Consider the following 57,671-nt stretch of genomic DNA (forward strand, 5'->3'; position numbering starts at 1 on the left):
CACGATCCCGCCGAGATCGCCGCCTGGGGCGCGAAGGGCATCATCCTCTCGGGTGGGCCGGAGTCCACTGTCGAAGCGGGCTCACCGCGCGCGCCGCAGGAAGTGTTCGATGCTGGCGTGCCAATCCTCGGCATCTGCTACGGCATGCAGACCATGGCCGTGCAGTTGGGCGGCCGAGTGGAGTCGGGGCATGAGCGCGAGTTCGGCTATGCCGAGGTCGAAGTCAGCGCGCCCTGCGGCCTGCTGGATGGCCTGAAGGACCACGCCGGCTCGCCGCCGCGGCTTGACGTGTGGATGAGCCACGGCGACCGCGTGACCGCGGTGCCGCCGGACTTCCACATCACCGCGCGCACCGAGAGCGTTGCCATCGTCGCCATGGCCGACGAGCAGCGCCGGTGGTATGGCGTGCAGTTCCACCCGGAGGTGACCCACACCAAGTCCGGCACCGACATGCTGCGGCGCTTTGTCGTCGACCTCTGCGGCTGCGCAACCCTGTGGACCGCCGCCAACATCATCGAGGACCAGATCGAGCGCGTGCGCGCCCAGGTGGGCGAGGGCGATGTTCTGCTGGGCCTGTCGGGCGGCGTCGATTCCAGCGTGGTCGCGGCCCTGCTGCACCGCGCTCTGGGCGAGCGCTTGACCTGCGTGTTCGTCGACACCGGCCTGCTGCGTTGGCAGGAAGGCGATCAGGTCATGCAGATGTTCGCCGCCAACGCCGAGGCTGGCGGCATGGGCGTCAAGGTGATCCGCGTCAATGCGGCCGAGCGCTACTACGCCGCACTGTCGGGCGTCGAAGACCCCGAAGCCAAGCGCAAGATCATTGGTCGGCTGTTCGTCGAAATCTTCGACGAAGAGGCCGCCAAGCTCAGCAATATCCAGTGGCTGGCGCAGGGCACGATCTACCCCGACGTGATCGAATCGGCCGGCAGCAAGACCGGCAAGGCCCACGTCATCAAGAGCCACCATAACGTCGGTGGCCTTCCCGATCACATGAAGCTCGGCCTGGTCGAGCCGCTGCGCGAGCTGTTCAAGGACGAAGTGCGTCGCCTCGGCGTGGCACTCGGCCTGCCGCGCCACATGGTCTACCGCCATCCCTTCCCGGGCCCGGGCCTGGGCGTGCGCATCCTCGGCGAGGTCAAGCCCGAATACGCCGAGCTGCTGGCCAAGGCCGACCACATCTTCATCGAAGAGCTGCGCCGCGCCGACCTTTACGACCGCGTCAGCCAGGCCTTTGCCGTGTTCCTGCCGGTGAAGTCGGTCGGCGTGGTCGGCGACGCCCGCGCCTACGAATGGGTGATCGCGCTGCGCGCGGTCGAAACCATCGACTTCATGACCGCGCACTGGGCGCACCTGCCCTACGACTTCCTCGACCGCGTCGCGCGGCGCATCGTTAACGAGCTGCGCGGCGTGAGCCGCGTGGTCTACGACATCAGCGGCAAGCCGCCGGCGACGATTGAGTGGGAGTGAGTTCAGAAAGAGTGGATGCCCGCATGAGGCAACTGAAACTCTTTGCGCACCCTGGCCAAGTTCCTTGGTCTAGCCCCTCTCGCATCCTCGCGTCGTGTCTTGATGGGCATACTCAATTCGTGGCGCGTTTAGTCTGCCCGAACTCCCGTTCGACAAGGATCTGAAATGTCTTTCCTGATTAGCGCCGAACCTCAGTCTTCGCTCGCAGGATCTGAGACGCAACGACCCGAGGCTGAGCTACCAACCCACGTGGAGCACGGCCATGGCGATGAACATGATCCAGTTTCAGTCGGGGCTGTCGCTGCCTGAGTTCCTGGACCTCTACGGCACGGAGGCGAAGTGTCGACGGGCACTGTACCGCTGGCGTTGGCCCGCGGGATTTCGTTGCCCTGCCTGCGGAGGTCGCCACCGTTCGAGCTTTCGTCGCGGCGGCCAGAACCTTTACCAGTGCCGCGCCTGCCAGCACCAGGCCACGCTGATCAGCGGCACCCTGCTGGCCTCCACCAAGTTGCCCTTGACCACCTGGCTGCTGGCGATCTACCTGCTCACCTCCACCAAGACCAACCTCGCAGCGCTGGAGCTCAAGCGTCATCTCGGCGTGTGCTACCGCACGGCCTGGCGCTTGAAGCACAAGATCATGCAGGCCATGGCCGAGCAGGAAAAATCGAGGCAGCTCAGTGGATTCGTGCAGATCGATGACGCTTACCTCGGCGGTGAGCGCAACGGCGGCAAGCCGGGACGAGGCTCCGAGAACAAGCAGCAGTTCTTGATCGCGGTGAGCACCGATGCAGCCCTTCAACACCCGACCTTCGCTGTCATCGAACCCGTGCCGGCCTTCGACAATGCCTCGCTGGCCGACTGGGTGCAGCGGCGCTTGGCGCCCGAGGCGGAGGCGTTTACCGATGGGCTGGGGTGCTTCCGGCGCATCGAGGTTGCGGGCCACGCGCACACCGTGCTGCAGACCGGCGGCGGCCGCGCGGCCACCGAAGTCGATGGCGCCCGCTGGGTCAACGTGCTGCTCTCGAACCTCAAGCGGGCGCTCGAGGGCGTCTATCACGCCATCCGTCAGTCGAAGTACGCTGGCCGCTACCTGGCCGAGGCCGCGTACCGCTTCAACCGCCGCTTCAAGCTGCGCAGGATGGCGGGCCAGCTCGGGGCCGACTTGATGAGCTGCAAGCCTTGTCCAGAGCGGCTTCTGCGTGCGGCGAGCAATTTCGCTCACTGAGGTTCGGCGCTAATCAGGTGGAGCCATCCGAAGTCGCCAAGCGGGCGGAAGTGGCTTTCGTTGGAACCGTGCTCAAGGTGGAAAGCGATCCTTACCGGCCAATGGACCTGTGTTGGGATGCCTTGCATGGCGATGACTGTGGTGGCAGGCGAGTCACCTTCGAACTAGGCGAAGCGCTCAGGGGGAACTTGGAGACGCAGGTCGAAGTGGTTTCGGAAGATGCTTGCTACTGCCTGGGGAGCTACTGGGAGGTCGGCAGCGACTACTTGGTCATCGCCGCAGCCGATGAAGGCAACGCGAATAGACTCATCGCTGAGGATGTCTGTGCGGGCACGGGCAAGCTCTACGAGCGTTCGGGCTATCTCAGAGAGCTGCGGAAGTAACCTCTGCATCCACACGTGCCAGCTCAGCATACAAGTTGCGCCGGTGGGCGGATTCGAAGGCGAGGCAGCGCTGGAACTGGGGCGTGATCCTCGATCAACGGGATCGGCGCTTTCGAGACCGTCGCAAGATCTGCTCCCCTCCGGCGCGACATGCTGAGTCACGTTGCCGCGAATACGGTGCCGGCACCGTGCTATTCGCCGGATCACCTTGACGAAATGAAGTTCCGGGCGCTGATCATTGTCGGCTCCAAGCCGATTGCGAATCTGCTTGACGAAGGCTGGCGGGGGATAGGCAGCGTTTCAGCGCCTCTTGACCGCCGTCATGGGCTCGCGCTGCACCCAAGCGCTGACCTGATAAGTGTCGAACCTCAGTTGATGCTCGGAGCGCTTGGGCACCGAGAATCCTGCACCGCTTGGTCCTCATGACACCGAGCGGGCCGACGGACGCGCGTCCACTTCGAGCTTCGGAGTCCGACCGTGCGAATCTTGCTTGAAGGCTTGACGCTGCAGCGGCTTTCGGCATCCGGGGTGGCGTTAGGCACTGAGGTTCGACACTAATCAGGAGCGCTGAAGGCCTTCGGCCCTTGGGGTGGCTGACGCGTAGTGCTGTTGGTGGTCCTCCGCCATTGCTCTATGGAAGGTCTGAACAACTCCGTCCGGGAGTCGTTCAGACGTCGCGAGTCCGGCGCGGGTCCGGACTCGTTCGGCCGCTGCGCGGCGACGCCTTCGCTGCGCTCGGTCACCCCAGATCAAGCGCTGACGAGCTCGATCCTCGTGACCGCCATTCGTGGCGCGCCATAGGGAAGCTCCGGTGAATCAGAGCTTCCCTATGGCGCGCAGTTCGAAACGGGCACTGCCATTCGTGTCGGGCATCGCCCTCTGGCTGCCAGAGCCGGCAGCTGGGCCGTCCGCCCGGTGGTGGCCCTTGCGTTCGACCTGCTACCTCAGCAGGCCGCCTGCCAGCCTTCGATTGCTGGCGGGCAGTTGGCCTTGCGAGGTTGTCGAGGTCGTGAGCGTCGAAATGGGTGAGGCGCAGGCAGTGTCTTCAGCGATTCGGCTGATCAGGTCGGCGGGATGCCGTCGTTCTCGATCTGGGGATCCATGCTGCTGAACTGATTGCCTTGGGAGTCGCTGAACACGATTTCGAAGCGGAAGACCGACTGCCCGGCATCGGCGTTGACGTCGGTCAGGATCAGGGACTGCTGGTCGGCTGGGATGGCCCAGGTCAGCTGGTCAGCGGTATCAAAGGGATTGCGCTGAACGTTGATGCCAACGAAGCGAAAGCCACGGCTGATCATCGTGTAGGTAATGGTTTCAGTCTTGCCATGCTTGACTGGCAACGGCTCTGAACTGAATGCGATGCCATAGTCGGGAAACGCACCGTTGATCGACACGCTGATGGATTGGCTCATCGGAGTTCCTTTTGCTCGGGTGGAAGGGTTTCGGTGGGCTTCCGAAGGTCTGCGATCATTCGATCGAGCTCGGGCAGATCACGGATGGATGAGTTCGACCTCTGGATCAGCGAGCGCTTTGCGACGAGATATCTGAGAGACAGGCTCGATGAGTCCCGAAGGTTGGCAAGTACCCTTAGTGCTTCCGGCCAGGGACCGGCTTCACCGTCGGGGATGTGCGCGGCCAACTCTACATACAGCAGGTCAAGGTCTACGCTGGAGTTTCGCGCCTCGCGCAGAAGCTGGATCCTTTCCATCACCTCTGCGGCGCAGCCAGTGCCTGGCATGTCGAGATGGTGCAGCGCCAGACAACGAGCGCCGCTGACACGCACACGCTCGCCTTCTGGAAGCGGGCTGGTCGAAACGACCCGATGCGCTTGCTCTGCAGTCGCGAGGTGCTGGCGACTCGCCGCAGTGTTCCCCGAAGTCTTTATCGCGGCTCGGTAGCCGATCAATGCCAGCAGAACCTGGCGTCGTGGCTGTGTCGGATCGTTGGCTGCATCCTCCCGTGCCAGCGCGGCGGCGCGCAGCAGGCTGTCGATACTGGCGCCCTCTTGTCCGAGCAAATCGCTGTGGACATCAAGCATGTAGCGCAGATTGATCTCGAATCGTCTTGCTCGCGGGCTGGCGCCTGCCGCTCGTTCGTGGGCCAACAGCCTCTCCAGCGCCGTTTTTCTGCTCTCCAGCGCGGCGCGAGGCTGTCCCAAGCTTTCCTGGGCGTTGGCGACCCAAGAAAGCGAATCCACGAGGTCGAGGACGCGAGGATCCGAATCGGAATTCAACATCGCCTCGCGAACCTGCGCCGCTTGTTCAAAGTGCGCCAGCGCGTCGGATGGGCGCTCCTGGGCTAGCATCAGGGAACCAAGATTGTTCAGCGCATAGGCGATTTCGTGTTGCCCGGATTGATGGTCACCAGTGATCTCGTCGAATGCACGCGCTTCGGCTAGGTAGCGTGCCATGTGAGTTTCGGCCGCCGGGTAGTCGCGAACCCTGTAGGCGATATGACCGCGCCAGAACGCCACCTGGCCCGCCTCGAAATGAAGCTGTTCCTTCTGCCGTCCGGGCGAAGCAAGCGCCGCTTCCAACAGCCGTGCCGCCTGCTCAAGCACCGGCCCAGCCTGCTCAAACTGCTGGCGCGTCACCTGCACTTCCCCAAGCGTGCGTAGGGCCCTAGCGCGTGCCAACGCGCTCGCCGCATCACCGCGCATGTCCGCTTCACCGAGGTACTTGAGCGCTTCGGCGCCGATGCTGTCCAGCAGATCCAGACGTCCCAGCGGGCGCAGCTTGTCGGCGAGGTCGCCCAGCATGTACTGGATGAGCTGTTCGGCCTCGCCGCGACGCTGTTCCGCGAGGGCTTGTGCAGCTTCCGCCTGGGCTCGGCCGGCGCGCGCTTCGGTCAGGCCGTAGAGGGCCAGGCCAGTGCCGCCGATCAGTGCGATGCCAATGAGCGAGGCGGCGGCGGCGGCCAGCGCATTGCGTCGAAGGAAGCAGCGCAGCGCATATCCGCGCCCGCCCTGAACCGCCATCACGGGCTCGCGTTGCATCCAGCGCTGCAGGTCTTCGGCCATTGAGGCGGCCGAGGCGTAGCGCTGGTCGCGGTCTTCCGCCATGGCACGTAGCGCGATGGCGCGCAGTTCGAAGGGCACGCGCCGCAGCTGCTGGGCATCGCCCTCGCCCGGTACGCGTGTCTGCAGGCTGCGCGCGAACTCTTCGCGAAGCGCCGTGTTTTGGAGGGCGCAGCCGTCGAAGGGCAGGCCCACCTGCAGGCGCAGGCACTCGGCCAGCATCACGCCCAGGGCGTAGATGTCGCAGCGGGCATCGATGCCGGCGGGGGCGGGGTCGCGCTGCTCAGGGGCCATGTAGGCCGGCGTGCCCGCCACCTGATTGGCTTGCATCGGTGTCGGCCCATCGGCGCTGGCGCCCAGAGCGATGCCGAAGTCGATGATGCGCGGCAGCGGGCCGGCGTCGGCGTCCTGCACCAGCACGTTCTGTGGCTTCAGGTCCCGATGGATCAGGCCGCGCTGATGGGCATGCTGGATGCCGCCGCAGAGCTCGATGAACATCCGCACGAGCGACGGGGTCGGCTGCGGATACAGGCGCAGGAACTCGTCCAGCGGCCGGCCCGGCACGTACTCCATCGCGAAGTAGAGCGCCCCGTCGGGCAGGCGCCCCGCGTCGTAGATCTGGGCGATTGCGCGGTGCGAGAGCAGGGCGAGGGCCTGACGCTCCACCTCGAAGAAGGCTTCGGCCCGTGCGCTGCGCCGCTCCGGCAGCATCACCTTCAGCGCGACGTCTCGGATCAGCGGCTGCAGCTGGTGGGCCAGCCAGACCTGGCCCATGCCGCCCTTTCCCAGGCGGCGCTCCAGCTTGAAGGCCCCGATGCGTTGTCCCTCGTGCCACTCGCGGACCGGCCGCGAGGCCGCAGAGCACTTGGTGTCGAGGCCTTCAGTGCGAGGCAGGACCTGGGTCAGCTGCTCGGTGGCGGTCATCACTTCGCCGAACGAATGTTCTGATGGCCTTCACTATACGAGGCATGCAACTTGCCGCGCCAGTGGGGTGACACCGGTTTCGTGCGGGCGCGCCGCCGATCATCGCGCTGTGCGGTGAAGGGAGGGGGCCTCCCCGACACGCGCCAAGCTACTCCGGATCGTAATCCAGCACCGGCGCCAGCCAGCGTTCGGCCTCGTGCATCGGCAGGCCGCGGCGGTGGGCGTAGTCGGTGACCTGCTCCTTGCTGATGCGGCCGACCACGAAGTACTGGCTTTGCGGGTGGCTGAAGTACATGCCGCAGACGGACGCCGCTGGCGTCATCGCCAGGCCCTCGGTCAGCGCCATGCCGCAGCGCGCTTCGGCTTCGAGCAGGCGGAACAGGGTGCGCTTGGTGGTGTGGTCCGGGCAGGCGGGGTAGCCGGGTGCCGGGCGGATACCGCGGTACTGCTCGCGGACCAGTGCCTCGCAGTCCAGGTTCTCGTCTGCCGCATAGCCCCACAGCTCTTTGCGCACGCGCTCATGGGCGTATTCGGCAAGGGCTTCGGCGAAGCGGTCGGCCAGCGATTTCAGCAGGATGGCGCGGTAGTCGTCGTGTGCCGCTTCGAAGGCTCGGGCGCGGTCCTCGCAGCCGAGGCCAGCGGTGACGGCGAAGGCGCCGAACCAGTCCTCACGGCCCGCATCGTGCGGGGCGATGAAGTCCGAGAGGCAGAAGTCCGGGCGCTCGGCGGGCTTGTCGACCTGCTGGCGCAGGCCGTGGATCACCGCCAGCTCGCCGCCGTGCGCGTTGAACACCTCGATGTCGTCGCCGACGCTGTGCGCACGCCAGAGGCCCACCACCGCCTTGGCCTCCAGCCACTCGCCTTCGATGATCTCGCGCAGCATCTCCTGCGCATCGCGGAACAGCTCGCTGGCCTGCGTGCCGACGATTTCGTCGGTGAGGATGGCGGGATAGCGGCCGGCCAGCTCCCAGGCGTTGAAGAAGGGCGTCCAGTCGATGTAGTCCACCAGCGTGGCGAGATCGACCTTGAGCTCGGTGACGCCGGGCACGCGTGGGGTGGGCGGCACGTAGTTCGCCCAGTCGCCGCGAAAGCGCTGGCCGCGCGCGTGCTCCAGGCTGACCAGGCGTTTGCCGTTGCCCTTCTGCGCGTGACGGGCGCGGATATCGGCGAAGTCAGCTTCGTTGGCGGCCACAAAGTTCGCGCGCAGGTCGGCGCTGATGAGGCTCTGCGCCACGCCGACCGCACGCGAGGCGTCTTTCACCCACACCGTCGGCGACTTGTAGTGCGGTGCGATCTTGAGCGCGGTGTGTGCGCGTGAAGTGGTGGCACCGCCGATCATCAGCGGCACGTGGAAGCCCTGTCGCTGCATTTCCTTGGCGACGTGGCTCATCTCTTCCAAGGAAGGGGTGATCAGGCCGGACAGTCCGATGAGGTCGGCGTTGACCTCGCGGGCGCGGTCGAGAATCGTCTGCGCCGGCACCATCACGCCCAGGTCGACCACCTCGAAGTTGTTGCAGGCCAGCACCACGCCGACGATGTTCTTGCCGATGTCGTGCACGTCACCCTTGACCGTCGCCATCAGGATGCGGCCGTTGTTGCGGCCTACGTCGCCCGTGCGCAGTTTTTCCTCCTCGATGTAGGGCAGCAGGTAGGCCACGGCCTTCTTCATGACGCGGGCCGACTTCACCACCTGCGGCAGGAACATGCGGCCGGCGCCGAACAGATCGCCGACCACATTCATGCCGGCCATCAGCGGGCCTTCGATGACCTCCAGCGGCTTGGCGAAGCCCTGGCGGGCCTCTTCGGTGTCGGTCTCGACAAACTCGTCGATGCCGTGCACGAGGGCGTGCTTCAGGCGCTCGGCCACCGGGTTCGCGCGCCAGGCCAGCTTGGCGCTGGTGTCGGCTGTCTCGCCCTTGCCCTTCTTGTAGCGCGGGGCGATCTCCAGCAAGCGTTCGGTGGCGTCGTCTCTTCGGTTCAGCACCACGTCTTCGACGCGCTCGCGCAGTTCCGGGTCGAGGTCGTCATAGATCGGCAGCGCACCGGCGTTGACGATGCCCATGTCCATGCCGGCGCGGATCGCGTGGAACAGGAACACGGCATGGATCGCCTCGCGCACCACATTGTTGCCGCGGAAGGCGAAGCTGACGTTGGAGACGCCGCCGCTCACATGGCAGTGCGGCAGGGTCTGCTTGATGATGCGGGTGGCCTCGATGAAGTCCACCGCGTAGTTGTTGTGCTCGTCGATGCCGGTGGCCACGGCAAAGATGTTCGGGTCGAAGATGATGTCTTCAGGCGGGAAGTCGAGCTTGTCGCGCAGCAGATGGTAGGCGCGGGTACAGATTTCGACCTTGCGCGCGCAGGTGTCGGCCTGGCCCTGCTCGTCGAAGGCCATGATCACCGCGGCGGCGCCGTAGCGCTGCACCAGGCGCGCCTGCTCGAGGAAGGCCGCTTCGCCTTCCTTCATCGAAATCGAGTTGACCACGCCTTTGCCCTGCAGGCAGCGCAGGCCGGCTTCGATCACGCTCCATTTCGAGCTGTCGACCATCACCGGGATGCGCGCGATGTCGGGTTCGGCGGCGATCAGGTTGAGGTAGGTCACCATCGCCTTTTCGGCGTCGAGCATGCCCTCGTCCATGTTGACGTCGAGGATCTGCGCACCGCTTTCGACCTGCTGACGCGCGACTTCGACCGCCTCGTCGTAGCGCTGGTCGAGGATCAGCTTGCGGAACTGCGCCGAGCCGGTGACGTTGGTGCGCTCGCCGATGTTGACGAAGTTGGTGTCCGGCGTGATGACCAGCGGTTCCAGACCCGACAGCCGTGTGTAGCGGGGCGTGCTCATGCCGCGGCCTCCGTGGGAACCACGGGCAGCGCGCGCGGGGTGACGCCCTCGACCACCTTGGCGATGGCCGCGATGTGCTCGGGCGTGGTGCCGCAGCAGCCGCCCACGAGGTTGAGCAGGCCGGCCTCGGCGAATTCGCGCAGGGTGCCGGCCATGTCCTCGGGGGTTTCGTCGTAGCCGCCGAAGGCGTTCGGCAGGCCGGCGTTCGGATGACAGCTGACGTGTGTGCTTGCCACCTGGGCGAGGATGTCGACGTGCGCGCGCAGGTCCTTGGCGCCCAGGGCGCAGTTCAAGCCGATGGCGTGCGGCCGCGAATGCGCCAGCGAGTACCAGAAGGCCTCGGCGGTCTGGCCCGACAGCGTGCGCCCGCTGCGATCGGTGATCGTGCCGGAGATCATGAGCGGCAGGCGCGCGCCGCGCTGCTGGAAGACTTCCTCCACCGCGAACACGGCGGCCTTGGCGTTGAGCGTGTCGAATACGGTCTCGACCATGATGATGTCGGCGCCGCCATCGATGAGGCCTTCGGTCGCTTCCCGGTAGGCCGTCGCCAGCTCTTCGAAGCTGGTGGCGCGAAACCCGGGGTTGTTGACGTCCGGGCTGATGCTGGCCGTGCGGCTGGTGGGGCCGAGGATGCCGACGACGAAACGCGGCTTGTTGGGCGTCTTCGCTTCGATGGCGTCACAGCAGGCGCGGGCCAGCCTGGCGCCTTCCAGGTTCAACTCGCGGGCGAGATGCTCCAGCTTGTAGTCGGCCTGCGACAGCGTCGTGCTGTTGAAGGTATTGGTCTCGATGAGGTCGGCGCCGGCTTCGAGATAGGCCGTGTGGATGTCGCCGATGATCTGCGGCTGGGTCAGCGTGAGCAGGTCGTTGTTGCCCTTGAGATCGCAGCCGCAGCCTTCGCCGTGCGAGTGGCCTTCGTGTCCGCAGGGCGGCTGCGACTGCAGCGCATCCAGACCGTTGCGAAAGCGCTCACCGCGGTAGGCGGCCTCGTCGAGCGAATGACGCTGGATCATCGTGCCCATGGCGCCATCGATGATCAGGATGCGCTCGGCGAGTGCGGCTTCGAGCTTGGCGACGCGGTAGGGCTTGAGCCAGGGCAGGGCGGTGAAGCTGGGCATTGCGTGGTCTTCCTTGGCAGCGCCTGGGGTGGGCGGGCGTTCGGGGGTTCGGGGAGGCGACGATGCGATGCGGCGCACGCGACGTCTCGGATTCGGTGGTGGGCGGCTTGGGTCGCTACTGGAAAACGGGCGGTGCGGCGTTGTGCGCGCTCCATCGGGAGCGGGGCGGTACTGAGCTCACGGTGGGCCGGGGCCCAGCCTATGCGGCACGGATCGCGTGGTCCGGCAGGGCATCGCGCGCAGGCCCTCAGGCCTTGTGGGCGATCAGGGCGATGACCTCGAAGTGCGGAGGCCGGCGCTCTCGGGTCACCGTGCTCGCGGTCTGCACAGCGAGGCCCGCCTTCTCGGCAAAGCGCTTCAATTCCCTCTCGCTGAAGCCGAGATTGACGTGGCCATAGGGCGCCACCGCGGCCTGGTGTTCGTGCTTGGCCAGGCTGGTCAGCAGCAGCCGACCGCCCGGGCGCAGCACGCGACCGGCTTCCGCCACGGCCTTCGCCGGCTTGTCGGCGTAGGTGAGCGCGTGCATCAGCACCACCAGATCGAAGCTGGCTTCAGGGTAGGGCAGGGCGTGCATGTCGCCTTCAACGACTTCAACGTTCGCGTGGCGCGACAGGCGCTCGGTGGCGGCGCTCACGACCCGCGCGCTGGAGTCGATGCAGACATAGCGCTGGGCGTGCGGCGCCACCAGCTCGGCCAGCACACCATCGCCGGAGGCGATGTCGAGCACCTCGCCGGGGCGCATCAGCGGCAGCGCCGAGCGCGCCAGCGCTTCCCAGGTGCGGCCCGGCGAATAGTGGCGTTCCATGTCGCCGGCCACGGTGTCCGCCCAGTTCTCCTCGGCCGCGCGCAGGGCCAGAACTTCCGGCAGGCGTTCGGCGTCCTGTCGCAGCAGCGGATCGTCGGCGCCGCGGCACAGGGTGTCCCACAGCGCGCGCTCTGCCGGCGGCAGAGCCTCGTTGAAGCGGTAGTAGGCCGAGACGCCAGCGCGGCGATCCAGGACCAGCTCGGCCTCCTTCAGCTTGGCGAGGTGGGTAGAGACCCGCGGCTGCGCAAGCATCGTGATCGAGGCCAGCTCGGCCACGGTCAGCTCCTCGCGCTCCAGCAGCGCCAGCAGCCGCACGCGCGTGGCGTCCGCGAGCACGCGCAGGCAGGCCGACCAGGCATTCAGATCCATGTGTATCGCTTCATCGGGATTCAAAGATGAAGCAGGGTAGGCAGGGGCTTGGGGTGCGTCAAGCTTTCGCGGGCTCGGCGAATTCGAAGTTGCGGAGCGTGCGCTGCTGCACGGAGCGGGCGATCGCCGTGGCTGCAAGGCGCGGGGCGGCTTGGCTCCGCACGAGTCGCGCATCCCGGTTCTTGTAGGAGCGAGCTTGCTCGCGACCAGTGCCATGTGCGGGTCGAAGGCTGCGGTCGCCTGCGAGCAGGCTCCTGCACAGATCAGCAGCAGAAGCAGCCAGCGTGCGTATTCCGTCGACCGGCATGCCGTCGCACCACCCCTCATCCCCCAATCCCCCAATCCCCAATCCCGGCCTCCAACGCCCTCGTATCCACGAGGCCTTGATCCGGCCGCACCCTGAACCGGGTTAAACTCGCGCCGTTTTCAAGCGCCTGTTTGAATTTCCCGCCTACGCCAGGAGCCGCCATGGACTTCCACTTCACCGAAGAGCAACTGATGATCCGCGACGTCGCGCGTCGCATCGCCCAGGAGCGGATCGCCCCGACCGCTGCGGAGTTCGACGTCAGCGGCCAGTTCCCCTTGGACAACATCAAGGTGCTGGGCGAGAACGGCCTGATGGGCATCGAGGTGCCGGCCGAGTACGGCGGCGCCGGGCTGGATTCGATCGGCTACACCCTGGCCATGTTCGAGATCGCCTACGCCGACTGCGCCCACTCGACCATCGTGTCGGTCAACAACACCCTGTACTGCAACGGCCTGCTTAAGAACGGCAACGAAGAGCAGAAGCACAAGTACGTGACTCCGATCGCCACCGGCGAAGCCATTGGCGCCTATGCGCTGACCGAGCCGCAGTCAGGCTCGGACGCCTCCGCCATGCGCACCCGCGCCGTGCTGTCGGCCGACGGCTCGCACTACGTGGTCAACGGCAAGAAGAGCTGGATCACCTCCGGCCCGGTGGCGAAGTACATCATGCTGTTCGCCATGACCGCGCCGGAGAAAGGCGCCAAGGGCATCAGCGCCTTCATCATCGACACCGAGCGCGATGGCTTCTATCGCGGCAAGACCGAGCCCAAGCTCGGCATCCGCGCGTCGGCCACCTGCGAGATTGAACTCACCGACTACAAAATCCCGGTCGAGGATCGCATCGGCGCCGAGGGCGAGGGCTTCAAGATCGCCATGGGCGTGCTCGATGCCGGCCGCATCGGTATCGCTGCCCAAGCGGTGGGCTTGGCGCGCGCCGCGTACGACGCTGCGGTGGCCTATGTGAAGGAGCGCAAGAGCTTCGGCCAGCCGATCGGCAGCTTCCAGATGATCCAGGCCAAGATCGCCGACATGAAATGCCGACTGGACGCCGCCGAGCTGCTCACCCTGCGCGCGGCCTGGGCCAAGCAGGAATCGCTGAAGACCGGCGCGCGCTTCTCGACCGAGGCCTCGGTGGCCAAGCTCACGGCCTCTGAGGCGGCCATGTACATCACCCACCAGGCTCTGCAGATCCACGGTGGCATGGGCTACTCGAAGGAGATGCCGCTGGAGCGCTTCTTCCGCGACGCCAAGATCACCGAGATCTACGAGGGCACCAGCGAGATCCAGCGCCTGGTGATCGCTCGCAACGAGACCGGCCTGCGCTGAGTCCGCGACGTCCGCGTCAGCCGAGAACGCGCCGGAACGATCCGGCGCGTTTCCGTGTCAGCGTGGCGCACCCGCTGCGGGCCTTCCAAAGTCATTGCGGCCGCGTATCCTGCGGGCTCCGCATCGCTTGTCACAGCGCCTGGGCGCGTGCGTCGGGTGCGGCGTGATCCACCTGCTTGGGGCGGTGGGCTGGACCGGGGGCTTGCGTGGACCGCTTCTTCGACATCGCACTGTCGTTTCCAACGCTGATCCTGAGCCTGCTGCTGCTGGTTGCGGTGGGCTACTGGCTGCTGACCCTTCTTGGCCTGCTGGACCTTGAGGTGCTCGACCTGCCCGAGGTGGCCGACAGCGAGGGCTTGATGGGCGTTTTTTCGGGCCTGCTGCTCAAGTGCCGCCTGCAAGGGCTGCCCGTTGCCCTGATCTACTCCGCGGTCGTGCTGATCGCCTGGGTCTTTGTCTATCTGGCCAGCGCTCTGCTGTTCGGCCTCATCGACAGCGCAGCGCTCCGCCTCGCCGTCGGCGCTGTGGCCATTCCGTTCGCAGTGTTCTTGGCGCTGCCGTTCGCGGGGCTGGCCCTGCAGCCCTTGAAGGGGCTGTTTGCACGCGTCGAAGGTCGCAAGGCCGAATCGCTGCTGGGCGAGATCGTCCGCATCCGCTCGGCGGAAGCCACTGCGCACGCCGGCACCGCTGACTACGACGACGGCGCGGCCGGGCTGATTCTGCAGGTGCGCGCAGCCGGTACGATTCTGAAACGCGGTGAGCGGGCCTTGATCGTTGAATACTTGGAGGGCCAGAACGCCTATCGCGTCACGCCGCCCTGAGCCCTGCCACGCGCTCGCGGCCGCCCGCGCATCGCAGCGCCACTCTTGACCTTTCCCGCTGCCCGGAGCGCGTCGCCGGGACTGTTTTCTGGTCGCTTCACCTTTCGTACCGCTCGCCTCACCCAGGAGCCCCGCATGGACTTTGCAGCCCTTCCCTTCGCCGTTGTCGTCATCGGCGCCGTCATCCTTTTTCTGCTCGGCGTCATGGTTCTGTTCAAGGCCTTCTACATCAAGGTGCCGCAGGGCACCGCCTTGATCGTGAACGACCTCTCCTCGACGCCCAAGGTCCACTTCACCGGCGCCCTGGTGTACCCGGTGATCTACAAGAAGGAGTTCATGCGCATCTCGCTGATCACCCTCGAGGTGGACCGGCGCGGCAAGGACGGCCTGATCTGTCGCGACAATATGCGCGCCGACATAACCGTGGCCTTCTACCTGCGCGTCAACGAGACCCAGCAGGACGTACTCAAGGTGGCCAAGGCCATCGGCGTCGATCGGGCCTCCGACAAGGCGGCGGTCAACGAGCTGTTCAACGCCAAGTTCTCGGAAGCCTTGAAGACGGTCGGCAAGCAGATCGACTTCGTCAAGCTGTTCGAGAACCGTCAGGAGTTCCGCGACCGCATCGTCGAAGTCATCGGCAATGATCTGAACGGCTATGTGCTTGAGGACGTCGCCATCGACTATCTGGAGCAGACGCCGAAGGCCTCGCTCGACCCCAGCAATATTCTCGACGCCGAGGGCATCCGCAAGATCACCGAGCTCACTGCCGCGCAGAACGTCATCACCAACGAGCTGGAGCGCAACGAAGAGCTGGCGATCACCAAGAAGAACGTCGAGACCAAGGAGGCCCTGCTTGCGCTGGCGCGTCAGCAGGCCGATGCCGAGGCCCGTCAGGCGCGCGAGATCGCCACCATCAAGGCGCGCGAAGAAGCCGAGACGATGAAGGTGCAGGAAGAGGAGCGCCTGAAGGCCGAGCAGGCACGCCTGGCCGCGCAAGAGCAGATCGACATCCGTGACCAGAACCGGATGCGTGAGGTCGAGGTGGCCGAGCAGAACCGCCAGCGCGCAGTGATCATCGAGAAGGAAAAGGTCGAGCGCGCCCGCGCGCTGGAAGTGGTCTCGCGCGAGCGCGAGGTCGAGCTGCAGCGCATCGAGAAAGAAAAGGCCCTGGAAGAACAGCGCAAGCTGATCGCCAACGTGGTGCGCGAGCGCATCGCGGTCGACAAGACGGTGGCGCAGGAAGAAGAGCGCATCAAGGAAGTGCGCGAGATCTCCGAGGCCGAACGCGCCAAGCAGGTCGCGATTCTGGACGCCCAGGCCCGTGCCGAAGAAGAGCTGGTCAAGCAGGTCAAGCAGGCCGAAGCCGATGAGAGCAAGGCCAAGCACAAGGCCGTCGAGATCACCACGCTGGCGCAGGCGGAACTGGAAGCCGCTGGCAAGCAATCCGAGGCCAAGCGCAAGCTGGCCGAAGGCATCGAAGCCGAGCGCGCGGCGCCGGGTCTCGCCGATGCGCGCGTGCGCGAAGTGAATGCGGCGGCGCTGGAGAAGGAAGGCCTGGCGCAAGCCAAGGTCGTGGCCGAAAAGCTGATGGCGGAAGCGCGCGGCGAGCAGGAGAAGGGCTTCGCACACGCGCGGGTCGTCGAGGCGCACGCCGATGCCAAGCAGAAGGAAGGCCTGGCCGAGGCCAAGGTGCTGGAAGAAAAGCTCGGCGCACAGGCGCGCGGCGAGGAGCAGATCGGCGGAGCCAAGGCCGTCGCTACCCGCGAGATCGGTCTGTCGGAAGCCGAGGTGTTGAAGCGTCGCTACGAGTCGGAGGCCGAGGGTCTGGTCAAGAAGTTCGAGGCGCTGTCGGGCCTGTCCGACTCCGCGCGGGCGCACGAAGAGTTCCGCATGAAGCTGGAGAAGAACTTCGAGCAGGCCATGGCCGCGATCGAGGCCAACAAGGACATCGCTCGCGAGCAGGCCGACGTGCTGGCGGCAGCGCTGTCCAAGGCCAAGGTCGACATCGTCGGCGGCGGCGGCGAGTTCTTCGAGACCTTCGCCAAGGCGCTCAGCGTCGGCAAGGCGATCGAGGGCGCGGTCGGCAAAAGCCCGGTGGTTCAGGACGTGCTGTCGAAGTTTCTGGGCGGTGGGGTGACGGCGGGGAAGGTGGCGGCGTTGAAGGCGGCGGAGGCTTCGACTTCGCAAAGCGCTGATGCTTCCACTGCTGCCGACTCCCCGGAGCCGAGGGCCTAGCTTCCAGAGCCCCTCTCCCACCGGGAGAGGGGTTGGGGTGAGGGGCAGTGCATGGCGTTCTCTATCGGCGTTCGATGCAGCGCTCTGCAGCCGAAGCATGCTGTCTCGGCGTTGAGGCTGGTGCACGTCCAGCCCCTCACCCCAACCCCTCTCCCGTTGGGAGAGAGGCTTGAAGCGCGCTCCGGGCTTTGGCAAGGCGCGCGTCCCCCGCCTTACAGGTTGACCTCATGACCACACCCGAATCCCTCGTAGACCAGGCCGTCGCCGAAGGCGGCGCCTATGAAGTGCTGCGCGCGCGCTTGCTGGAGCAGGGCGGGCGTCTGCGTGGCCTCGCCGAAGGGCTGAATCGCCAGCGGCTGGACGAGTTCGGCAGCAGCGAGCTCAAGATCATCGGCCGCCTGCGCGTGCGCACCGAGCACAATGCGGTGGCGCGCGACCTCGTACGGGTCGGCGACTACCTGCTGTTCGGCTACAACGTGTTCCTGGGCCTGAAGCGCGAGACCCAGATCAGCGATGTGTTCGCGCTGTATCGCCTGGTGGAGGCGGAAGGTGGGTTCGACGTCGAGCCGGTCGAGCTTGCCAGCAGCTTCCTGGGCGGACAGAGCTTCGTGCAGGATTTCCGCGAGCTGTACGCCTACTACAAGAACACCCGCCTGCTGCAGCTGGTGACGCGCGATGGCCTGCTGCTGGCGGCGTTCCAGATCGGCGAGCGCCTGTCGGACGTGCGCGTGTTCCGCTTCAGCGTCTCGCCCGCCGGCGAGGTGCGTTATATCGACAACCGCGGCGAGCGCGACATCGCGCTGCCGCCGATCCATGACTTCGAGTGGACGCGCTGCGGCCGCGAGCACGTGGTCGAGGGCCGCTTTCCGCACATGAACGTGCTGGATCAGGTCTTTGTCGAGACCATCGGCGGCGACCTCACGATCAAGATCGAGAACAACACCGAGGACGGCCTCGGCATCTACCGCGAGGCGGTCGATGACGCGACGCAGAGTATCGACGATGCCCGCATCGACTACGCGCGCGTCGGCGACCTGATCCTGCTGCGCGTGCAGCCCTACCGTGAGGAAGTGGTTCGCCACTTCGTCTACAGCCTGGTGGCGCGCAAGGTCTACCGCATCGATTCGATCGGGCAGAGCTGCGTGCAGCTGCCTGAGGACCACGGCATCGTCTATCCCGGCGGCTACGTGCTGCAGAACGGCGAGCAGCGCAGCTTCGAGCGCAGCATGCAGGGCATGCGCTTCAAGCGCAGCCTGCGCTCGCCGAACGGCGAAGACGTGCTGTTCATCTTCTACGAGCCGGAGAGCGGGGCGAAGGCGCTGTTCACCTACAACCTCATCGAGCGGCGCTTGGCGACGCCGCTGTTCGGTCACGGCTATGCGCGGCTGGAGGACGGCCGCTTCGTGCTGTTCTCGGTGGACAGCCACGAGCCCACGCGCGTGCATCCGATGCAGGTCTGGCAGACGCCGTTCTGGAGCGAGGAGTTCGCCGCCGCCAAGCCGCCGGCAACGAGCTTCATGGGCCGCATCGGCAATGCCGAGCTGGTGCGCGGTATCTCGGATCTGCTCTCGCTGGTGCGCGAGATTTCCAGCGAGGAAGTCAGCGCCACCCGCTACAGCCTGCTGAGCCAGAACAGCCGGCGCCTGTTCGATCTGCACCACTGGCTCGACAGCGCCGAATGCGCGGGTGTGGCGCCGCTGGTGCGCGAGATTGCTGGCACCGCTGAGTCCGTGCTGGATGAGTTCGAGAAAGTCGAGAGCATCCGCGCGCAGAGCGAGCGCAGTCTGCGCGAGGCGCGCAGCGCGCAGGGCGAGCTGCTGGCGCGGGCCCGGCCCGAGCGCTGCGAGAGCGTCAACGACTACGTCGACGGACTGTCCGGCCTGCAGGCCCAGCGCGGCCGCCTGCTGGCGCTGCGCGAGGCGCGCTACATGGACGTGGCCGCGGTCGATGCGCTCGAAGCCGAAGTCGTCGAAGCGCAGGCGCGTTTGTCGTCCGCGACCGGCGAGTTCCTCGCGTCGGCCGCCGCGCTGAAGCCGCTCGATCAGCGCCTGCGCGCGCTCGATGGCGAGGCCGGCAAGGCCCAGGGTGTGGCCCAGCTGAAGGCGCCGCTGGAGGGCATGGCCCAGCTCTCGCTGGATCTGGACCTGCTTTCGAACCTGTTGGCCGGGCTGCCGATCGAGGACGCGCAGCAGCGCACCCAGGTGGTCGAGACGATCTCCGAGCTGTACGCGCGGCTGAACCAGGCCCGTGCCCGCGCTGAGCAGCAGCGCAAGGCGCTGGGCACTCGCGAGGCAGTGGCCCAGTTCGGCGCGCAGTTCGCGCTGTTTGGGCAGAGTCTTGCCTCGGCGCTGAGCCTGTCGACCGACCCCGAGCGCAGCGAGGAGCAGCTGGCGCGCGTGCTGCTGCAGCTCGAAGAACTCGAAAGCCGCTTCGGCGAGCATGAGCAGTTTCTGCAGGACATCCTGGCCAAGCGCGAGGAGGTGCTGGAGACCTTCGAGAGCCATCGCCAGGCGCTGCTGGACGAGCGTCAGCGTCGCGCGCAGGGGCTGCACGAAGCCGCGCTGCGCATCTTCGAAGGCCTTGCACGGCGCACCGAGCGGCTGCAAGCGGTCGAGGCCCTGCACGCCTTCTTCGCTGGCGATGCGCTGATTCTCAAGCTGCGGGAGTTGGCAGCGCGCCTGCGCGAGCTGCGCGACAGCGTCAAGGCCGACGACATCGAAGCCCGCATCAAGGCGGCGCGTGATGCCGCCCTGCGCGGCCAGCGCGATCGCAGCGAGCTGTTCGAGGACGGCGGCAACACCATCAAGCTGGGCCCGCGGCACCGCTTCAGCGTCAACACCCAGGCGCTGGATCTGACAATGCTGCCCAGAGGCGGCGAGCTCTGCCTGCATCTCACCGGCACCGAGTACTACGAGCCGCTTGGCGATGAACAGCTGACCCAACTGCGCGCGTTTGCCGAGCACACGCTGGAGTCGGAGTCTGCCCACGTCTGCCGCGCCGAGTACCTCGCCGCCAGCCTGTTCGAGGCCGCGCGCGCCGCCAGCGAAGCTCAGAGTCTCGCGACGCTGCAGGCTGAGCTCGGGAATCTCGATGCGCTGTCGAAGCGCCTGCGCGAGTTCACTGCTTCGCGCTACCGCGAGGGCTACGAGAAGGGCATCCACGATACGGATGCCGCGCGCATTCTCGCCGCCTGGCTGCCGTTGCGGCAGGCCGCCGGCCACTTGATCCATGCGCCGGCAGCACGCGCCCTGGCGGCACTCGCCTGGCAGGCACAGGCCAACAGCGACAGCGCCAGCCTCTGGCCGCTGCGCGCGCGGCAAGCGCGGCAGCTGATCGAGACTTTGGGCCACGCCGCCGCCGGCGAGCGCTTGATGGCCGAGATCGCGCGCGAGGTCGAGCGCTTTCGCGCGGCAGCGGCCATCGAACTCGATGCCACGCTGAGCAGCGACGCCGCGCGCTATCTGGTGGAGGTGCTGGGCGAGGAGCATCCGCAGTTCCTGTTCACTGCGGCCGCGCGACGCCTTGTGCAAGGCTTGAAGGAGCGATTGGCCACCGGCCATCGCTGGGAGGATCTGCAGGCCGCCGCGGAGGCGCTGGCGGCGCGACCGGGCGAGGCCCTGGGGCTGTGGCTGCAGTGGTTCGAAGCCCTGTGCGCCGAACCCGCCTTCGCCGAGCTGGCCCAGCATGCCATCGAGGCCGCCGCACTCATGCGCGTGGAGGCTCAGCTGCCCACGCGGATCAGCGAAGCCGATCTTGCTGTAGAGATCAGCGGCCTGCTGAGCAGCCATCCTCGTATCGAGCAGGGCAGGCTGCGCCTGCGCATCGACGACTTCGAGGCGCGCCTGCGCCGCCATCGCGAGCAGCATCTGCCCGGCTTGCGTGCCTTCCAGGCGCGTCGACACGCGCTGATCGAGGAAGGCCGCGCGCGCCTGCGATTGGCCGAGTTCAAGCCGCGGCCCCTGACCTCGTTCGTGCGCAACAAGCTGATCAGCGAGGTCTACCTGCCCATCATCGGTGACAACCTCGCCAAGCAGATGGGCACGGTGGGCGAGGGCAAGCGCTCGGACCTGATGGGCCTGCTGATGCTGATCAGCCCACCCGGCTACGGCAAAACCACGTTGATGGAGTACGTGGCGCACGCGCTGGGTCTGGTCTTCATGAAGATCAACGGGCCTTCGCTGGGCCACGAAGTGCGCTCGCTGGATCCGACCCAGGCGCCCGATGCAGGAGCGCGGCAAGAGCTGGAGAAGCTCAATCTCGCGCTGGAGATGGGCAGCAACGTGATGCTGTACGTCGACGACATCCAGCACACGCATCCGGAGTTCCTGCAGAAGTTCATCTCGCTCTGCGACGGCACCCGCCGCATCGAGGGTGTCTGGCAAGGCCGCAGCTGCACCTATGACATGCGCGGCAAGAAGTTTTGCGTGGTCATGGCGGGCAACCCGTACACGGAAAGCGGCGAGGTCTTCAAGATCCCGGACATGCTGGCCAACCGCGCCGACGTCTACAACCTGGGCGAGGTGCTGGGCGGCAAGGAGGACGCGTTCCTCTTGAGCTACGTCGAGAACTCCCTGACCGCGCAGCCGGTGCTCGCGCCGCTGGCGACCCGTGATCTCAACGACCTCTACAAACTGGTCGAACGCGCGCAGGGTCGCGAGTTCTCGGCGAACGCGCTCAGCCACAGCTATTCGACGGCTGAGCTCAACGAGCTCACGGCCGTGCTGAAGAACCTGCTGGCGGTGCGCGACATCGTCTACCGGGTCAACCAGGCCTACATCGCCAGCGCCGCCCAGGCCGAGGCCTACCGCACCGAGCCGCCCTTCAAGCTGCAGGGCAGCTACCGCAACATGAACAAGCTGGCCGAGAAGATCTCCTCGGTGATGAATGCAGTCGAGCTGCAGAAGCTCATCGACGACCACTACCTCGGCGAGTCGCAGCTGCTGACCGGCGGCGCCGAGGAGAACCTGCTCAAGCTGGCTGAGATCCGCGGCACCCTGGATTCCGCGCGTGCAGAACGCTGGCAGGCGATCAAGCAGGGCTTCCAGCGCAACAAGGCGCTGGGCGGCGCCGACAGCGACACCGGCACGCGGGTGATCGCGCAGCTGCATGATCTCGTTGCCAGCGTGCAGTCGCTCGGCGCGCAGGCCAGCGCAGTCAAGCCCGCGCAGAGCGCGCCCGAACTGATCCAGCTGCTGCAGCGCATCCTCGACGAGCAGGTGCTGAATCGCACCTTCTCGCGCGATACCGCTGCCGATGCCGCGATGTGGCTGGGTGGCCTGCGCAACGCGCTGGACGTGGGCTTCCGTCCTTTGGTGGAAGCGGTGCAGGCGCGCCAGCAGGGCAGCGAGGCCGAGCGTGAGCAGCTGGCCTCGCTTGTCCAGCAGGTGCAGGCGCTCAACAGAATTCTGGCGGCGCGGAAAAGCTGACGACGGTCCTCGCGGCCGCCCGCGGCGCGCGATCAGCGTGCGCTTGACGCGCACTTCCACGACGCCTAAGGTGCGCGCGTCGAGGTTCTATCGCTTCATGCAGATGAAGCGATTGGATTAATAGGGAAGCCGGTGAGGCATGCGCTCGGGTCTGCATTCATTGAGGCCCAGGCTCAGCACAGTCCGGCACTGCCCCGCAGCGGTAATTGGAAACGAACGCCGTCATCCGCACTGGTCTTCCAGACCGGGAAGCGACGGCCAGTAGGCCCGCGCATCTGCGCCCGTCCATAAGTCCGAAGACCTGCCTCGACCGGAGAGCGCTGCTCTCCGACCGACCCGCGGGCTGTGGGCGCCGCTTGCGCACGCAGTCCGGGTTCGCCCGAGGGGGCGAAGGTCGCACAGCTGCGTTTCGCGCAGGCCCGCAAGGGTCTGCGGTGCTGTCCGCGTGACTCGGGCAGTGCGTGCTCTCACCCTGGCCGCGGCTGGCCTTCGCTCCTCATTGCCCCGTCATTGAGGAGCCACACCATGATGCACATCACCAACCTGGGGTTTCCCCGCATCGGCCGTCGACGCGAGCTCAAGCAGGCCTTGGAGGCCTACTGGAGCGGCGCGTCGGACGCCGCCACCCTGCTCGAAAGCGCTCGCGAACTGCGCCTGCGTCACTGGCAACTGCAAGCGGAGGCCGGCGTGCGCAGTCTGCCGGTCGGCGACTTCTCGCTCTATGACCATGTCCTCGACGCGGCGCTGCTGTTCGATGCCGTGCCGGACAGCCATCGCGCCCTCTACGAAGCCGACCCGCTGCTCGGCTACTTCGCGCTCGCCCGGGGTCTGCAGCGTGACGGCTTCGATCTGCGTGCGCTGGAGATGACCAAGTGGTTCGATACCAACTACCACCACCTGGTGCCCGAGTTGGTCGCGGACCAAGTGTTTCGGCTGCGCCCCGAGCGCTTGCTCCAGCACTGCAGCGAAGCGCGCGTTCTTGGCCTCGAACTGCGTCCGCAGGTGCTGGGCCCGGTCAGCCTGCTGCGTCTATCCAAGACCCTGGACGGCAGCGATCCCCTGGCCCTGCTGCCGCGCCTGCTGCCGCTGTACGCCGAGCTGTTCGAGCGGCTCCGCCAGCAGGGTGTCGACTGGCTGCAGGTGGACGAGCCCTGTCTGGCGCTGGACCTCGACCCCGCGCTGCAGGCGGCCTACGCGCAGGCCTTCGATGCGCTGCGCGCCAGCCCTGGCCCGCGTCTGCTCCTGAACTGTGGGTTCGGCGATCCGCGGCCCGCGCTGCCCTGGATTCGACGCCTTGCGCCTGCCGCGCTGCATGCGGACCTGTCCGCAGGGCTTGCGCCGCTGCCGGAGCTCGTCGACGGCGTGGGCGAGGGCATCCTGGTTGCAGGGGTAGTGTCCGGGCGCAGCGTCTGGCGCAGTGATCTGGATGCGCTGTGTGCGGGCCTGGCCCCGACCTTGAAGGCACGCGGGCCAGAGCGGCTGTGGCTCGCGCCCTCGTGCTCGCTGCTGCACCTGCCCATCAGTCTGGACGACGAACGGCAGCTGCCCGGGGCGCTGCGCAGCTGGTTGTCCTTCGCGCAGGAGAAGCTCGGCGAGCTGAACCTTTTGGGCCAGGCCCTGAGCGCGCCGGAAGATGCGCATGCGCTGCTGGCGCCGCAGCGCGCAGCGCTGGCGGATCGTCGAGTTTCCAGCCTGGTACACAGGCGCGACGTGCAGCAACGCGTGCTGGCACTGGATGTCGAACAGGCGGTCGAGCGCGCGCCCTTGGCGGAGCGTCGGCGCCTGCAGCAGCAGCGGCTGGCGCTGCCCCTGCTGCCCACCACCACGATCGGTTCGTTTCCCCAGACCCGTGAGATTCGCCGGCTGCGAGTGGACCTGCGTGCCGGGCGAATCAGCCCAGGCGAGTACGCCGCGCAGCTCGCAGCCGCGACGGAGGCCTGCGTGCGTGAGCAGGAGTCGATCGGCCTCGATGTGCTGGTGCACGGTGAGTTCGAGCGCAACGACATGGTCGAGTATTTCGGGGAGCAGCTGGCGGGCTTCGCCTTCACCCGCCACGCTTGGGTGCAGAGTTACGGCTCGCGCTGCGTCAAGCCTCCCATCCTGTTCGGAGACGTCGAGCGCGCGTCGCCGATGACGGTCGATGCGGCAGTGGCCGCGCAGGCCTTGAGCACGAAGCCGCTGAAGGGCATGCTCACCGGGCCCGTGACCATGCTGCAGTGGTCCTTTGTTCGCGATGACCAGCCGCGCGAGCAGACCTGCCTGCAGCTGGCGCTGGCGCTGCGCGATGAGGTGGACGATCTGCAGAGCGCCGGCATCGGCATCATCCAGATCGATGAGCCTGCGCTTCGCGAGGGGCTGCCACTGCGTCGCGCGGAGCGCGCCGACTACCTGCGCTGGGCGGTGCAGTGCTTCCGCCTGAGCGCAGGCGTGGCCCGGCCCGAAACCCAGATCCACAGCCACATGTGCTACTCCGAGTTCAACGACATCATCGAGTCGGTCGCGGCGATGGACGCCGATGTGGTGTCGATCGAAGCCAGTCGTTCGCGGATGGAGCTTCTGGATGCGTTCGTGCAGTTCCGCTATCCGGCGGCGTTGGGTCCCGGCGTGTATGACATTCACTCGCCGCGCGTGCCGCACGCGGGGGAGATGCGCGAGCTGCTGCAGCGTGCGCTGCAGGTGGTGCCGGCACAGCAGCTGTGGGTCAATCCGGACTGCGGCCTGAAGACTCGCGACTGGCCCGAAACGCGCGCTGCACTGGCGGCCATGGTCGCTGTGGCGGCGGCCCTGCGCGTCGACCTCGAACGGTGCGAGACACCTGTGAGCTGATAGATGACCGAAACCTCCGGCGTGCCGCGCACCTTGGCGGGCGCGCGGCATGCCGGAGCCTGCGCCCCGAGCTCTCACGTCCCCGCACTCAGCGCAGCGAACCCGCAGTCACCCGGCGAGGACCTCGCGCCGCTGGCTCGCCGAGGACAAATTCAATCCGCGCGCGCTGATGCGCTCACCTCTGGCCGCGGACGACGTGCGCCGACGGCACGTGGTTTGCAAGCAGCGGCGGCCGAGCGTAGTGAGTGCGAACTCTTTCAGCATCGACGATATCGGCGGCGGGCGCCTGCGGGCGCGGTTTCGGCAGTGGAGCCCTTCTGGACGCGACGGCAGTGGCGACTTTCGTGAGCGGCATTCTGCGTCTTCAGCCGTTCGCGCGGATTCCTGTCGCGGCGCTTGCCGTCCTCCTCTGCGTCCTCTGTGCTGGTTTGACGCAGCGTGTCGCTGCTGCGAATCACGCGCCGCCGCGCGCCGCCCTCTCCGAGTACTACGCCGAACGCTGGGGTGGACGCGAGGGCCTGCCGCACAACCTGGTTTCGGGCATCGTCCAGGATCGCGCGGGCTTTCTCTGGATGTCGACGCTGGAGGGCGCGGTGCGCTACAGCGGACGCGAGTTCCGCGTGTTCGACGCGGGCAGCTTGCCTGGATTGCGCGGCAACGCCATCCGCGCGGTGGCTGTGGATGCTGAAGGTCGCATCCTGCTCGCCACGACCCGCGACGGTATCGCACGCGGCGATGCTCAGGGCTGGGAGTTTCTGCGTCCCAACGGTCAGACGATTGTCGACGCCATCATCAGCGTGGCGCCTGGCGCCGCAGGGCGGGTATGGGCCGGCGGCGAGAACTCCGGCGTGTTCCGCTTCGATGCTGACGGCACCCAACGTCAGTTCACCACGGAGCAGGGCCTGCCCAGCAGCTATGTGAACTCGCTGGTCGAAGACGCGCACGGCCGTCTGTGGGTGGGGACGACGCGTGGGCTTGCGTGGATCGACGGCGATCAGGTCATCCTGCCCGCGGCGGATTCGGGGCTGCATGCCGGCACGGTTCTGGCGGTGCTGCCGCTCGCCGGGGGCGGCGCGCTGATCGGCACCGATCGCGGGGTACTTCGGAGCGATGCGGGCGGGCGCTTCGCGCCATTGTCCGAACGCTTGCCGCTGGACCAGGTCACCCGGCTGCTGCTGGATGGGCGCGGCGATCTGTGGATCGGCACCACCAGTCACGGCCTCTTGCGCATGAGCGCGCCGCTGGGGCCCGACGCCAAGATCGAGCGGCTGGACACCGCGGATGGCCTGCCCAACAGCCGCGTCTCCGCGCTGCTTGAGGACCGTGAGGGCAGCCTCTGGGTCGGCACCAACGGCGGTCTGTTCCGGCTGCGCCTGCCGCCCGTGCGGGTGCTGTCGCGCCGACAGGGGCTGTCCACGCCCTATGTGCGCGCGGTGGCTGAATCCGCCGATGGCGCCCTATGGGCCGGCACCAGCTCCGGGCTGTTCCGGATCGGCAGCGAAGGCGTGCGGCGCTTCGGCCAGGCCGAGGGCCTTCCCATGGAGTCGGTGCTGAGCCTGCTGGCCGAAGCGGACGGGGGGCTCTGGATCGGCACCGCTGCAGGCGGCCTCGCGCGCTGGGACGGCGAGCGCATCCGCGTGGAGGCGAGCCGCGCCTCCGGGCTCGCCGGGGATCAGGTTCGGGCGATCCTGCGCGCCTCGGACGGCGCACTCTGGGTGGGCACCACGCTCGGGCTGTCTGAACTGCGCGATGGCGCGATCCGCAACTGGACCGTCGCCGAGGGCTTGCCGCGCGATTTCGTCATCGCTCTGCACGAGGACGCGCGCGGTCGCATCTTCATCGGCACGTCGAACGGCGCCGCCATGATCGAGTCCGGACGTCTGGTCCAACTGCAGCTCGGGCAGGAGCCCTACAAGGACATCTTCGACTTCCACGAAAGCGCCGACGGCTCGGTGTGGATGGCGACGGACCTCGGCCTTCTGCGCTGGCGCGAAGGGCCGAGCGGGCGGGTGGGGCGCTCGGCCGGAGTCCCGGTCGATGCGGTGTTCCAGATTGTTCCGGATGCGTTCGGCGGCTGGTGGCTGACCAGCAACCGCGGTCTGTATCGGATCGAGACCGCGGCGGCAGAGGCCGTCGCAGATGGCCAGCGCCAGACGCTGCCGGTGCGTCACTTCAACGAGAGCGACGGCATGGAAAGCGCCCAGTGCAATGGCGCCGCGGGCCCTGCCGCGCTCGCGCGCAGGGACGGCCGTCTGTGGTTCGGTACGGCCAGCGGGCTGGCGATCGTGGATCCGCCCAGCGTGCTGCTGGCGCTCGCGCCGCCGGTGCCGACCCGGATTAAAGCGCTGCGGGTCGACGAGCGCAGTCTGGCGCTGGGCGAGGTCGTACGGATACCGGCCGGCAGCCGACGCATCGAGATCGATCTGGTGGGCATGAGCCTGCAGATGCCCGAGCGCATCCAGTTCCGCTATCGCTTGCGCGGATTCGATCCTGCGTGGATCGAGGTCGGCAACCGCGACAGCGTGCAGTTCACGGCGCTAGCGCCGGGCCGCTACAGGTTCGAGGCGGCCGCAAGGAACCCCGGCGGCCGCTGGAGCGCGCCGGCCCCGCTGGTGCTTGAGATCGCCCCGCGCTGGTGGCAGCGCACGTGGGTGCGGGCGGTGCTCGCCCTGCTGACGCTGCTCGCTGTCGTCGCAGCGGTGCAGCTTCGCCTCGCACAGCTGCAGCGCGCGCAGATCCGGCTGCAGCGCCTGGTGGAAGAGAAGACGGCGGCCCTTGCCGCCAAAGCCCAGGCCCTGGCGCAGCTGGCGCAGGAGCGCGGGCAGCTGGCGGATCGCCTGCAGCTGCAGGCGCAGGCGTTCGAGCGCCAAGCGAGCGAGGACTACCTCACCGGCCTGTTCAACCGGCGCGCGTTCGATGCCCTGCTGGCAGACAGCTTCGCGGCCGCCCAGCGCAGCGGCGAGCCCCTATGCCTTGCCCTCATCGACATCGACTTCTTCAAGCGCATCAATGACCAGTGTTCGCACGCCGCTGGCGATGCAGCGCTGCGCGATGTCGCCCTGCTGATCCGCGAGCGGATGCGCGGCTGGGACATCGCCTCGCGCTGGGGTGGCGAGGAGTTCGCCGTGCTGCTGCCGAAGGCGGGGTTGGAGGAGGCGAGGCGCGTGTGCGAGCAGCTGCGGAGCGCGATCGAGTGCCACGACTTCGGCATGCTGCAGCCGGGGCTCCGTGTCACGGTGAGCATCGGGCTGGCTTCGTATGCCGGGCTGGATCACCACGAGCGTCTGATCCAGCGGGCGGATGAAGCGCTCTACCGGGCGAAGGCCTCAGGGCGCAACCGCATCGAGAGTTGAACCGCTCGATCTGCGAAACAGCGGGGCTCCCGCGTATCATTCGCCGCTTTCCGGCGCCCCCGCCTGGCCACCCCCCGAGTCCATGAGCACGCCCAGCCACAGCCCCATCCCCGCCCGCATGCGCGGCCTGAATCGCGCCGAGATCTGCGACCAGAACTTCATCGAATTTGTGCGCGACTGGCGCGGCGGCGTGCAGCCTGCATCCGGCGGCGAGCCGGTGATGCCGGGCAGCGCGCTCAGCGCGGCGGCCTTCGATGAGCTGCTGAAGTCGCAGCTGATCAGCCGGCATCTGGACCTGATGGCGCGGGTGCTGCGGGTGCAGAACAAGGTGTTCTACACCATCGGCAGCAGCGGCCACGAAGGCAATGCGATGGTGGCCCGCGCCGCGCGCCACACCGATCCGGCCTTCCTGCACTACCGCAGCGGCGGCTTCATGGCCGAGCGCTTCCGCAAGCTGCCCGGCACTGATGGGAAACCACGCGATCCGATCATGGATTCGGCGCTGAGTTTTGCCGCCAGCAAGGACGACCCGGCCTCGGGCGGCCGCCACAAGGTCTGGGGCTCGAAGCCGCTGTGGGTGCTGCCGCAGACCTCGACCATCGCCAGTCACCTGCCCAAGGCCCTGGGCACAGCGATCGCGATTGAACAGGCCAAGCGCATCGGCCACGCCCTGCCGATCCCGGACGACAGCATCGCGATCTGTTCCTTTGGCGATGCGTCCAGCAACCATGCCACCGCGCAGACGGCCTTCAACGCGGCCGCCTGGACGGCGTATCAGGGCCTGCCAGCGCCGGTGCTGTTCGTCTGCGAGGACAACGGCATCGGCATCTCGGTGAAAACGCCGCGCGACTGGGTGCGCGCGAACTTTGAAGGCCGCCGCGATCTCGACTATTTCTACGCCGACGGCCTCGACCTGGCCCACGGCTGGGCCGACGTGCAGCGCGCCGTCGAGCACTGCCGGCGCACGCGCCGCCCGACCTTCCTGCACCTGCGCACCACCCGCATCATGGGCCACGCCGGCACCGACTTCGAGATCGAGTGGCGCTCGATCGAAGAGCTGGTGCAGGTCGAAGCCACCGACCCGCTGCTGAAGTCGGCCGACATCGCGCTGCGCTCGGGCCTGTACACCGCCGACAGCCTGCTGGCGCTGTACGAGGACACGCGCAAGCGCTGCTTCGCTGCCGCCGAAGACGCCGACCGGCGCCCGCGCCTGTCGACGCTCGAGGACGTCATGGCGCCGCTGGCGCCCTACACGCCGGACAAGGTGCTGGCCGAAGCTGCGCGTGCCGACTACACCGACGCGCGTCTCAAGGTGTTCGGCGGCGAAGACAAGCTGCCCGAGAAGCAGGCGCCCAAGCATCTGGCCATCCAGATCAACCAGGCCCTGCACGACCTGCTGGCCAAGTACCCGGAGAGCCTGCTGTTCGGCGAAGACGTCGCGCTGAAGGGCGGCGTCTACACGGTGACCAAGGGCTTGTTCAAGACCTTCTCGGGCAAGCGCGTGTTCAACACCCTGCTCGACGAGACCATGATCCTTGGCCTCGCCCAGGGCTACGCCAACATGGGCATGCTGCCGATCCCGGAGATCCAGTACCTGGCCTACTTCCACAACGCCTGCGACCAGATCCGCGGCGAGGCGGCCAGCCTGCAGTTCTTCTCGAACGGCCAGTATCGCAACCCGATGGTGATGCGCATCGCCTCGCTCGGCTATCAGCGCGGCTTCGGCGGCCACTTCCACAACGACAACTCGATCACCGCCCTGCGCGACATCCCGGGCCTCGTGGTGGCCTGCCCCTCGCGCGGCGACGATGCGGCGATGATGCTGCGCACCCTGATGGCGCTGGCCAAGGTCGACGGCCGGGTCTGCGCCTTCCTGGAGCCGATCGCGCTGTACATGGCCAAGGACCTGCACGCCCCCGGCGACGGCGGCTGGCTCACCCAGTACCCCGCGCCCGATCAGGCGATCCCGCTGGGCGAGGGCAGGGTGTATGCGCCCGAGGACGGCAGCACCGGCGATGACCTCGTCGTGTTCACCTTCGGCAACGCCGTGCCCATGTGCCTGCGCGCCCAGCGCGCGTGGGAGGAGCAGCTCGGCTGGAGCACCCGAGTCGTCGACCTGCGCTGGCTGCAGCCGCTCAACGAAGGTTTCATCGCCGAACAGGCGAAGTCGGCCAAGCGCATCCTCGTGGTGGATGAAGGCCGACGCTCGGCTGGCGTGGGCGAGGGCATCATCACCGCCATCGTCGAAGCCGGCTTCGGCGCCACGCCGCTGAAGCGCGTGGTCGGCGCCGACACCTTCACCCCGCTCGCCGGCGCGGCCTTCCTCGTGCTGCCCGGCGATGAGGAAATCATCGCAGCCGGTGGCGCGCTCGGCTGAGGCCGAGAAAGGAGCCCATAGGGTGGGTCTTGACCCACCGAAGCTCCACGCTCGTCTCGGTCCACGCCTGCATTCCGCCAATCGGCGGCCAAGCGAAGCCACCCCCAAGCGGAGGCGAACACGCGTCGCGCTCGCAGGATCGCTCAGCGACGCGCCGGCACGCGGAACCTTAGCGGGGATCCACAGCGTCCTGCAGCCAGGCCCGTGCGCGTACCCAATCGCGCTGCACGGTGCGCACGTCCACGCCGAGCTGGGCGGCGACGCCGGCACTGTCCAGCCCGGCGAACACCCGCAGCTCGATGACCTGGGCCAGCCGCGGATCGTGGGCGTCGAGCGCGCGCAAGGCTTGCTCCAGCGCGAGCAGGGCATCGGGATCGGCGCGTTCTGCGCAGTCAAGCTCGTCGATGTCGAGCTTGTGGCCGCTGCGCTTGGCGGTGGCGCGGGCGCGGCAGTAGTCGATCAGCACGTGGCGCATCGTTCGCGTCCACAGCGACAGCAGGTGCGAATCATCGCGAACGTCCAGACGGCCCGCGACAGCGAAACGCAGATAGGCTTCGTGCACCAGCACCGTGGCCGACAGGGTGGCAGGCGAGGGCGTCTGACCGAGCTGGCGACCGGCGATCCGCTTCAGGCGACTGTAGAGATCGGACAGCGGCTCAGCAAAAGCTGCGGCGGGGGTGATGGACATGGCGAACTCCAGGACTGAAAGGCAGAGGCAACAGCCGGCCTCCGACTTGTAAGTCGTCATCGCGAGCCGATGCCCGCCACCGCCGAAGCTCACAAGCCACTGCGCGTCCATAGAGCCGATCTGGTTCGGTTGAAGCCTTGGGGCGGGCGAGACCTGAAGAGCAGCGAAGCAAGCTCCGCTGTACAGGAAGCGAAGCCTCGGCAGAAAACTTCGCGCCTGCTTGCCCGAAAGCTTGCCGAATCGACACCCAGCCATTGCAGGTCTCGCTCACCCCGGAACGCAGGGCAGATGGAAATGTGCGGATGCATGGCGGGTTTCGCCGCGGGGCGGCGACTCTATGCATCAGGGCGCCCGGACAGACTCGGGCACCCCATCGATTGGCGCAAGCCTGCGGGGTTCGCCCCTTCCCATGTAGACGGAGACACTCATGACTGCAATCGCCCAACCCCGCCGCGCCCTTGCGCTCGCCCTGGTCACCGCGCTTGGCGCCTCTGCCCCGGCCGACCCGGCAGCTGCCCAAGCCGCGGTGACGAGCTTTCAGGTGATAAGGCTGAACTACGCGCCCGCCCAGCCCACCCCCGGCCTGGACTTGCGCCCGGGAAGCTATTTGCTGCAGCTGCAGGGCTCGTCGACAGGAGGCTACGAGGGCCAGCTGCGAGGGCCCCGCAACGAGATCATCGCGGAGCGCATTGTTCTTCGCGCCAGCAGTGGCTGCCCTGCAGGGGCGCCAAGCAGTGCTGTGCTCCGAACCCGCAGCCTGCCCGGTCAGCCCGACTTGAACGTACTCGGAATCGAGATTGGCAATACAGCGGGTGGCTGCCCGCTGCGTGGGACCTTACCCACTATGGGCTTGACGAAGGCCGAGAAGCCGGACGTGGCGACCTCGGATGAGTGCGACGAGCCGGTGGTTGGCGGAGTGTCGAGCACTACAGCCCCAGAACGTGATGACTCAACCCAGTCCTGCAATATCGAGGACTGGGATCCGCCGATCGCAGTTCCGCGACCTGATTTGAAGCCCGGGCATCGAGTCAGCCTTGCGGGGCGTGATTTCCTTTGGGTTGAGCGCGCCCGGCTGCAGGCCAGTGAGGCAATCGGGTTCCGCGATGGCCGCTGCCTATTCAACTACGCCTATACGGTCGAGAACGTGGGACCCGCTCGCTCCGGCGAAACCGAGGGCAGCATGCTGTTGCAGCAGCGCTATGGTCTGCAGCTTGATGCGAGCGTCGTGGCAAGCCTTCCCCCCGGTGGAACTCAACGGATCCAGGGCCAATTGGCTCTGCCGCCAGGCATCTGGCAAATCTTCGCCCACGTGGACAGCAGCGCTCAGGTTGTCGAGTGGAACGGACGGAACAATGCTCGATCACTGATCGTCGAGATAGCGGGGACGTGCGCAAGCTCGACTCAGTGAGCGGACGAACCTGGCCGCAACCTCCTCGGGTTCGATGGAGGGCGAGGGCGCGTCAATCCGTGCGAGGTCCGCGAAGGCGCAGGATCTCGGTGCGCGTGGGCTCCAACCAGTGAGGTGGCGCCCTGCAAAGCTTCTCGCACATCGCGACGGCAGTCTCCAGCTCGATGAGTGCTTCGTTCGTACGCCCAGTCGAGGCCAACGCGCTTCCCCGCACTCGATGAGCGTTGGCAAGCTCTGCGCTTTCGGGCAGTTCTCGGGCAAACAGCGCTATGGACTCGGACGCAGCGGCTTCTGCGAGGTCTGAGCGTCCTGCCTGATGGAGTGCTTCGGCGCGCCAATACTTGAGCACCGCACGCTGAATTGTGTCGGTCCTTCCAACGGTGGCCAGGGCTTGGTCGAACTCGGCCAGGGCTTCCGCTGGACGGCCAAGCCTGAGCAGGGTCCTTCCAAGATTCTGGCGGAGCGCGTCTACCCATGACGCATGTGTTTCTGGAAGTGCAACCAAAGCCTCCCGATAGGCGTCTTCCGCTTCCTCGATACGCTGCTGGTGCTCCAGGCTGAACCCCAAAGCGTTCAGGGCGAGTGCGACTCTTGCGTGCTTGTTCCCAAAGCTTCGCCTGTGTATCTCCAGGGCTTTTCTGTGCGCGAGCTCGGCCTCCGGGTGTCTCCCCAGTTCCGCAAGAATTCCGCCGTAGTTTCCAACCACGACGCCAACGGTGGGATGGAATGGTCCGCGGCTCTCCTGCAGTGCGGCTATGGCCTCCAGATAAAGCGGGATTGCCTGCGCAGGCTTTCCCTCGTCGCGCAAGACCATCGCCAGATAGGCCTTGGTATCGGCAAGTCGCGGGTGGGCTGCCGGAAGCCGTGGCGTCATCAGCGCTATCGACTCGCGCAGCATGGCCTCAATGCCTTCGGAGTTGCCCAACCGACGCTCGATCATGGTCGCTTGGCTCAGGCTGCGGGCAACGTCCAGTTCGCCGCCAGGGCCCGCGCTGCGACGCAAGGACAAGGCTTCATGGCTGACCGCAAGGGCGTCTCTCATTCGCCCGCTGCGTCGCAACACGTTGGCCAAATGAAACAGAGTCTCCGCCACCTGCAGTGGTTCGTCCGGCCGCGCTGCCCTGAACAACCCCAGGGCCCGCTGCAGCAGAGCCTCCGGCTCTTCAAGTTCATTGCCCTGGCCAAGCAAACGCCCTCGGCTGCGATACACCTGCGCTGCCAGCAGGGGCTGCTCGGCCTCCAAAGCCTCAGCCAGTGTCTGCGCCTGCCCCAGCAGTTCGTCCGCACGCGGGTAGTTGCCCAGCGCCTGATAGACATCCCCCACGGTCAGCAGCAGTTCGGTCTCCACCTCTGGGTATGCGTCCAACTCGCTTTCGATCTGACTGAAGCTGCGGTCGAGCAAGGCTTCTACGCTCAGGGGTTCGCCGCCGCTGACATCGGGGTCGATGCCTTCGAACAGGCGCTGCATCAGGCTCTGCACTTGGCGAGCCTTGGCAGCCTCGGCCTGCGCGCGGTCGCGCTCACGCTCCAGCGCCTGCGCCTGCAGGTTCAGGGTCACCAGATAGACGCTGAGCAAGGCCAAGGTCAGCGTAGCGAAAGCGAGACCCACCGGATGCCGGCGCACGAAGCGCCCCATCCGGTAGCGCCAGGTGTCCGGGCGCGCGTGCAGGGTTCGGCCCTGGCGCGAGCGGATCAGGTCGTCGATCAGTTCGTCGACGGTGCCGTAGCGGCGATCGGGCAGTTTCTGCAGTGCTTTGCCGACGATGGTGTCGAGATCGCCCCGCAGTCGGCGGCGCAGCTGATGCGGCTGCAGATGACGACGCAGGGCGAGCTCGGTGTCGCCGCTGCCGATGCGCTGGCTGGGGCGGGTCGGGTCCTGCTCGCAGACGACACGTTCGATCGAGGCGGGCCCGGTGTGGCCGACACGCTGGGCGCGGTGGCCGCAGAGCAGTTCGTACAGCAGCAGACCGAGCTGATAGACGTCGCTCGCGGTGGTGACGGGCTGTCCGCGCACCTGCTCCGGTGAGGCGTAGTCCGGGGTGAACATGCGCTGCTCGATGCGCGTGGCGAGTGGGTCTTCGCCTGCGCCCTCGCCCAGCACCTTGGCGATGCCAAAATCGAGCAGCTTCACCCGGCCATCGGCTCGCACGAGGATGTTGGAGGGCTTGAGGTCGCGATGGATGACCAGGCTGCGGTGCGCGTGCGCGACCGCACGGCAGACCTCGATGAACAATTCGATGCGTGCGTCGAGGCCGAGCTGCAGCGAATCGCAGTAGTGGTCGATGGGCACGCCATCGACGTATTCCATCACCAGGTACGGGTGCCCCTGCGCATCGCGACCGCCGTCCAGCAGGCCGGCGATGCTTGGATGGTTGAGGCGCGCCAGGATCTGCCGCTCCTGCAGGAAGCGTCGCGCGAACTCGCCGATCGCAAAACCCGAGCGGATCAGTTTCAGCGCGCCGAGCTGCTCAAAGCCGGCATCGATGCGCTCGACCTTCAGCACCTCGCCCATCCCGCCCTGACCAATCCGTTCGAGAACTCGCCAGCCGCCGATCTGTTCGGGCAGCTCGGCCTCGTCGAAGCCAAGGCGGGTCGACAGTCCCGGGTCGCTGCTCTGCGCTGCCGCATCGATGAGCCGCGCCGCGGCCGCGGCATCCAGGGCGAAGGGATCGGTGTCGGACTCGCACAGCGCCAGCATCTCCTCGACATCGGCACGCAGCGAGGCGTCTTCGATGGCGGCCAGAAAGGCGGGGCGCGCGTCGTCCTCCAGATCCAGAACCTGCATCAGCAGGCGATCGATCTCGATGCGGCGGTCGAGGCTCACGGCTCGCCCTGGAAGGCCTTGAGCAGCCAGGCGCGGGCGCGCAGCCAGTCGCGCTGCACGGTGCGCAGGGAGGTGTCGAGCGCAGCCGCGGTTTCCTCCTCGCTAAGTCCTCCGAAGTAGCGGCACTCGACCACCTGGGCCAAGCGTTCGTTGAACTGGCGCAGCTGCTCCAGCGCGAGGTCGACGGCAAGGATGTCCTCGGCCTGCTCGTCGATGGCGACCAGGTCGGGCGTCAGGGTGAGATCAGGCTGGCCGCCCCCGCGCTTATCGCGACCGCGCGCGCGCGCGGCATCGACCAGGATGCGCCGCATCGCGCGGGCGCAGATCGCGAAGAAGTGGGTGCGGCTCTGCCAGTCCACGCCGGTCTCGTCGACCAGCTGCAGCCAGGCCTCCTGCAGCAGGGCGGTGGTTGAGAGCGTCTCGCCGCCGAGGCCGTCGCGCCGCCGCTGGCGCCTGGCGATCTCGTGCAGGCGCGCATAGACCATCGGCACCAGCGCGTCGAAGGCGGCGCGCTCGCCGGCGCGGTGCCGCTGCAGGAGTTGAGTGATCTCGGCATCCATGGGCGGTCGCGGCTTTGTGCGGTGGCTGAATCATACGGCCGGCGCGGCCGCGCTGCGGAATGTCGCGGTGCCGCAAGGCCGCGCCGTCCGCCCGTCCTCGCGCTTGCCGCTGGCTGTCGTTTCCCTCGCGGCGCCACGTGTACAGGCCTGACGACGCGCGGAGCCTGTCTGCCCGCCGGGACGTCAGACGCCCTAGATGCTTGAGGAGTTCCGCCATGAACACGATCCATCTGATTCGCAGCGGCCTGCTGCTGGGCCTGGGCCTTGCCGCCAGCGCCACTCCCGCCCAGGTCGAATACCGCAGCCTCGACCTGCAGGCCGCTTTTGGCAGCGAGCTGGTGCCGGCCAAGTCCAGCGTCGAGGTGCGCTGGGAACACCTCGGCAAGGCCCGCTTCGGGGACATCGATACGGCCGGCGCGCCGTCACCGCTGCCGGAGCCCCGTAGCGACGAAGTAGAGGACCGCCTCAAGTCGATGGCAGATGAACTGGACGCGCGGCACTGGGTGGCGGTCAACGTTCGTACCGGCGACGAGTACCTGGTCGAGCTGCCGCTCGGCACGGCGCGCGGCCTGCGCATGCTGGCGGCCAAAGCTGGCTGGGAGCAGGGCTACGAAGGCCCTGCCAACGACCCGACCGGCGCCCGCGCCGAGGCGCAGATGCCGCTGCTGGGCGACGCCAAAGGCTGGAGCAATGGCCACGACAGCCGCACCCGTCGCTTCGACAACACCAGCTATCCCTATCGCGCCATGGGTCAGATCGGTGGCGGCCTCGACTGGGGCTGCTCGGGCACCCTGGTCGGGCGTCGCCATGTGCTGACCGCCGCCCACTGCCTGTTTGGCTGGATCGAGCAGGACGACGGCAGCTTCGAGGGCACCTGGACCCTGGGCGGGCGCTTCCGCGCGGGCCGAGAGGGCAGCTGCAACAACGCCAGCTGCGAGCCCTACGGCGAACAACAGGGGGTGTGGTACTACACGCCGGCCGCCTGGCGCGCCAGCCGCGATGCCTGGAACCACGACTACGGCCTGATCGTGCTGGACGGCACGCCGGGCAGCCAGACCGGCTGGCTGGGCTACGTTGCAACCGCTCAAGCCACGATCGAGGACTACTGCGACAAGGTGCCCTTTGGCCCAGGCTACCTCGGTGGCCAGTGCTACAACCGTGGCTACCCGGCCTGCGGCGAGATCGAGGCCCCGTTCGAGTGTCGCGTCAACAACAGCCTGCAGGGTTGGGCCTACCAGGACACCAAACCCTGCGAGATCGGCAGCTTTGGCAGCAACGGTGCGGACGGCTGGGCGGCGCGCTTTACCACCAACTGCGACCTGAGCCGAGGCCACTCCGGGTCGGCGGTGTTCACCGACGCTTGGAACGGCTCGGGTCATGTCGTGTTTGGCGTGGTCAGCACGCAGAGCTGCACGACCTGCAGTGCTGGCGAGGTCTACGTCAACGGCATCCGCCGCGTGACCCCGGAAGTGCTCGACATGATCGCGTACTTCAAGGCTGACAAACCGTAAGGGCGGCTGCGATTCGCAGGACGGTCATCCCCGCTCCGGCGGGGATGACCGGCCTCTTTGCGAGGGGCATGGGCAGGTGCCTTCGCTCGGCCGACAGAGCCCAGGCGCGCGTACGCTCATCCCGAATCCCGAATCCCGAATCCCGAATCCCGAATCCCGAATCCCGGCCCTCAGCCCTGATGCCGCAGCGCCTCGATCGGGTCGAGCTGGGCCGCCTTGCGCGCCGGGTAGTAGCCGAAGAACAGTCCGGTGGCGACAGCGAAGCCGGTGGCGAGTGCGATCACCTCGAAGCTGAGTTCGACGGGCAGGGCGCCGATGCGGCCGGCCAGCAGGGCACCGGCGATGCCGATGGCGATGCCAATGATGCCGCCGCCCAGCGAGATCATCATGGCCTCGGCGAGGAACTGCCGCTGGATCTCCTTCGGCCCGGCACCGACCGCCATGCGCAAACCGATCTCGCGGATCCTCTCGGTCACCGAGACCAGCATGATGTTCATGATGCCGATGCCGCCCACCACCAGCGAAATGCCGGCGACGGCGCCGAGCAGCATGGACATGAGGCGGGTGGTCTCGTTGCGCGCGCTTACCAGCTGGGTCAGGTTGCGGACGATGAAGTCGTCCTCGCCGCCGGGCGGAATCTTGTGGGTTTCCTTGAGCACGGCGTTGAGGTCGGCCTCGACCTTGGCCATGTCCTTCGACGAGGCTGTGCCGACGACGATGCCCTGCACGGTGCCGGGCGGCAGCTGCATCTGACCCATCAGCCGGCGGCGTGCGGTGTCGAGGGGCACGAACACGGTGTCGTCCTGATCGCCGCCCCAGCCGCTTTGGCCCTTCGGATTCGCCACGCCGACGACAGTGAAGGGCACGCGGCCGATGCGGATGGTGGCGCCGATCGGATCGTCCTCGCCAAACAGCTTCTCGCGCACAGTCTGGCCCAGCACCACCACGGTGTCGGTGCCGTCGAAGCCTGCCAGCTCGCCTTCGTCGCCCGCAGACAGGGTCCAGTCGAGAATGCGGAAGAAGTCCGGCTGCACACCCTGCCACTGGGTGCTCCAGTTCTGCTCGGCCTGGATCACCTGCGCGCCGCCGCGCACCGTGGCGCTGACGAAGCGCGCTTCAGGAATGCGCTCGCGGATGGCCTCGACGTCGTCCATCGTCAGCGAGAAGATGCTGCCTGCGCCCATCCGCACGGCCCCCTGACGGCCCCAGTTGGGCATCACGTCGATGCGGTTCGAGCCGAGTCGCGAGATGGTCTGGTCGAGCTGGGCCTGGGTGCCCTGGCCGACCGACACCATCACGATGACCGCTGCGATGCCGATGATCACGCCGAGCGCGGTCAGCGTGCTGCGCAGCCAGTTGCCGCGCAGCGCGAACAGGGCCATGTAGAGGATGTCGCGGAAGCGCACGCGCCCCGGCGGCACGAAGGTCTGCGGCGGGTTCGGGCTCATCGGGGCAGCTCCTTCAGTTCGCCGTCGTGCATGGACAGCACGCGATCCGCGCGTGCCGCCACATCGGGATCATGGGTGATCAGCACAATGGTGTGGCCCTGCGCCTGCAGGTTCTGGAACAGCTTGAGGATCTCCTCGCCGGTGCGCGAATCGAGCGCGCCGGTGGGCTCATCGGCGAGCAGGATCGGCGCACGGTTGATCAGCGCGCGGGCGATCGCCACGCGCTGCTGCTGGCCGCCGGAGAGCTCGCTGGGGCGGTGCTTGCCGCGGTCGGCCAAGCCCACCTCGGCGAGGGCCTGCTGGGCGCGTTCGCGGCGCAGCTGCGGCGGCACGCCGGCATAGGTCAAGGGCAGCATCACGTTGTCCAGCGCCGACATGCGGCTCAGCAGATGGAAGCCCTGGAAGACGAAGCCGATCTTCTCCAGCCGAAGGCGCGCGCGGCCGGCGGCGTCGAGTTCGGCGACATCGACGCCGTCGCAGAGGTAGCGGCCGGCGCTGGGTGAGTCGAGGCAGCCGATCAGGTTCATCAAGGTCGACTTGCCCGAGCCGGAGGGGCCGATGATGGCGACGAACTCGCCGTGGGCGATGTCAAAGCTGACGCCGCGCAGGGCGACAACTTCTGCGGCGGTGCCTTCGGCGTAGACCTTGCGCAGGTCAGAGCAGTGGATGACGGGCGCGGCAGCCGTCATGCGCCGCCCTCGGTGCCGGTGATCACGGCATCACCCTCGGCGAGCGCGCTGCCGACGATCTCGGTGTGGCTGCTGTCCGACAGGCCTGCTCGCGTCTGCACGGCTTCCGGTCTGCCGTCGCGCAGCACATAGACCGTGACGGCGCGCGCGTTGACCAGCTCACTGAGCTGGGCATCGAAGCGCTGCTGCTGAGTTTCGTCGAGTGTGGCGAGGAATCCCGCGTAGCCCTCACGGATGCGTGCCGTCATGCCGGCCGCGATCTGCGCCTGGCTGGGGCCGCCGCCGCCCATCGCGAACATGGGGCCGCCGCCGCCCCCGCTGCCCTGGGCCATGCGCTGCTGGATCTGCTGGCGCATGCGTTCGGCGCGCTCGCGCGCCGCGGTGGCGTCGGCCTCGAAGGCGGCCTGCTGCTCCGGCTTGAGTTCCAGTCCCATGGCGATGCGGGCGAGGTCGTCGGCGAGGTTGCCGCCGCCGAACATGCGGGCCATCGGATTCTCGGCGGGCGCGTCGGTCGGCTTGAAGCGCAGCGCCGCGTTGGGCACGCGCAGCACCCCGCGGCGCTCGCTGACCTCGATGCTCGCGTTGGCCGTCATGCCGGGCAGCAGGCTGAAGTCGGGATTGTCGACGGCGATGATGACCGGGTAGGTGATGACGTTCTGGGTGTTCACCGCGGCGAGCCGCACCTGCTTGACCTCGCCGCGGAAGTCGCGGCCGGCGAAGGCATCCACCGTGAACTTCACCGGTTGACCCGGGCGGATCTGGCCGACGTCGCTTTCGTCGACGCTGAGCTCGATCTGCATCTGGCTCAGGTCCTCGGCGATCTGGAACAGCACCGGCGACTGGAAGCTGGCGGCCACGGTCTGACCGGGCTCGGCCGTGCGGCTCAGCACCACGCCGTCGACCGGCGCGCGGATGACCGTGTAGGCGAGGTCGAGCTCGGCATTGGCCACGTTGGCTTCGGCCTGCTCGATCTGCGCATGGGCGGAGGCCACGCGCGCCACCGCCTGTTCGCGGGCGGCAACGGCGAGATCCACTTCAGCGCGCGAGACGAGCTGGCGTCCAATCAGCTCCTGCTTGCGCGCGTAGTCGGCCTCGGCGTTCTTCTGGGCGGCCATCGCCTCTTGCAGGCTGGCGCGCGCGCTGGCGAGCGCGGCGCGGGTCTGGGTCAGACGCGCCTGGTAGTTGGCCGGGTCGAGACGGGCGATGACCTGGTCGCGGGTCACGCGATCATTGAAGTCGACCAGCACCTCCAGGATCTGCCCGGACACCTGTGAACCGATGTCCACCGTCGACAGCGCCTTGAGGGCGCCTGTCGCGGAGATGGCGACCCGCAGGTCGCCCCGCTCCAGAGGCGCGCTTCTGTAGCTGAGTGCCGTGTCCTCACGCAGGGTCGTCCAGTAGTAGCCGCCGCCAAGCACGCTGGCGAAGACGGCCGCATAGGCGAACAGGGCAGGGCGGAATCGACGGGAGGCAGCGGAGCGCGAAGTCATGAAGGGGGAGTGCTCAGGCAGAGTGAGGAGGGTTGCGAATGCAACGCGGCGAAGACCGCGATCCGTCGTAGTGAGTTCAGCGCAGGCGATCTCAGGCGCTCAGGATCTCGCTTCCGCGGGTGCGCGGCGATGCCCGATGGTCATGCGCGAGCCGAAGGGCAAGTCGTGTCGACCGGTGTCCAGGGCCGGCCGTGAAGTTCATGCTCTGGCTTCGCGGTTGTGGGCAAACCCTCGCGTGGACTACACTTTCGCGCCCCTCCGGCCGGCCTGCCTTTCGCTCGCAGCCTTCGAGGCGGCAAACCCACACCCCCACCACGGCGGTCCTCGCGGTGCTCCGCGCGTGCGTTTTCGCATGCATTCCGGGGTTCCTGCGGTTCCCGCATCCAAGAGGTTCACATGTCCATCGACACCCAGAAGATCATCGAAGATTTCAAGCGCGGCCCCGGCGACACCGGCTCCCCGGAAGTGCAGGTGGCCCTGCTGTCGGCTCGCATCGAGCAGCTGACCGAGCACTTCAAGATCCACAAGCTTGACCACCACGGCCGTCGCGGTCTGATCCGCTTGGTCAACCAGCGCCGTCGCCTCCTGAGCTATCTCAAATCCAAGGACGGCGATCGCTACAAGACGCTCATCGAGCGCCTCGGCATCCGTCGCTAAGCCCATAAGGGGACGTCAAACGTGGCGAAAGTAACCAAGACTTTTCAGTACGGAAACCACCAGGTCACGCTGGAGACGGGTGAAATCGCCCGCCAGGCCGGCGGTGCGGTCCTCGTCAAGATGGCCGACACCGTCGTGCTGGTCACGGCAGTTGCCAACAAGGGCCTGCGCGACGGCATCGACTTTTTCCCGCTCACGGTCGACTACCAGGAGAAGTTCTACGCCGGCGGCCGCATCCCGGGCGGCTTCTTCAAGCGCGAAGGTCGCCTGACCGAGAAAGAGACGCTGACCTCGCGTCTGATCGATCGTCCGATCCGCCCGCTGTTCCCGGAAACCTTCCGTCATGAGGTCCAGGTCATCGCCACGGTGATGTCCATGAATCCGGAAGTCGATGGCGACATCCCGGCCATGATCGGTGCCTCGGCGGCCCTGTGCCTGACCGGCGTGCCCTTCAAGGGCCCGATCGGTGCGGCCAAGGTCGGCTACAAGAACGGCCAGTACCTGCTGAACCCGACCGCCAGCGAGCTGGCCACCTCCGACCTGGAGCTGGTGGTTGCCGGCACCAAGGACGCGGTGCTGATGGTCGAGTCCGAGGCCAAGCTGCTGTCCGAAGAAGTCATGCTGGGCGCGGTGGTCTACGGCCATCAGCAGCTGCAGACGGTGATCAATGCGATCAACGAGCTGGTCGCCGAAGTCGGCGTCAGCACCTTCCCGTGGACGGCACCGGAGCCGGCGACCGCTTTCATCGACGCCATCAAGGCGGCCGTGGGCGATCGCCTGGAGAAGGCCTATCGCATCCAGACCAAGGCCGAGCGTCGCGAAGCGATCAACGCCCTGCGCAAGGACGTCCTCGCGGCGATCGAGCCGCAGTTCGAGGCGAACGGCTGGACCACCAAGCAGTTCTTCGCCGAGTTCGGCGACCTCGAGTACCACACCATGCGCGCCATGGTGCTGGCCACCAAGAGCCGCGTCGACGGCCGCGACCTGACCACGGTGCGTCCGATTGCCGTGCGCACCGGCGTGCTGCCCCGCACTCATGGCTCGGCCCTGTTCACCCGCGGTGAGACCCAGTCGATCGTGGTGGCCACGCTGGGCACCGCGCGCGACGGTCAGATCATCGATGCGGTGTCCGGTGAGTACAAGGAACACTTCCTGTTCCACTACAACTTCCCGCCCTACTGCACCGGCGAGACCCGTCCGATGATGGGCCCGAAGCGTCGCGAGATCGGCCACGGCCGTCTGGCCAAGCGCGGCGTGCTGGCGGTGATGCCGTCGATGGAAGAGTTCCCGTACACCATCCGCTGCGTGTCGGAGATCACCGAGTCGAACGGTTCCTCGTCGATGGCGTCGGTCTGCGGCTCCTCGCTGGCGCTGATGGACGCGGGCGTGCCGATCAAGGCGCCGGTGGCCGGTATCGCCATGGGCCTGATCAAGGAAGGCAGCGCCTTCGCCGTGCTGTCCGACATCCTCGGTGACGAAGACCACCTGGGCGACATGGATTTCAAGGTCGCCGGCACCGAGAAGGGCATCTCGGCCCTGCAGATGGACATCAAGATCGAGGGCATCACCGAGGAGATCATGAAGATCGCGCTCGATCAGGCCAAGGCCGGTCGACTGCACATCCTCGGCGAGATGAACAAGGTCATCAACGCGCCGCGCGCCGAGATGAGCGAGTACGCCCCGCGCCTGCTGACGATCAAGATCCACCCGGACAAGATCCGCGAGGTCATCGGCAAGGGTGGCGCGACCATCCAGTCGATCACCAAGGAGACCGGCACCCAGATCGACATCCAGGATGACGGCACGATTGTCATCGCTTCGGTCAATGCCGCTCAGGCGCAGGCCGCGAAGGCCCGCATCGAGCAGATCACCTCCGACGTCGAGCCGGGCCGCATCTACGAGGGCAAGGTCGCCAAGCTGATGGATTTCGGCGCCTTCGTGACCATCGCTCCCGGCAAGGACGGTCTGGTGCACGTCTCGCAGATTTCCTCCGAGCGCGTTGAGAAGGTCTCCGACAAGCTCAAGGAAGGCGAGATCGTCAAGGTCAAGGTGCTGGAAGTCGACAAGCAGGGCCGTATCCGCCTGTCGATGAAGGCCGTGCTGGAAGACGAAGCCGGCGGTTGATCCTCTTCGGAGTTTCGCCGACCTACGGAAAGGGCGGGCCGCGAGGCCTGCCCTTTCTGTTTTCCGAAGCCTCCGCGCTGCGTCCCTCTGCCGCCGAAGCGAGGCCAATGGCACGGTCGCGCAGACGCGTGATCCGCTACAAGCTCGCGCACCCACTCGGCCGTACGGACGCTATCGATGCGCATCACCCCACGCCGCCTGCGCTGGATCTTCAATCTCTGGCCGCCGTTTCTGTTTGCCGGCATCCGCGTCGAGCACATCGCCTGCGACTGGAGCCGCGCGCGGGTGCGCATGGATCTGCGCTGGTACAACCGCAACTACGTGCGCACCCACTTCGGCGGCAGTCTGTTCGCGATGACGGACCCGTTCTGGATGCTGCTGGCGATGGAGTCGCTGGGTCGGGAGTTCATCGTCTGGGACAAGGCCGGCGAGATCGAGTTCGTGAAACCCGGCCGAGGCCGCGTGCGCGCCGAGTTCCATCTGGAGCCCGAGCTGGTGCATCGGCTGCGCGAGCAGGCGCGAAGCGAGCGCAAGGTGCTGCACTGGTTCGAGACCGATGTGATCGACGAAGACGGCGACACCGTGGCGCGCGTGCGCAAGCAGCTCTACATCCGCCGCAAGCGCGAAGCGGATTGAGCCCGGCCTCGGGCTCGCGGCGCGCGCGGCGCTCGCCTATGCTCGCGAGCCCGAACGTGATGGCGCCCGCTTCCGCATGAGCTCCGATCCCGCCTTGGCCCCGGCTGCCGCCGACGGCCTGCCGCAGATCCACGGTTACCGCGTCCTGCGCCCCTTGGGCCGCGGCGGCATGGCCGTGGTCTATCTGGCGGTGCAGCTGTCGCTGGACCGCGAGGTGGCGATCAAGGTGATGGCGCAGGACGCCAGCGTCGACGCCGAGCGCGCCGAGCGCTTCGAGCGCGAGGCCCGGATCATCGCGCGGCTGGAGCATCCCAGCATCGTCGGCATCCATGAGGTCGGCCGCACGCTCGACGGACGCCCCTACTACGTCATGCCGTATCTGGCGCGCGGCGATCTCGCGCAGCGCGACCTCAGCGCCGACGAGGACCAGGTCATCGACGTGCTGACGGCCCTGCTCGACGCGCTGGGCTATGCGCATGCGCGCGGCATCGTGCATCGCGACGTCAAGCCCGAGAACGTTCTGTTCGACAGCGGCGGCCGCCCGCAGCTCGCCGATTTCGGCATTGCGCTTTCGCGACGCAGTGTGAATGCGCGCATCACCAGTGACGGCCTGGCGATGGGCTCGGGCGGCTATATGAGCCCCGAGCAGTCGCGAGGCGAGGACGTCGACGGCCGCGCCGATCTCTACAGCTTGGGTGTGCTGACCTTCGAACTGCTCACCGGCGAGTTGCCGTTCCGGGCCAGCGACGCCTTGACCTTGGCGCTGATGCACGCGCAGAGCCCGGTGCCGCGCCTGCCGCAGGGCCTAGCGCACTGGCAGGGCTTCATCGATCAGGCCATGGCCAAGGACCCGCGTCGGCGCTTTCGCAACGCACATGCGATGCAGCGTGCGCTGGATGCGCTCGCGGCGCGCACGCTGTCTGGCTTCAACCTGCGGCGGATCTGGCTGCAGGCGCGCGCCCAGCCGTTGCGTTCGCCGCCGGTGCTCCTGCTGGCGGGGCTGTGTCTCAGCCTGGTGCTGGTGGTGGCGCTGGAGTCGAAGCGAGGCGATGCGCCGGATGCGGTCACGGAGCCCGCGGGCGAGATTGGAACCACGCTCGACCCCGCCGCTATCGCCGCTATCCAGCGTCGACTGGACGAGGCCGCGCTGCAGCGGGCGCGTGGCGATCTCGTGACCCCTGCGGGTGCCAATGCGGCCGAGAGCTATCTTGCGGTGCTGCAGGCAGACCCGGCGCGGGAAGACGCCTTGCTGGGCCTCGACGCCGTCTTTGATGGACTCTCGCAGCGCGCTGTGGCTGCCTTGACTGAAGGCCGCGACGACGAGGCCCTGCAGCGCGTCGAGGAGGCGCGTCTCCTGGCCGATAGCGCGCGCCTGCACGCTCGGCCGGGCTGGCAGCGCTTTGCCGGCGCCTTGGGCGCGCTGATGCGCGAGCGCGTCGAAGCCAATCTGCGGGCGCTCGACCGCGAAGGTGCCGAAGCGCTGCTCAGACGCTGGCGGGAGCTGGGCGGCAGCGGTCCGGAGCTGGAAGCGCTGGCCGACCGCATCGCCGGGCTGCCGGCAGCGGGGATGCGCCTCGCGGATGCCGGCGCACCGCCGCTGCTGCTGGTGCCCGCGCGGCTTCCTGGTTCCCGGGTGGAGCGTCCCTTCGCGCTCATGCAGCGAGAGCTCACGCGCGCCGAGTACGCACGCTTTGCCGCAGCGACTCGTCGCGAGGCGGCACCCTGCCGGCGTCGCGACAGCCTCATTCCCTCGCCCTTCCGCCGTCGCTGGAACGCGCCCGGCTTCGAGCAGGCCGAGGATGAGCCGGTGGTCTGCATCAGTCAGGCCGACGCCCGTGCCTACGCGGCGTGGCTGAGTGCGCGCACCGGCGCTCGCTACCGCCTTCCCAGCCTGGGCGAATGGCGGCACGCCGCGCAGGCCGGACAGCGCCCCACGCGCTGCGCCGAGGCCAACCTTGCCGAGCGCGACGGCTGCCGCGACAGCGTGCGCAACACCAGCGGTGCAGGGCGCTTCCGCGTCGACACGCTGGGTTTCGCCGATCTCACCGGCAATGTCGCCGAATGGTTGGCTGATTGCGCGCGGGGCTCCAACTGCGAGCGTCATCTGCTGGCCGGTGGATCCTGGCGCGAGAGCTTCGCGCCCGATCTGCGGCTCGCGGTGGCGGAGGGTGACAGCGGCCGCGGCTACGATGATGTCGGCCTGCGACTGCTGCGCGAGGTCGACGCCGACAATCTTCCGACTGCCCAGCCCTGACGCCCATGTCGAGTGCCAAGTGAATGCCCATGCCTTCCCCGTCTGAGCCTGGCGAACGCGGCAGCGCGGTCGAGAACCCGCCGCAGCGACGCTGGAACCTGCACATCCAGCGCTACCTGATCACCGGTGTGCTGACGGTGTTTCCTCTGTGGCTGACCTGGGTGGTGTTCGAGTTCCTCCTGCGTCAGCTCTCGCGCTTTGGCGCGCCCGTGGTGGATGCGCTCATGCATGCGCTGACGCGGGTTTTTCCGAGCTTTGGGCGCTTGTTCGATACCGGCTCACTGCGCTTCTCCCTGGCTGTAGTGCTGACCCTGCTCAGCCTGTATGCCCTGGGCTGGCTGGCCAATCGCGTGGTGGGCAAGCGCCTTCTGACCGCACTCGATGCCCTGATTGACCACATTCCGCTGGTCAAGGCGATCTATGGCGGGACCAAGAAGCTGTTGTCAGCGCTGCAGACCAAACCCGAAGGCGCCCAGCGCGTGGTGCTGATCGACTTTCCGCATCGCCAGATGAAGGTAATCGGCTTCGTCACCCGGATCATCCGCGAAGAGGGCACGGGCCGTGAACTGGCGGCCGTCTACGTGCCGACCACGCCTAATCCCACGTCGGGATATCTCGAAATCGTGCCGGTGGAGTACCTCACACCGACCGAGTGGACCGTGGACCAGGCCATGGCCTTCATCATCTCCGGCGGCGCGGTGAGCCCCGAGGAGATCCCCTTCAACCGCGAATCACAGGAGAAGCCGCAGGCATGAGCCCGCGCAGTCAGCGTCTGTTCGTCGTTCTTGCCGGCTTCTTCGTCGCCAACGCAATCCTGGCGGAGTTTATCGGCGTCAAGATCTTCGCGCTCGAAGACACACTCGGGCTCGCGCCCTTCAACTGGAACCTGTTCGGCCAGACCGGCTCGCTCAGCTTCACCGCCGGCGTGCTGCTGTGGCCGGTGGTGTTCGTGATGACTGACGTCATCAACGAATACTTCGGTCCGCGCGGCGTGCGTTTCGTGTCCTGGCTGACGGTGGGGCTGATTCTCTACGCCTTCCTGTTCGCCTATGCCGCGATCGCGCTGGCGCCGGCAGGCTGGTGGCGCGAGGCCGGGGCAGGGCAGGGCGTGCCGGATCTGCAGGCCGCGTTCGCGGCGATCTTCGGTCAGGGCCTGTGGACCATCGGGGGGTCGGTCACCGCGTTCCTGATCGGTCAGCTGATCGATGTGGCGGTGTTCCAGCGCATTCGCCGCCTGACCGGCGAGCGACTGATCTGGCTGCGCGCTACCGGCTCGACCCTGGTGTCGCAGCTGTTCGACAGCTTCATCGTGCTCTACATCGCGTTCGTCATCGGGCCGCAGCAGTGGCCGATCTCGCTGTTCCTGGCGGTCGGCACCGTCAACTACGGCTACAAGGTGGCGATGGCGCTGGCCATGATTCCGCTGCTCTATCTGGCGCGCGCTCTGATCAAGCGCTGGCTGGGCAGCGAGGAGACCGAACGCTTGCGCAGCGAGGCCGCCCGTCCCTGAGCAGCCCTCGAACGAGGCTGCGCGGCTCAGGTGCGCGGTCGGGTTTCGATGCCTTGCGCCCGCAGGGCGCCTGCGGTGGCGTTGGGATCGGCGTCGGCTGCCGCGGCGGGCGCGCCGTCTGGCGCGTCGGCGGGCGCTTCGCTGGCGCCCTCTGAACCCTCGGGCGTCGCGGGCGCGGCTTCATCGTCGGCGCTTTCCGCGCCGAAGCCATCCGTTCGGCGCGCGGCGTCTTCCGCGGCCCTGTTCATGATGATGATGCTGATCCGGCGGTTGATGGGGTTGGTCGGCTGGTCCTTGTCGAACAGCACCGAGGACGACAGCCCGACCACGCGCGAGACTTTGTCCTCGGGCAGGCCCGCGCGGACCAGCTCGCGCCGCGCCGCATTGGCGCGGTCGGCAGACAGTTCCCAGTTCGAGTACCCCGTCGTGCTGGCGTAGGGGGTGGTGTCGGTGTGGCCGGAGAGGCTGATGCGCTTGTCGACGCTGTCGATGTAGGGCGTCAGCTCCTTCAGGATCTGGCGGGTGTAGTCCTTGAGCGTCGCGCTGCCGCTGTCGAACATCGGGCGATTCTGCTGGTCGACAATCTGGATACGCAGTCCCTCGGGCGTGATGTCCAGAAGCAACTGGTCCTTGAAGGGCTGCAGCGCCTGGCTCATCTCGATGGCGGCCTCCAGCTCCTGTTTGAGGGAGTCGAGCTGGCGCTTCTCTTCCTCTTCGGCGAGACGCTTGGCCTCTTCGGCGTCGGGCACTTCTTCCACCTCGCCGATCTTGGGACCTTCCCCGTCCATCGTCGGCGAGATGTTGGTCGGGCCGATCTTGACCGGGTTGGTGCCCGATCCACCGGCGCCCATGGCGGCCGGCGGCGGCGCTTGCGAGGTGCCGCGCAGCACGCTCGGATTCTTGAAGTACTCGGAAATGCCCGAGAGCTTTTCCTCAGGCATCGAAACGACGAGCCACATGACCAGGAAGAAGGCCATCATCGCGGTGACGAAATCCGCGTAGGCCACCTTCCAGGCGCCGCCGTGGTGGCCGCCGGCAACCTTCTTGACGCGCTTGATGATGATCGGTTGCTGGGCGTCAGCCATACCGGGTCTCCGCGCGCTTGATCGACGGCTCCATCAGCAGACGCCTCACTTCGCCGCCTTCAGTTCGGCTTCAAGGTCCTGGAAGCTCGGCCGCACGTCGCTGAAGAGCAGCTTGCGCGCGAACTCGATCGCCACCTGCGGCGGATAGCCACGCAGGTAGGCGATCAGCGCCATCTTGACGATCTCGAAGGGTTTGCTGTCCTCATCCGCGCGCGCGCCCAGCGCGTTCGCCACCGGCCCCACGTAGCCGTAGCCCAGCAGGATGCCGAGAAAGGTGCCGACCAGCGCCGAGGCGACCTTCTGACCGATCACCGCCGGTGGCGCATCGCCGACGATGCTCATGACCTTCACGATGCCGAGCACGGCGGCGACGATGCCGAAGGCGGGCAGGCCGTCAGCGACGTTCTGGATCGCGTGACTGGGCGTGTGCGCCTCCTTGTGGTGGGTCTCCAGCTCGACTTCGAGCAGACCCTCCAGTTCGTGCGGGGCAAGGTTGCCGCCGACGATCAAGCGCAGGCAGTCGGTGGTGAAGTCGAGCAGATGATGGTCCTCCAGCACCTTCGGATACTTCTGGAAGATCGCGCTGTTGGCGGGGTTCTCGACGTGGTCCTCGATCGACATGAGGCCGTCTTTGCGGATCTTCTGCAGGATCTCGTACAGCAGCTTGAGCAGGTCGATGTAGTCGGCGCGCTGGAACTTGGCCGGCTTCAGCAGGGCCAGGGTGCCGCCGATCGCGGCCTTCAGCGTCTTCATGGAGTTGGCGACCACGAAGGCGCCGAAGGCACCGCCGCCGATGATGAAGAGCTCAATCGCGGCCGCTTCGGCCACCGTCATGATGTTGCCGCCGGCCAGCATGAAGCCGCCGAAGACGCACAGGGTGACAAGGATGGCGCCAACAATGATCAGCATTCGGGAATCCGTAAGGCCAGAGTCGGAGTAGGGCCGGCACGATGGTTGCAGCGCGAGCACATCCGTCGTGCCGCGTGATCCACAGCGGATTGCGCGCGACCCAGGGGGCTCAATGCAGAATCCGTTCCCAACTGACGGCGACAATTTGACGTCGCGCGAGCTGTCCGAGTCCGTGCCCGCCCGAACCAGCCTGCAGCGCACGCTGACCCGCGCGCTGGCCGGCTTTGGCCTGCTGCCGCTGCTGCTGCTGGGCGTGGTTGCGGGCGCCGGCGACTACCTGGTGCGCCTCAATCAGGCCAAGACCTCGCTGGGTGCAGCGGTGACGGCTGCCAGCGCCGATCTGGATCTGTTCCTGATCGCCCACCGCAGCGCCGTGCAGCAGCTCGCCAGCGAGTTCGCACGCTCGCCCGGCGATGAGGGCGACCTGGTGGCGCGACTGGAGCGTACTCGGGCGGCGTTCCCCGACTTCCTGACCATGCTGGCGACCGACGCCGAGGGCCGGGTGATCGCCGGCTCCTTCGACAACCGCACCGGCATCGATCGCGCGATCTGGTATGGCATCGACGTTTCCGATCGCGCCTACTTCCAAGAGCCTAGAGAGAACGGGGCGCCCCTGGTCAGCAGCGTGTTCCAGGGCCGCGGTTTCGGCGAAGACCCGCTGTGCGCCGTGTCGGCGCCGATCATGCTCGCCGACGGTCGATTCAACGGCGTGGTGCAGGGCTCCATCCGAGTGGAGGAACTGAGTTCCGCGTTTGCCGCCGCGAGTCACTCGGAGGGCCTGGGCCTCGTGATTCTCGATCCCGAGGCGCGGATCGCCTGGGCCAGCCCCGGGCTCGGTCTCAAGCCCCTGGAGATTGCCCCCGAAGACTTGAGTCGGGAGCTGCCGCTCAGCCTGCCGCGCTTCCAGAGCCCGCAGATTCCCGGTCTGGAGGGCGATGTGCTGCTGCTCGAACAGCCGACCAGCCTCGGCTGGCGCGTGCTTGCGCTGATGCCGCGGCAGGCGCTGCTGCAGCGCACCCTGCTGGATCTTGCCGTGGTCGTGCTGGCGCTTCTGGCAATGGCGGCGCTCGCCCTGTTCGCTGGCCGTCGCTTCGTGCAGCGTTTTCTGCGTCCTCTGGAGGACATTGCCCTGCGCATGGATCGGCTCTCGCTGTCGAGCCACCCCGAGCGCTTTCGACACCGCAGCGCGCTCAGCGAGCTGGCGCGACTGGAGTCGGCCTTCCTGCGTCTCGGTCAGCGGCTTGGCGAGAGCTACCAGCAGCTGCAGGAGGAGTTCGCCAAGGAATCGGCGCTGCGCGCCGAACTTGCCGAGGCCCGCGCCGAAGCCCTGCGCGCCGAAGGTGAACTCGACGCCGCGCGCGAGATCCAGATGGCGATGCTGCCCTCACGCAGTCGACTCGAGGGCTGGCCGCGACTGAGACTGGCGGCGCTGCTCGAACCGATGCGCGCGGTCGGCGGCGACTTCTTCAACGTGCTGTCAATCGATTCCGATTGCGTGGTGTTCTTCATCGGCGACGTGTCTGACAAGGGCGTCCCGGCCGCGCTGTTCATGGCGCGAACCATGACCTTGCTGGAGCCGGGCGCCGCCCGGGCGGAGACGCCAGCCGAGACCCTCCAACGGGTGGGGCGAGTGCTCGCCCAGGACAATCCCGGCGGCATGTTCGTTACCGTGCTGGTGGGCAGACTGGAGCTCGACTCGGGGCAGCTCAGCCTGGCCAGCGCGGGCCATGATCCGCCCTTGCTGCGCACCCGCGACGGCCGTGTGCAGACCGTGGCGCTTGAGACCGGACCGGCGCTGGGCTTCGAGGAAAGCGCGGAGTATCCCGAGGTGCGTCTGCGTCTGCTTCGAGGGGACTCGCTGCTGATGTTCACCGATGGTCTGAGCGAAGCGGAGGACGCGCACGCCGAAGCCTTCGGCGAAGCGCGCATCGCCGAGGTTCTGGAGGCCTTGCGTGATCCCGATCCCCAGATCTGCGTCGACGCGCTGACCGCCGCCGTGCAGCAGCACCGTCAGGCCAGCCCGGCCGACGACCTCACCTTGCTCTGCCTGCAGCGTCCGCTTGCCGGACAGGCGCAAGCCGGTGAGCTGGGCGTGCTGCCTTCGCGCGGGCTGTCGGCGCTGCCGGATCTTCTGCAGGAGCTCGAGGAAACACTGACTGATCTGGGGCTGGAGGCGGAGACCCAGCACGATGTCCGGCTGGTCGCCGAAGAGATCGTGAGCAATGCGCTCACCCACGGCTGCCACGGTGCCTCTGGGGTGGCGGTGATGGTGGGCTTCGAGCTGTGCGCTGATCGCATTCGCCTGCGCTTTGAAGACGACGGCCTGCCCTTCGATCCTCTGGCACAGAACCTGCCTGACGTCGACATGCCCATCGAAGAGCGCGGCATCGGTGGGCTGGGCGTTCTGCTGGTGCGAGAGCTGGGCCAGGACGTCCGCTACGAACGCTGCAACGGCGTGAACCGCCTCACTCTCTGGCTGCCCCGCAGCGACGTATCGCAGCCGTGACGCTCGATCCTGACCTGACCCCTGATTCCCTGCGAAACCGGACACCCACATGAACCTCGAGATCCGCATCCAGAAGACCGAGCCGACGCGCGCCCACGTATGGATCTCGGGTCGCCTCGACAGCAGCAATCACACCGATCTCGACCGTGAGCTGCAGCCCTTGCTCGACGACGTCGACCTGCAAAATCTGGTGCTCGACCTGCAGCATGTCGACTACATCAGCAGCGCCGGACTGCGCTCGATCTTCCGCGCGCGGAAGGCGCTTGGCCTTCGCGAGGGCAGGGTGCTGGTGGTGAACCCACAGCCGCAGGTGCAGAAGGTGTTCGACATCGTCAAGGCGGTGCCGGTGCGGGAGATTTTCCGCTCGGTGGAAGAGCTCGACAGCTATCTCGACCGCATTCAGGCCCGCGCGCTGGACCCCGACGCCGACTGAGCCTCGTCGAAACGCCGATCGAGAGCTGCTGCCGACCCTCTGCACCCGCAGCGAGCCCGCGCCGGCCCAGCGCATGCCTTGGCAGGTCGGCTGCGGCCCTTCCCTCGCCCGGATCCGCTGTTCGCGCCCTGCAGGGGCCTCGCAGGCGACGGATACAGGCCCGGCATTCACGCCGGCGGCGCGACAGGGGACAATGCGCGCCCCGCCATCGCACGATGCATCCGCCCCGTGAATCCAGCGCTCCACCCTCTTGCCAGCATTCCCAGCGAGCGCGACCTGGCATGGATGCGCGAGGCGCTCGCGTTGGCGGAGGCGGCGCGCGACACGCTTGGCGAGGTGCCGGTGGGCGCGGTGCTGGTCGATGCGGCCGGGCAGTGCATCGGTCGCGGCCTGAACCGCACCATCAGCGACCACGACCCGAGTGCGCATGCCGAGATCGTCGCCCTGCGCGAAGCCGGCCGCGCACAGCGCAACTATCGCCTCACCGGCAGCACGCTCTACGTCACTCTGGAGCCCTGCGCGATGTGCGCGATGGCCTTGGTCCATGCGCGCGTGGCGCGCGTGGTGTACGCCGCGGACGACCCCAAGACGGGCGCGGTTGTCAGCGTCTTCGATCTGCTGACCTCGCCGCGCCACAACCATCGCGTCGACGTCTGTCGCGGCGTGCTGGCCGACGAGTCCAGCGCGCTGCTGCGCGATTTCTTCCGCGCCCGCCGGGCGCAAACCAAGCTCTCCGAACCCAAGGACTCTTCTGCGTGAATGCCGCCATCCTGCCGCCCGACAGCCGCCTGATCTGGATCGATCTGGAAATGACCGGTCTCGACACCGACCGCGACAGCATCATCGAGATCGCCACCCTGGTGACCGACAGCGAGCTGAACGTCCTGGCTGAAGGCCCGGAGATCGCCATCCACCATCCGGTCGAGCGTCTGCAGGCGATGGACGACTGGAACCGCGACACCCACACCCGCTCTGGCCTGTGGCAGCGCGTGGTCGAGTCGCAGGTGACGATGGCCGAGGCCGAGGCGCGCACGATCGAGTTCCTGAAGCTCTGGGTGCCGGCCGGCAAGTCGCCGATGTGCGGCAACAGCATCTGCCAGGACCGCCGTTTCCTGGCGCGCGAGATGTCCTTGCTTGAGCGCTACTTCCACTACCGCAACCTCGACGTGTCGACGGTCAAGGAGCTGGCAAAGCGCTGGGCCCCGCAGGTGGCGCAGGGCCTGAAGAAGAACGGCGCGCACACGGCGCTGTCGGACATCCGCGAGTCGGTCGCCGAGCTGGCCTACTACCGCGGCTTCATGGGCGTGCTGGGTGGCGCTGCAGCGACCGGCTGAAGCCTGTCGCTCAGCCGATCAGGCTCTCGAACTCGGAGCTCAGCTCACGCGGGCTGGGCATGTCCTCCAGCAGAGCATCGTCGAGCTCCAGCGCGTCCAGCACCTGCGCGGGCAGGGTGCCGGCGATCTCGTCGGGATCCAGCCCGTTCTCATCGCAGCGGGCGCGCCACGCGGCGACATGGATGACGGCCGCCAAGCGATCGAACTCGGCCAGCTCCAGCGGCTCGTTCCAGGCCAGGAGTGCGGCCGAGTAGACGCCCGGGAAGCGCCACAGCTCGGCCAGACGAGCGCCGACCTGCGGGAAGCTGTAGCCGAAGGAGTGACGCTCGACATCGCTGCGGCGTGGGTCGAAGCCGCCGGCCACGCGTGAGACAGCGAGCATCTTTTCGGGCATGGCCGCATGCATGACCAGCTGGCCGATCGCGTGCATCAGGCCGACGGTGAAGGCCTGGTTCGGATCGACGCCGGCAGGCTTGGCCAGCCAGCGGCCGATCACCGCGGCCTTCAGGCTGTAGCGCCAGAACGCGGCGAGGTCGAGGCCCGGAATCGGACGGAAGCTGCTGGTCAGGCCCGCACTGATCACCAGGGTGCGCACGGTCGAAAAGCCCAGCATGCGCAGGGCGTCGTCAATCGTCCCGATCGGCCGCGGCGGATGGTAGTAGGCCGAGTTCGCAAGCCGCAGCAAACGCGCCGACAGGACCGGGTCGGCCGCGATCTTCGGCGCGAGTTCGCCGATCATCACGTTGTCGTCGTCGAGGCTGCTGATCAACTCCTGGACCACCTTGGGTACCGTGGGCAGGGCACTGGCGTGGTCGAAGAGAGCGTCGAACTGCATGCAGGACTCCGGCGGATCACGGGGTGGCAGGCCGGCGAGTCTAATCCGTACGCGCCTCGTCTGCCTCCGTCCCGCTGAATTCTGCGGCGCTCGCCGACGACGTCGCCGATTCTGTGATCACAGCTGCGCTCCGCACGCGGATTCAGGGCAACCTGGATCACGTCCGGCGCGAACGGGATTCGCTTCCGCGGGATCCGTCTTCGCTCGATCAATGCGCGCGCGGGAAACCCTGCTCAGACGGTCAGATCGATCTGCTGCACTGCGCCGGCAGTGGCCGCCGTGCTCAGGTACAGCCCGGTGCTACGCACTTGACCCAGGTCGCTGTTGTTGGCGCCGCGCAGATCGAAGGCGCTGCTGATCGGGCGCAGGCTGATCGCCGCCACGCCGGCTTCTTCCAGCGTCAACAGCTGGCCGCCGCTGCGGCGTTGGTCTTCTTCGCGCGAGCGGTTTCCGGTTTCCGGTGCGGTGGGATCGGGCATCCACACCCGCAGCCGGCCGAAAATCGTATCGCCCGAGTCGATCCAGCCATTGCCATCGGAATCGAAGGCCAGCAGTTCGCCGAAGCCATCGCCGGTCTTCGCCCCGAACAGCTCGCGGCCGTCGTTGACGCGGCCGTCGGCGTTACGGTCGAAGGCAAGGAAGCCGCTGCCCGAGCGCAGCATCGGCAGGGCCTCGGTCTGGCCGTCGGCATCAAGGTCGAACTCGAAACGCTGATCGCCAAGCTGGGCGGCGCGCCCGTCGAAGTTGATCACCAGCGGATCCTTGCGCTGGGCCGCAGCGCCGGCCTGGAGGCGCAGCTCGACGGTCTCGCTGAAGGCGCGTTCCATCGAGAGGTTCAACGCAAAGCGGATGCGCGCGCCATCCGCGGTCAGCACCTCGCCCTGCGCGCTGACGCTGGTGCGCTCGTACTCGCTGCGGGTGGCGCGGAGCTGGTAGTCCACGCTGAAGCCGGGGTCGCTCTGGGCGGACGCGGCCGACGGACCTGACGACGTCGGCGGCGCTGTGAGCGCGGGGTCTTCTGTCGCCGTAGCATTGAGCTGGCTCGCATCGAACAGCTTCACCGGCCGTCCGGTCAGGGTTTCGATCAGGCGGATCAGCAGGCCGAGATTGGGATCGTTACGCGCGCCGGCCTCGTCGGTGGCAGCGACTTCCTCAGGCGCGAGCAGCGGCGATTCGCTTGCGCCCACCTGCAGGGCGAGCTCTCGGCCGCGCGCCGACAGCTCTATCTCTGGCCGGGCCAGCGGGGGTGGGCCGATGCGCAGTTCCAGACGCTCCTGGCGGGTTTCCGATTGACGGAACTCGCGTGCGGAGGCGAGCTGCAGTTCGGTGGCAACGATGCGCATGGCCGTTCTCCTCTGGTCTGCGGAGTTGGAGTTCCGCTGGACGGAGTAGCGGCGAGGACTTCGGAAACTTTAGCCCGGCAACTCGGTATCGCGCGCGCTGGCGCTGCTAGGCTTCGTGGCTGAGTCCTCTCATGGATGCCTGGATGAGCCCGAGTCCTCTGGTCGATCTCCGCAATCAGCACTTCATGCTCAACCAGGTGCTCGATCTGCCGGCCCTGCTGCGCCTGCCGACGTTCGCCGAGCACAGCGAGGACTCGGTGGTGGCCGTGCTTGAAGCCGCTCACACGCTGGCGGCGGAAGTCTTCCTGCCGCAGGCCGCCGAGGCCGACCGCGATGAGCCGCGCTTCGTCGATGGCGAAGTGCTGCTGCCGGCCTCCACCCGCGAGGTGACCCGGGCCTATGCCGAAGGCGGCTTCAATGCCGCCGCCGCGCCCACCGACCATGGCGGCCTCGGCTTGCCCTACACGGTGGCGCTGGCCGCCGACGGCCTGTTCATGGGTGCCAACACGGCCGCGGCGGGCTACGGCCTGCTGACGCGCGGTGCCGCGCATCTGCTGCTGGCCCACGGTACGCCCGAGCAGATCCGCCGCTACGCCGAGCCACTGCTG

At 67.4% G+C, this 57,671-nt stretch carries 38 protein-coding genes and 1 riboswitch (2 of these 39 cut by a window edge); of the genes, 23 read left to right on the plus strand and 15 right to left on the minus strand.

The window, feature by feature from the left end:
- The 3 genes from guaA to H4O13_05525 all read left to right on the plus strand — a co-directional run.
- Positions 1 to 1,467, plus strand: partial view of a glutamine-hydrolyzing GMP synthase gene (gene guaA / locus H4O13_05515; protein ID MBE5314845.1) — the 3' portion only. The gene continues 120 nt to the left of window position 1, outside the view; only the last 1,467 of its 1,587 coding nucleotides appear in the window; its start codon lies beyond the left edge, outside the window; its stop codon occupies positions 1,465 to 1,467.
- A gap of 262 nt (positions 1,468 to 1,729) precedes the next feature.
- Positions 1,730 to 2,692 (plus strand): IS1595 family transposase, encoded by a 963-nt coding sequence (locus tag H4O13_05520; GenBank protein ID MBE5314846.1) that lies wholly within the window; start codon positions 1,730 to 1,732, stop codon positions 2,690 to 2,692.
- A gap of 17 nt (positions 2,693 to 2,709) precedes the next feature.
- The gene (locus tag H4O13_05525) at positions 2,710 to 3,075 is read left to right on the plus strand and encodes a hypothetical protein (protein ID MBE5314847.1); all 366 of its coding nucleotides are present in this window, start codon (positions 2,710 to 2,712) and stop codon (positions 3,073 to 3,075) included.
- 1,061 nt (positions 3,076 to 4,136) lie between these two features.
- Here the strand turns inward: H4O13_05525 and H4O13_05530 are convergent.
- The 5 genes from H4O13_05530 to H4O13_05550 all read right to left on the minus strand — a co-directional run bounded on the left by H4O13_05530 (position 4,137) and on the right by H4O13_05550 (position 12,149).
- Positions 4,137 to 4,487: a DP-EP family protein gene (locus H4O13_05530; GenBank protein MBE5314848.1), complete on the minus strand. Its 351-nt coding sequence runs from the start codon at positions 4,485 to 4,487 to the stop codon at positions 4,137 to 4,139.
- Positions 4,484 to 7,015: a serine/threonine protein kinase gene (locus tag H4O13_05535; GenBank protein MBE5314849.1), complete on the minus strand. Its 2,532-nt coding sequence runs from the start codon at positions 7,013 to 7,015 to the stop codon at positions 4,484 to 4,486. Before H4O13_05535 ends, H4O13_05530 begins: the two co-directional genes overlap by 4 nt.
- A gap of 148 nt (positions 7,016 to 7,163) precedes the next feature.
- Entirely contained in the window at positions 7,164 to 9,857 is a 2,694-nt protein-coding gene (gene metH / locus H4O13_05540) for a methionine synthase (protein MBE5314850.1), read from the minus strand.
- Positions 9,854 to 10,975 carry a homocysteine S-methyltransferase family protein gene (locus H4O13_05545; GenBank protein MBE5314851.1) on the minus strand — a complete coding sequence of 374 codons (1,122 nt, stop codon included), beginning with the start codon at positions 10,973 to 10,975 and terminating at the stop codon, positions 9,854 to 9,856. Before H4O13_05545 ends, metH begins: the two co-directional genes overlap by 4 nt.
- 247 nt (positions 10,976 to 11,222) lie before the next feature.
- Positions 11,223 to 12,149 (minus strand): metalloregulator ArsR/SmtB family transcription factor, encoded by a 927-nt coding sequence (locus H4O13_05550; GenBank protein MBE5314852.1) that lies wholly within the window; start codon positions 12,147 to 12,149, stop codon positions 11,223 to 11,225.
- Between the two features lie 468 nt (positions 12,150 to 12,617).
- Here H4O13_05550 and H4O13_05555 point away from each other — a divergent pair, with 468 nt between their 5' ends.
- From H4O13_05555 to H4O13_05585, 7 genes are all read left to right on the plus strand, one after another.
- Positions 12,618 to 13,781 (plus strand): acyl-CoA dehydrogenase family protein, encoded by a 1,164-nt coding sequence (locus H4O13_05555; GenBank protein MBE5314853.1) that lies wholly within the window; start codon positions 12,618 to 12,620, stop codon positions 13,779 to 13,781.
- 206 nt (positions 13,782 to 13,987) lie between these two features.
- A complete protein-coding gene (locus H4O13_05560; GenBank protein ID MBE5314854.1) occupies positions 13,988 to 14,602 on the plus strand; it encodes a hypothetical protein in 615 nt (204 codons plus the stop codon).
- 135 nt (positions 14,603 to 14,737) lie between these two features.
- Positions 14,738 to 16,837: a flotillin family protein gene (locus H4O13_05565; GenBank protein ID MBE5314855.1), complete on the plus strand. Its 2,100-nt coding sequence runs from the start codon at positions 14,738 to 14,740 to the stop codon at positions 16,835 to 16,837.
- A 227-nt stretch (positions 16,838 to 17,064) separates the two neighbouring features.
- Entirely contained in the window at positions 17,065 to 22,263 is a 5,199-nt protein-coding gene (locus H4O13_05570) for a DNA repair ATPase (GenBank protein ID MBE5314856.1), read from the plus strand.
- Between the two features lie 65 nt (positions 22,264 to 22,328).
- Positions 22,329 to 22,587, plus strand: a riboswitch (cobalamin riboswitch).
- A gap of 201 nt (positions 22,588 to 22,788) precedes the next feature.
- Positions 22,789 to 25,089 carry a 5-methyltetrahydropteroyltriglutamate--homocysteine S-methyltransferase gene (metE, locus tag H4O13_05575; GenBank protein ID MBE5314857.1) on the plus strand — a complete coding sequence of 767 codons (2,301 nt, stop codon included), beginning with the start codon at positions 22,789 to 22,791 and terminating at the stop codon, positions 25,087 to 25,089.
- A gap of 428 nt (positions 25,090 to 25,517) precedes the next feature.
- Entirely contained in the window at positions 25,518 to 28,442 is a 2,925-nt protein-coding gene (locus H4O13_05580; protein MBE5314858.1) for a diguanylate cyclase, read from the plus strand.
- A gap of 82 nt (positions 28,443 to 28,524) precedes the next feature.
- Positions 28,525 to 30,819, plus strand: a complete 2,295-nt coding sequence (locus tag H4O13_05585) for an MFS transporter (protein MBE5314859.1) — start codon at positions 28,525 to 28,527, stop codon at positions 30,817 to 30,819.
- A gap of 169 nt (positions 30,820 to 30,988) precedes the next feature.
- Here the strand turns inward: H4O13_05585 and H4O13_05590 are convergent, their stop codons facing one another.
- A complete protein-coding gene (locus H4O13_05590; protein MBE5314860.1) occupies positions 30,989 to 31,507 on the minus strand; it encodes a sigma-70 family RNA polymerase sigma factor in 519 nt (172 codons plus the stop codon).
- A 427-nt stretch (positions 31,508 to 31,934) separates the two neighbouring features.
- Here H4O13_05590 and H4O13_05595 point away from each other — a divergent pair, with 427 nt between their 5' ends.
- On the plus strand, positions 31,935 to 32,915 hold the full coding sequence (locus H4O13_05595) for a hypothetical protein (protein ID MBE5314861.1): 981 nt from the start codon (positions 31,935 to 31,937) through the stop codon (positions 32,913 to 32,915).
- Between the two features lie 52 nt (positions 32,916 to 32,967).
- Here H4O13_05595 and H4O13_05600 read toward each other — a convergent pair whose 3' ends face one another.
- Together H4O13_05600 and H4O13_05605 are read right to left on the minus strand one after the other, a co-directional pair.
- Positions 32,968 to 35,739: a serine/threonine protein kinase gene (locus H4O13_05600; protein MBE5314862.1), complete on the minus strand. Its 2,772-nt coding sequence runs from the start codon at positions 35,737 to 35,739 to the stop codon at positions 32,968 to 32,970.
- Complete coding sequence (locus H4O13_05605) at positions 35,736 to 36,299, minus strand: sigma-70 family RNA polymerase sigma factor (GenBank protein ID MBE5314863.1); 564 nt, start codon at positions 36,297 to 36,299, stop codon at positions 35,736 to 35,738. Before H4O13_05605 ends, H4O13_05600 begins: the two co-directional genes overlap by 4 nt.
- A gap of 215 nt (positions 36,300 to 36,514) precedes the next feature.
- Between H4O13_05605 and H4O13_05610 the strand changes: the two genes are divergently transcribed.
- Positions 36,515 to 37,810, plus strand: coding sequence for a trypsin-like serine protease (locus tag H4O13_05610; protein ID MBE5314864.1), 1,296 nt, complete (start codon positions 36,515 to 36,517; stop codon positions 37,808 to 37,810).
- Between the two features lie 170 nt (positions 37,811 to 37,980).
- On the opposite strand, the gene H4O13_05615 is transcribed toward H4O13_05610, so the two are convergent.
- From H4O13_05615 to H4O13_05625, 3 genes are read right to left on the minus strand one after another with little or no spacing between them, the layout of a single operon-like run.
- Positions 37,981 to 39,216: an ABC transporter permease gene (locus H4O13_05615; GenBank protein ID MBE5314865.1), complete on the minus strand. Its 1,236-nt coding sequence runs from the start codon at positions 39,214 to 39,216 to the stop codon at positions 37,981 to 37,983.
- Positions 39,217 to 39,254: 38 nt separating this feature from the next.
- Positions 39,255 to 39,947 (minus strand): ABC transporter ATP-binding protein, encoded by a 693-nt coding sequence (locus tag H4O13_05620; GenBank protein MBE5314866.1) that lies wholly within the window; start codon positions 39,945 to 39,947, stop codon positions 39,255 to 39,257.
- The gene (locus H4O13_05625; GenBank protein ID MBE5314867.1) at positions 39,944 to 41,437 is read right to left on the minus strand and encodes an efflux RND transporter periplasmic adaptor subunit; all 1,494 of its coding nucleotides are present in this window, start codon (positions 41,435 to 41,437) and stop codon (positions 39,944 to 39,946) included. The genes H4O13_05620 and H4O13_05625 overlap by 4 nt, the downstream gene beginning before the upstream one ends.
- Before the next feature lie 396 nt (positions 41,438 to 41,833).
- Between H4O13_05625 and rpsO the strand changes: the two genes are divergently transcribed.
- The 6 genes from rpsO (at position 41,834) to H4O13_05655 (ending at position 48,618) form a co-directional block, all read left to right on the plus strand.
- On the plus strand, positions 41,834 to 42,094 hold the full coding sequence (rpsO, locus tag H4O13_05630) for a 30S ribosomal protein S15 (protein ID MBE5314868.1): 261 nt from the start codon (positions 41,834 to 41,836) through the stop codon (positions 42,092 to 42,094).
- Positions 42,095 to 42,115: 21 nt separating this feature from the next.
- Positions 42,116 to 44,218, plus strand: coding sequence for a polyribonucleotide nucleotidyltransferase (gene pnp / locus H4O13_05635; GenBank protein MBE5314869.1), 2,103 nt, complete (start codon positions 42,116 to 42,118; stop codon positions 44,216 to 44,218).
- A gap of 177 nt (positions 44,219 to 44,395) precedes the next feature.
- Positions 44,396 to 44,854 (plus strand): DUF4442 domain-containing protein, encoded by a 459-nt coding sequence (locus H4O13_05640; protein ID MBE5314870.1) that lies wholly within the window; start codon positions 44,396 to 44,398, stop codon positions 44,852 to 44,854.
- A gap of 76 nt (positions 44,855 to 44,930) precedes the next feature.
- Positions 44,931 to 47,108, plus strand: a complete 2,178-nt coding sequence (locus tag H4O13_05645; GenBank protein ID MBE5314871.1) for an SUMF1/EgtB/PvdO family nonheme iron enzyme — start codon at positions 44,931 to 44,933, stop codon at positions 47,106 to 47,108.
- Positions 47,109 to 47,137: 29 nt separating this feature from the next.
- Positions 47,138 to 47,863 (plus strand): DUF502 domain-containing protein, encoded by a 726-nt coding sequence (locus H4O13_05650; GenBank protein MBE5314872.1) that lies wholly within the window; start codon positions 47,138 to 47,140, stop codon positions 47,861 to 47,863.
- On the plus strand, positions 47,860 to 48,618 hold the full coding sequence (locus H4O13_05655) for a queuosine precursor transporter (protein ID MBE5314873.1): 759 nt from the start codon (positions 47,860 to 47,862) through the stop codon (positions 48,616 to 48,618). Before H4O13_05650 ends, H4O13_05655 begins: the two co-directional genes overlap by 4 nt.
- Before the next feature lie 26 nt (positions 48,619 to 48,644).
- On the opposite strand, the gene motB is transcribed toward H4O13_05655, so the two are convergent.
- Positions 48,645 to 49,703, minus strand: a complete 1,059-nt coding sequence (gene motB / locus H4O13_05660; GenBank protein MBE5314874.1) for a flagellar motor protein MotB — start codon at positions 49,701 to 49,703, stop codon at positions 48,645 to 48,647.
- Positions 49,704 to 49,748: 45 nt separating this feature from the next.
- On the minus strand, positions 49,749 to 50,612 hold the full coding sequence (gene motA, locus H4O13_05665; GenBank protein MBE5314875.1) for a flagellar motor stator protein MotA: 864 nt from the start codon (positions 50,610 to 50,612) through the stop codon (positions 49,749 to 49,751).
- Positions 50,613 to 50,784: 172 nt separating this feature from the next.
- Here motA and H4O13_05670 point away from each other — a divergent pair, with 172 nt between their 5' ends.
- From H4O13_05670 to orn, 4 genes are all read left to right on the plus strand, one after another.
- Complete coding sequence (locus H4O13_05670; GenBank protein MBE5314876.1) at positions 50,785 to 53,118, plus strand: SpoIIE family protein phosphatase; 2,334 nt, start codon at positions 50,785 to 50,787, stop codon at positions 53,116 to 53,118.
- Positions 53,119 to 53,167: 49 nt separating this feature from the next.
- Positions 53,168 to 53,551 (plus strand): STAS domain-containing protein, encoded by a 384-nt coding sequence (locus H4O13_05675; protein MBE5314877.1) that lies wholly within the window; start codon positions 53,168 to 53,170, stop codon positions 53,549 to 53,551.
- 285 nt (positions 53,552 to 53,836) lie between these two features.
- Positions 53,837 to 54,310: a tRNA adenosine(34) deaminase TadA gene (gene tadA, locus H4O13_05680; protein MBE5314878.1), complete on the plus strand. Its 474-nt coding sequence runs from the start codon at positions 53,837 to 53,839 to the stop codon at positions 54,308 to 54,310.
- 50 nt (positions 54,311 to 54,360) lie between these two features.
- Entirely contained in the window at positions 54,361 to 54,885 is a 525-nt protein-coding gene (gene orn / locus H4O13_05685) for an oligoribonuclease (protein ID MBE5314879.1), read from the plus strand.
- Positions 54,886 to 54,895: 10 nt separating this feature from the next.
- On the opposite strand, the gene H4O13_05690 is transcribed toward orn, so the two are convergent.
- Together H4O13_05690 and H4O13_05695 are read right to left on the minus strand one after the other, a co-directional pair.
- A complete protein-coding gene (locus tag H4O13_05690; protein ID MBE5314880.1) occupies positions 54,896 to 55,720 on the minus strand; it encodes an HDOD domain-containing protein in 825 nt (274 codons plus the stop codon).
- 233 nt (positions 55,721 to 55,953) lie between these two features.
- Complete coding sequence (locus H4O13_05695) at positions 55,954 to 57,063, minus strand: hypothetical protein (GenBank protein MBE5314881.1); 1,110 nt, start codon at positions 57,061 to 57,063, stop codon at positions 55,954 to 55,956.
- 143 nt (positions 57,064 to 57,206) lie between these two features.
- Here H4O13_05695 and H4O13_05700 point away from each other — a divergent pair, with 143 nt between their 5' ends.
- A protein-coding gene (locus tag H4O13_05700; GenBank protein ID MBE5314882.1) for an acyl-CoA dehydrogenase crosses the window boundary here: on the plus strand, positions 57,207 to 57,671 show its 5' portion. Its footprint extends 1,332 nt past the window's final position; only the first 465 of its 1,797 coding nucleotides appear in the window; it begins with the start codon at positions 57,207 to 57,209; the stop codon falls past the right edge of the window.

The sequence above is a fragment of the Lysobacterales bacterium genome (genome assembly GCA_014946745.1).
Taxonomy (GTDB): Bacteria; Pseudomonadota; Gammaproteobacteria; order Xanthomonadales; family Xanthomonadaceae; genus Aquimonas.

What these genes read in the sequence shown, in the direction of transcription:
- H4O13_05565 (MBE5314855.1), top strand. Translation starts at nt 14,738, where the DNA reads ATGGACTTTGCAGCCCTTCCCTTCGCCGTTGTCGTCATCGGCGCCGTC.
- H4O13_05535 (MBE5314849.1), bottom strand. Translation starts at nt 7,015, where the DNA reads ATGACCGCCACCGAGCAGCTGACCCAGGTCCTGCCTCGCACTGAAGGC.
- H4O13_05690 (MBE5314880.1), bottom strand. Translation starts at nt 55,720, where the DNA reads ATGCAGTTCGACGCTCTCTTCGACCACGCCAGTGCCCTGCCCACGGTA.
- tadA (MBE5314878.1), top strand. Translation starts at nt 53,837, where the DNA reads ATGCGCGAGGCGCTCGCGTTGGCGGAGGCGGCGCGCGACACGCTTGGC.
- H4O13_05650 (MBE5314872.1), top strand. Translation starts at nt 47,138, where the DNA reads ATGCCTTCCCCGTCTGAGCCTGGCGAACGCGGCAGCGCGGTCGAGAAC.
- H4O13_05605 (MBE5314863.1), bottom strand. Translation starts at nt 36,299, where the DNA reads ATGGATGCCGAGATCACTCAACTCCTGCAGCGGCACCGCGCCGGCGAG.
- motA (MBE5314875.1), bottom strand. Translation starts at nt 50,612, where the DNA reads ATGCTGATCATTGTTGGCGCCATCCTTGTCACCCTGTGCGTCTTCGGC.
- H4O13_05595 (MBE5314861.1), top strand. Translation starts at nt 31,935, where the DNA reads ATGACTGCAATCGCCCAACCCCGCCGCGCCCTTGCGCTCGCCCTGGTC.
- motB (MBE5314874.1), bottom strand. Translation starts at nt 49,703, where the DNA reads ATGGCTGACGCCCAGCAACCGATCATCATCAAGCGCGTCAAGAAGGTT.
- H4O13_05520 (MBE5314846.1), top strand. Translation starts at nt 1,730, where the DNA reads ATGGCGATGAACATGATCCAGTTTCAGTCGGGGCTGTCGCTGCCTGAG.
- H4O13_05625 (MBE5314867.1), bottom strand. Translation starts at nt 41,437, where the DNA reads ATGACTTCGCGCTCCGCTGCCTCCCGTCGATTCCGCCCTGCCCTGTTC.
- H4O13_05620 (MBE5314866.1), bottom strand. Translation starts at nt 39,947, where the DNA reads ATGACGGCTGCCGCGCCCGTCATCCACTGCTCTGACCTGCGCAAGGTC.
- rpsO (MBE5314868.1), top strand. Translation starts at nt 41,834, where the DNA reads ATGTCCATCGACACCCAGAAGATCATCGAAGATTTCAAGCGCGGCCCC.
- H4O13_05550 (MBE5314852.1), bottom strand. Translation starts at nt 12,149, where the DNA reads ATGGATCTGAATGCCTGGTCGGCCTGCCTGCGCGTGCTCGCGGACGCC.
- H4O13_05590 (MBE5314860.1), bottom strand. Translation starts at nt 31,507, where the DNA reads ATGTCCATCACCCCCGCCGCAGCTTTTGCTGAGCCGCTGTCCGATCTC.
- H4O13_05675 (MBE5314877.1), top strand. Translation starts at nt 53,168, where the DNA reads ATGAACCTCGAGATCCGCATCCAGAAGACCGAGCCGACGCGCGCCCAC.
- H4O13_05645 (MBE5314871.1), top strand. Translation starts at nt 44,931, where the DNA reads ATGAGCTCCGATCCCGCCTTGGCCCCGGCTGCCGCCGACGGCCTGCCG.
- H4O13_05570 (MBE5314856.1), top strand. Translation starts at nt 17,065, where the DNA reads ATGACCACACCCGAATCCCTCGTAGACCAGGCCGTCGCCGAAGGCGGC.
- metH (MBE5314850.1), bottom strand. Translation starts at nt 9,857, where the DNA reads ATGAGCACGCCCCGCTACACACGGCTGTCGGGTCTGGAACCGCTGGTC.
- H4O13_05610 (MBE5314864.1), top strand. Translation starts at nt 36,515, where the DNA reads ATGAACACGATCCATCTGATTCGCAGCGGCCTGCTGCTGGGCCTGGGC.
- H4O13_05545 (MBE5314851.1), bottom strand. Translation starts at nt 10,975, where the DNA reads ATGCCCAGCTTCACCGCCCTGCCCTGGCTCAAGCCCTACCGCGTCGCC.
- H4O13_05555 (MBE5314853.1), top strand. Translation starts at nt 12,618, where the DNA reads ATGGACTTCCACTTCACCGAAGAGCAACTGATGATCCGCGACGTCGCG.
- H4O13_05640 (MBE5314870.1), top strand. Translation starts at nt 44,396, where the DNA reads ATGCGCATCACCCCACGCCGCCTGCGCTGGATCTTCAATCTCTGGCCG.
- H4O13_05585 (MBE5314859.1), top strand. Translation starts at nt 28,525, where the DNA reads ATGAGCACGCCCAGCCACAGCCCCATCCCCGCCCGCATGCGCGGCCTG.
- H4O13_05695 (MBE5314881.1), bottom strand. Translation starts at nt 57,063, where the DNA reads ATGCGCATCGTTGCCACCGAACTGCAGCTCGCCTCCGCACGCGAGTTC.
- H4O13_05655 (MBE5314873.1), top strand. Translation starts at nt 47,860, where the DNA reads ATGAGCCCGCGCAGTCAGCGTCTGTTCGTCGTTCTTGCCGGCTTCTTC.
- metE (MBE5314857.1), top strand. Translation starts at nt 22,789, where the DNA reads ATGATGCACATCACCAACCTGGGGTTTCCCCGCATCGGCCGTCGACGC.
- orn (MBE5314879.1), top strand. Translation starts at nt 54,361, where the DNA reads ATGACCGGTCTCGACACCGACCGCGACAGCATCATCGAGATCGCCACC.
- H4O13_05530 (MBE5314848.1), bottom strand. Translation starts at nt 4,487, where the DNA reads ATGAGCCAATCCATCAGCGTGTCGATCAACGGTGCGTTTCCCGACTAT.